61 protein-coding genes (2 of these 61 running past the window's edge) are annotated in these 57,062 nt (G+C 39.2%); 25 read left to right on the top strand and 36 right to left on the bottom strand.

All coding sequences use genetic code 11. The features are described from left to right. The 3 genes from CLV81_RS16125 to CLV81_RS16115 form a co-directional block, all read left to right on the top strand. Window positions 1-95: the final stretch of a TonB-dependent receptor gene (locus CLV81_RS16125; protein WP_106146336.1), read on the top strand. Its footprint begins 2,314 nt before the window's first position; only the last 95 of its 2,409 coding nucleotides appear in the window; the start codon falls outside the window, past its left edge; it ends in the stop codon at window positions 93-95. Between the two features lie 91 nt (window positions 96-186). Further along, window positions 187-576: a VOC family protein gene (locus CLV81_RS16120; RefSeq protein ID WP_106146333.1), complete on the top strand. Its 390-nt coding sequence runs from the start codon at window positions 187-189 to the stop codon at window positions 574-576. A gap of 47 nt (window positions 577-623) precedes the next feature. Continuing rightward, complete coding sequence (locus CLV81_RS16115; RefSeq protein ID WP_106146332.1) at window positions 624-1,166, top strand: DinB family protein; 543 nt, start codon at window positions 624-626, stop codon at window positions 1,164-1,166. A gap of 204 nt (window positions 1,167-1,370) precedes the next feature. Here CLV81_RS16115 and fabD read toward each other — a convergent pair whose 3' ends face one another. Next, window positions 1,371-2,249 (bottom strand): ACP S-malonyltransferase, encoded by an 879-nt coding sequence (fabD, locus tag CLV81_RS16110; RefSeq protein ID WP_106146330.1) that lies wholly within the window; start codon window positions 2,247-2,249, stop codon window positions 1,371-1,373. A 256-nt stretch (window positions 2,250-2,505) separates the two neighbouring features. Between fabD and CLV81_RS16105 the strand changes: the two genes are divergently transcribed. After that, window positions 2,506-3,048: a DinB family protein gene (locus CLV81_RS16105; protein ID WP_106146327.1), complete on the top strand. Its 543-nt coding sequence runs from the start codon at window positions 2,506-2,508 to the stop codon at window positions 3,046-3,048. A 23-nt stretch (window positions 3,049-3,071) separates the two neighbouring features. Here the strand turns inward: CLV81_RS16105 and CLV81_RS16100 are convergent, their stop codons facing one another. Genes CLV81_RS16100 through CLV81_RS20470 form a run of 4 tightly spaced genes read right to left on the bottom strand, consistent with a single transcriptional unit; the run spans window position 3,072 to window position 4,886 of the window. Continuing rightward, the gene (locus tag CLV81_RS16100; protein ID WP_146129919.1) at window positions 3,072-3,515 is read right to left on the bottom strand and encodes a hypothetical protein; all 444 of its coding nucleotides are present in this window, start codon (window positions 3,513-3,515) and stop codon (window positions 3,072-3,074) included. A 4-nt stretch (window positions 3,516-3,519) separates the two neighbouring features. Further along, on the bottom strand, window positions 3,520-4,116 hold the full coding sequence (locus CLV81_RS16095) for a hypothetical protein (RefSeq protein WP_146129918.1): 597 nt from the start codon (window positions 4,114-4,116) through the stop codon (window positions 3,520-3,522). 25 nt (window positions 4,117-4,141) lie between these two features. Next, window positions 4,142-4,666, bottom strand: coding sequence for a GNAT family N-acetyltransferase (locus CLV81_RS16090; RefSeq protein ID WP_106146322.1), 525 nt, complete (start codon window positions 4,664-4,666; stop codon window positions 4,142-4,144). After that, window positions 4,644-4,886, bottom strand: a complete 243-nt coding sequence (locus CLV81_RS20470) for a hypothetical protein (RefSeq protein WP_146129917.1) — start codon at window positions 4,884-4,886, stop codon at window positions 4,644-4,646. The genes CLV81_RS16090 and CLV81_RS20470 overlap by 23 nt, the downstream gene beginning before the upstream one ends. 92 nt (window positions 4,887-4,978) lie before the next feature. Here CLV81_RS20470 and CLV81_RS16085 point away from each other — a divergent pair, with 92 nt between their 5' ends. Further along, window positions 4,979-5,353 (top strand): winged helix-turn-helix transcriptional regulator, encoded by a 375-nt coding sequence (locus CLV81_RS16085; RefSeq protein WP_106147652.1) that lies wholly within the window; start codon window positions 4,979-4,981, stop codon window positions 5,351-5,353. 57 nt (window positions 5,354-5,410) lie between these two features. Here CLV81_RS16085 and CLV81_RS16080 read toward each other — a convergent pair whose 3' ends face one another. The 10 genes from CLV81_RS16080 to CLV81_RS16035 form a co-directional block, all read right to left on the bottom strand. Next, on the bottom strand, window positions 5,411-6,307 hold the full coding sequence (locus CLV81_RS16080) for a hypothetical protein (RefSeq protein ID WP_106146320.1): 897 nt from the start codon (window positions 6,305-6,307) through the stop codon (window positions 5,411-5,413). A 48-nt stretch (window positions 6,308-6,355) separates the two neighbouring features. Beyond that, complete coding sequence (locus CLV81_RS16075) at window positions 6,356-6,913, bottom strand: DUF427 domain-containing protein (protein WP_106146319.1); 558 nt, start codon at window positions 6,911-6,913, stop codon at window positions 6,356-6,358. A gap of 92 nt (window positions 6,914-7,005) precedes the next feature. Next, on the bottom strand, window positions 7,006-8,289 hold the full coding sequence (locus CLV81_RS16070) for an FAD-dependent oxidoreductase (RefSeq protein ID WP_106146317.1): 1,284 nt from the start codon (window positions 8,287-8,289) through the stop codon (window positions 7,006-7,008). A 243-nt stretch (window positions 8,290-8,532) separates the two neighbouring features. Beyond that, on the bottom strand, window positions 8,533-9,177 hold the full coding sequence (locus tag CLV81_RS16065) for a hypothetical protein (RefSeq protein WP_106146316.1): 645 nt from the start codon (window positions 9,175-9,177) through the stop codon (window positions 8,533-8,535). A gap of 273 nt (window positions 9,178-9,450) precedes the next feature. Then, entirely contained in the window at window positions 9,451-9,609 is a 159-nt protein-coding gene (locus CLV81_RS20605; protein WP_158259137.1) for a hypothetical protein, read from the bottom strand. A gap of 10 nt (window positions 9,610-9,619) precedes the next feature. Further along, entirely contained in the window at window positions 9,620-10,957 is a 1,338-nt protein-coding gene (locus tag CLV81_RS16055) for a TolC family protein (protein ID WP_106146313.1), read from the bottom strand. A 13-nt stretch (window positions 10,958-10,970) separates the two neighbouring features. Next, on the bottom strand, window positions 10,971-14,114 hold the full coding sequence (locus CLV81_RS16050; RefSeq protein WP_106146311.1) for an efflux RND transporter permease subunit: 3,144 nt from the start codon (window positions 14,112-14,114) through the stop codon (window positions 10,971-10,973). 1 nt (window position 14,115) lies between these two features. Further along, window positions 14,116-16,404 carry an adenylate/guanylate cyclase domain-containing protein gene (locus CLV81_RS16045; protein ID WP_106146309.1) on the bottom strand — a complete coding sequence of 763 codons (2,289 nt, stop codon included), beginning with the start codon at window positions 16,402-16,404 and terminating at the stop codon, window positions 14,116-14,118. Continuing rightward, on the bottom strand, window positions 16,405-17,070 hold the full coding sequence (locus CLV81_RS16040; RefSeq protein WP_106146307.1) for a DUF2461 domain-containing protein: 666 nt from the start codon (window positions 17,068-17,070) through the stop codon (window positions 16,405-16,407). Between the two features lie 37 nt (window positions 17,071-17,107). After that, window positions 17,108-17,710 (bottom strand): TetR/AcrR family transcriptional regulator, encoded by a 603-nt coding sequence (locus CLV81_RS16035; protein WP_106146305.1) that lies wholly within the window; start codon window positions 17,708-17,710, stop codon window positions 17,108-17,110. Between the two features lie 287 nt (window positions 17,711-17,997). Here CLV81_RS16035 and CLV81_RS16030 point away from each other — a divergent pair, with 287 nt between their 5' ends. The 10 genes from CLV81_RS16030 to CLV81_RS15985 all read left to right on the top strand — a co-directional run bounded on the left by CLV81_RS16030 (window position 17,998) and on the right by CLV81_RS15985 (window position 30,063). Then, window positions 17,998-19,224 carry an efflux RND transporter periplasmic adaptor subunit gene (locus tag CLV81_RS16030; protein WP_106146303.1) on the top strand — a complete coding sequence of 409 codons (1,227 nt, stop codon included), beginning with the start codon at window positions 17,998-18,000 and terminating at the stop codon, window positions 19,222-19,224. A 132-nt stretch (window positions 19,225-19,356) separates the two neighbouring features. After that, window positions 19,357-22,539: an efflux RND transporter permease subunit gene (locus CLV81_RS16025; RefSeq protein ID WP_106146301.1), complete on the top strand. Its 3,183-nt coding sequence runs from the start codon at window positions 19,357-19,359 to the stop codon at window positions 22,537-22,539. A gap of 88 nt (window positions 22,540-22,627) precedes the next feature. Beyond that, window positions 22,628-24,100 carry a TolC family protein gene (locus tag CLV81_RS16020; RefSeq protein WP_245912065.1) on the top strand — a complete coding sequence of 491 codons (1,473 nt, stop codon included), beginning with the start codon at window positions 22,628-22,630 and terminating at the stop codon, window positions 24,098-24,100. Between the two features lie 171 nt (window positions 24,101-24,271). Continuing rightward, window positions 24,272-25,177: a helix-turn-helix domain-containing protein gene (locus CLV81_RS16015; protein ID WP_106146297.1), complete on the top strand. Its 906-nt coding sequence runs from the start codon at window positions 24,272-24,274 to the stop codon at window positions 25,175-25,177. Window positions 25,178-25,273: 96 nt separating this feature from the next. Next, a complete protein-coding gene (locus CLV81_RS16010; protein WP_106147650.1) occupies window positions 25,274-25,480 on the top strand; it encodes a putative antibiotic biosynthesis monooxygenase in 207 nt (68 codons plus the stop codon). Window positions 25,481-25,560: 80 nt separating this feature from the next. After that, window positions 25,561-25,962, top strand: coding sequence for a cupin domain-containing protein (locus CLV81_RS16005; RefSeq protein WP_106146296.1), 402 nt, complete (start codon window positions 25,561-25,563; stop codon window positions 25,960-25,962). A gap of 196 nt (window positions 25,963-26,158) precedes the next feature. Further along, on the top strand, window positions 26,159-27,016 hold the full coding sequence (locus CLV81_RS16000) for an oxidoreductase (RefSeq protein ID WP_106146294.1): 858 nt from the start codon (window positions 26,159-26,161) through the stop codon (window positions 27,014-27,016). 146 nt (window positions 27,017-27,162) lie between these two features. Continuing rightward, window positions 27,163-28,062 carry a helix-turn-helix domain-containing protein gene (locus CLV81_RS15995; protein ID WP_106146292.1) on the top strand — a complete coding sequence of 300 codons (900 nt, stop codon included), beginning with the start codon at window positions 27,163-27,165 and terminating at the stop codon, window positions 28,060-28,062. 103 nt (window positions 28,063-28,165) lie between these two features. After that, window positions 28,166-29,191, top strand: coding sequence for an alpha/beta hydrolase (locus tag CLV81_RS15990; protein ID WP_106146290.1), 1,026 nt, complete (start codon window positions 28,166-28,168; stop codon window positions 29,189-29,191). Window positions 29,192-29,244: 53 nt separating this feature from the next. Continuing rightward, window positions 29,245-30,063: an aldo/keto reductase gene (locus CLV81_RS15985; RefSeq protein ID WP_106146288.1), complete on the top strand. Its 819-nt coding sequence runs from the start codon at window positions 29,245-29,247 to the stop codon at window positions 30,061-30,063. Between the two features lies 1 nt (window position 30,064). Here CLV81_RS15985 and CLV81_RS15980 read toward each other — a convergent pair whose 3' ends face one another. After that, the gene (locus CLV81_RS15980) at window positions 30,065-30,583 is read right to left on the bottom strand and encodes a GNAT family N-acetyltransferase (protein ID WP_106146286.1); all 519 of its coding nucleotides are present in this window, start codon (window positions 30,581-30,583) and stop codon (window positions 30,065-30,067) included. A 114-nt stretch (window positions 30,584-30,697) separates the two neighbouring features. Here CLV81_RS15980 and CLV81_RS15975 point away from each other — a divergent pair, with 114 nt between their 5' ends. The 5 genes from CLV81_RS15975 to CLV81_RS15955 all read left to right on the top strand — a co-directional run bounded on the left by CLV81_RS15975 (window position 30,698) and on the right by CLV81_RS15955 (window position 36,077). Next, window positions 30,698-32,029 carry an MFS transporter gene (locus tag CLV81_RS15975; protein ID WP_146129916.1) on the top strand — a complete coding sequence of 444 codons (1,332 nt, stop codon included), beginning with the start codon at window positions 30,698-30,700 and terminating at the stop codon, window positions 32,027-32,029. A 266-nt stretch (window positions 32,030-32,295) separates the two neighbouring features. Continuing rightward, window positions 32,296-33,186, top strand: coding sequence for a helix-turn-helix domain-containing protein (locus CLV81_RS15970; protein ID WP_106146282.1), 891 nt, complete (start codon window positions 32,296-32,298; stop codon window positions 33,184-33,186). An 85-nt stretch (window positions 33,187-33,271) separates the two neighbouring features. Further along, a complete protein-coding gene (locus tag CLV81_RS15965; RefSeq protein WP_106146280.1) occupies window positions 33,272-33,952 on the top strand; it encodes an SDR family NAD(P)-dependent oxidoreductase in 681 nt (226 codons plus the stop codon). 144 nt (window positions 33,953-34,096) lie between these two features. Beyond that, a complete protein-coding gene (locus tag CLV81_RS15960; protein ID WP_106146278.1) occupies window positions 34,097-35,215 on the top strand; it encodes a helix-turn-helix domain-containing protein in 1,119 nt (372 codons plus the stop codon). A gap of 454 nt (window positions 35,216-35,669) precedes the next feature. Next, complete coding sequence (locus CLV81_RS15955) at window positions 35,670-36,077, top strand: response regulator (protein WP_106146276.1); 408 nt, start codon at window positions 35,670-35,672, stop codon at window positions 36,075-36,077. 39 nt (window positions 36,078-36,116) lie between these two features. On the opposite strand, the gene argE is transcribed toward CLV81_RS15955, so the two are convergent. From argE to CLV81_RS15915, 8 genes are all read right to left on the bottom strand, one after another. Next, window positions 36,117-37,286, bottom strand: a complete 1,170-nt coding sequence (argE, locus tag CLV81_RS15950; RefSeq protein ID WP_106146274.1) for an acetylornithine deacetylase — start codon at window positions 37,284-37,286, stop codon at window positions 36,117-36,119. 1 nt (window position 37,287) lies between these two features. Then, window positions 37,288-38,691, bottom strand: coding sequence for a YfcC family protein (locus tag CLV81_RS15945; protein WP_106146272.1), 1,404 nt, complete (start codon window positions 38,689-38,691; stop codon window positions 37,288-37,290). An 87-nt stretch (window positions 38,692-38,778) separates the two neighbouring features. Further along, entirely contained in the window at window positions 38,779-39,891 is a 1,113-nt protein-coding gene (locus CLV81_RS15940; RefSeq protein ID WP_106147648.1) for an MBL fold metallo-hydrolase, read from the bottom strand. Between the two features lie 84 nt (window positions 39,892-39,975). Then, window positions 39,976-40,728 (bottom strand): LytR/AlgR family response regulator transcription factor, encoded by a 753-nt coding sequence (locus tag CLV81_RS15935; RefSeq protein ID WP_106146271.1) that lies wholly within the window; start codon window positions 40,726-40,728, stop codon window positions 39,976-39,978. Next, window positions 40,709-41,797: a sensor histidine kinase gene (locus tag CLV81_RS15930; RefSeq protein WP_106146269.1), complete on the bottom strand. Its 1,089-nt coding sequence runs from the start codon at window positions 41,795-41,797 to the stop codon at window positions 40,709-40,711. Before CLV81_RS15930 ends, CLV81_RS15935 begins: the two co-directional genes overlap by 20 nt. Before the next feature lie 9 nt (window positions 41,798-41,806). Further along, the gene (locus CLV81_RS15925) at window positions 41,807-42,607 is read right to left on the bottom strand and encodes a hypothetical protein (RefSeq protein WP_106146267.1); all 801 of its coding nucleotides are present in this window, start codon (window positions 42,605-42,607) and stop codon (window positions 41,807-41,809) included. After that, a complete protein-coding gene (locus CLV81_RS15920) occupies window positions 42,604-43,026 on the bottom strand; it encodes an ABA4-like family protein (protein WP_106146265.1) in 423 nt (140 codons plus the stop codon). The genes CLV81_RS15925 and CLV81_RS15920 overlap by 4 nt, the downstream gene beginning before the upstream one ends. Window positions 43,027-43,196: 170 nt before the next feature. After that, entirely contained in the window at window positions 43,197-44,297 is a 1,101-nt protein-coding gene (locus CLV81_RS15915) for a hypothetical protein (RefSeq protein WP_146129915.1), read from the bottom strand. Between the two features lie 126 nt (window positions 44,298-44,423). On the opposite strand from CLV81_RS15915, the gene CLV81_RS15905 reads away from it, so the two are divergent. Next, window positions 44,424-45,680 (top strand): hypothetical protein, encoded by a 1,257-nt coding sequence (locus CLV81_RS15905; protein WP_106146258.1) that lies wholly within the window; start codon window positions 44,424-44,426, stop codon window positions 45,678-45,680. Between the two features lie 47 nt (window positions 45,681-45,727). Here the strand turns inward: CLV81_RS15905 and CLV81_RS15900 are convergent, their stop codons facing one another. Next, window positions 45,728-46,183 carry a cold-shock protein gene (locus CLV81_RS15900; RefSeq protein ID WP_106146256.1) on the bottom strand — a complete coding sequence of 152 codons (456 nt, stop codon included), beginning with the start codon at window positions 46,181-46,183 and terminating at the stop codon, window positions 45,728-45,730. Between the two features lie 237 nt (window positions 46,184-46,420). On the opposite strand from CLV81_RS15900, the gene CLV81_RS15895 reads away from it, so the two are divergent. Both CLV81_RS15895 and CLV81_RS15890 read left to right on the top strand, forming a co-directional pair. After that, on the top strand, window positions 46,421-46,702 hold the full coding sequence (locus CLV81_RS15895) for a GNAT family N-acetyltransferase (RefSeq protein ID WP_106146255.1): 282 nt from the start codon (window positions 46,421-46,423) through the stop codon (window positions 46,700-46,702). A gap of 16 nt (window positions 46,703-46,718) precedes the next feature. Beyond that, a complete protein-coding gene (locus CLV81_RS15890; RefSeq protein WP_106146253.1) occupies window positions 46,719-46,925 on the top strand; it encodes a (4Fe-4S)-binding protein in 207 nt (68 codons plus the stop codon). 121 nt (window positions 46,926-47,046) lie between these two features. Here CLV81_RS15890 and CLV81_RS15885 read toward each other — a convergent pair whose 3' ends face one another. Together CLV81_RS15885 and CLV81_RS15880 are read right to left on the bottom strand one after the other, a co-directional pair. After that, window positions 47,047-47,607, bottom strand: a complete 561-nt coding sequence (locus CLV81_RS15885) for a DUF4251 domain-containing protein (RefSeq protein ID WP_106146252.1) — start codon at window positions 47,605-47,607, stop codon at window positions 47,047-47,049. Window positions 47,608-47,682: 75 nt separating this feature from the next. Next, window positions 47,683-48,837: an MFS transporter gene (locus CLV81_RS15880; protein ID WP_106147646.1), complete on the bottom strand. Its 1,155-nt coding sequence runs from the start codon at window positions 48,835-48,837 to the stop codon at window positions 47,683-47,685. Between the two features lie 124 nt (window positions 48,838-48,961). On the opposite strand from CLV81_RS15880, the gene CLV81_RS15875 reads away from it, so the two are divergent. Continuing rightward, complete coding sequence (locus tag CLV81_RS15875) at window positions 48,962-49,540, top strand: Crp/Fnr family transcriptional regulator (RefSeq protein ID WP_106146250.1); 579 nt, start codon at window positions 48,962-48,964, stop codon at window positions 49,538-49,540. Here the strand turns inward: CLV81_RS15875 and CLV81_RS15870 are convergent. The 6 genes from CLV81_RS15870 to CLV81_RS15845 form a co-directional block, all read right to left on the bottom strand. Next, a complete protein-coding gene (locus CLV81_RS15870) occupies window positions 49,533-50,294 on the bottom strand; it encodes a LytR/AlgR family response regulator transcription factor (protein ID WP_106146248.1) in 762 nt (253 codons plus the stop codon). The two genes, CLV81_RS15875 and CLV81_RS15870, sit on opposite strands and share 8 nt — an antisense overlap. Next, the gene (locus tag CLV81_RS15865) at window positions 50,291-51,310 is read right to left on the bottom strand and encodes a histidine kinase (protein WP_106146247.1); all 1,020 of its coding nucleotides are present in this window, start codon (window positions 51,308-51,310) and stop codon (window positions 50,291-50,293) included. Before CLV81_RS15865 ends, CLV81_RS15870 begins: the two co-directional genes overlap by 4 nt. Next, window positions 51,307-52,308 (bottom strand): sensor histidine kinase, encoded by a 1,002-nt coding sequence (locus CLV81_RS15860; protein WP_158259136.1) that lies wholly within the window; start codon window positions 52,306-52,308, stop codon window positions 51,307-51,309. Before CLV81_RS15860 ends, CLV81_RS15865 begins: the two co-directional genes overlap by 4 nt. Before the next feature lie 94 nt (window positions 52,309-52,402). Then, window positions 52,403-53,857: a hypothetical protein gene (locus CLV81_RS15855; RefSeq protein WP_146129914.1), complete on the bottom strand. Its 1,455-nt coding sequence runs from the start codon at window positions 53,855-53,857 to the stop codon at window positions 52,403-52,405. A gap of 167 nt (window positions 53,858-54,024) precedes the next feature. Next, the gene (locus tag CLV81_RS15850; protein WP_106146241.1) at window positions 54,025-54,942 is read right to left on the bottom strand and encodes an EamA family transporter; all 918 of its coding nucleotides are present in this window, start codon (window positions 54,940-54,942) and stop codon (window positions 54,025-54,027) included. Between the two features lie 100 nt (window positions 54,943-55,042). Next, window positions 55,043-55,372 (bottom strand): hypothetical protein, encoded by a 330-nt coding sequence (locus CLV81_RS15845; protein ID WP_106146239.1) that lies wholly within the window; start codon window positions 55,370-55,372, stop codon window positions 55,043-55,045. Window positions 55,373-55,707: 335 nt separating this feature from the next. Here CLV81_RS15845 and CLV81_RS15840 point away from each other — a divergent pair, with 335 nt between their 5' ends. Further along, entirely contained in the window at window positions 55,708-56,226 is a 519-nt protein-coding gene (locus CLV81_RS15840; protein WP_158259135.1) for a YceI family protein, read from the top strand. Here CLV81_RS15840 and CLV81_RS15835 read toward each other — a convergent pair whose 3' ends face one another. The 3 genes in view from CLV81_RS15835 to CLV81_RS15825 are tightly spaced (at most 17 nt apart) and all read right to left on the bottom strand, a layout consistent with a single transcriptional unit that may run on beyond the window. Further along, window positions 56,227-56,661, bottom strand: coding sequence for a hypothetical protein (locus CLV81_RS15835; RefSeq protein ID WP_106146235.1), 435 nt, complete (start codon window positions 56,659-56,661; stop codon window positions 56,227-56,229). Between the two features lie 17 nt (window positions 56,662-56,678). Further along, window positions 56,679-56,939 carry an acyl carrier protein gene (locus CLV81_RS15830; RefSeq protein WP_106146233.1) on the bottom strand — a complete coding sequence of 87 codons (261 nt, stop codon included), beginning with the start codon at window positions 56,937-56,939 and terminating at the stop codon, window positions 56,679-56,681. A gap of 3 nt (window positions 56,940-56,942) precedes the next feature. Then, window positions 56,943-57,062: the 3' portion of a beta-ketoacyl-[acyl-carrier-protein] synthase family protein gene (locus CLV81_RS15825; protein ID WP_106146232.1), read on the bottom strand. It continues 1,158 nt past the right edge of the window; the window shows 120 of its 1,278 coding nt (coding positions 1,159-1,278); its start codon lies beyond the right edge, outside the window; the stop codon is at window positions 56,943-56,945.

Below are 57,062 nucleotides of genomic sequence, written 5' to 3'. Positions count from 1 at the left end.
TCGGTTCGCTTTCCCTTCGCTACAATTTTGGAACAGGCTCAAAAAGAAAAGAACGAGGATATGGTTCTGAGGATGAACAAAAACGGGTGAATTAATTCCTATGTTTTTTAGGACTTACCATAAATTTGATGAATTGATATCGTATTGTAAAGAGTAGCGCAATAGCAAATAATTAGTAATCATAACATGAAAAAAATAGACAGACTTTTTGTAAACATTTGTTCCAACAATGTATCGGATAGTAAGAGTTTTTATACCAAACTGTTTGATTTTGATGTTCAATTCGATAGTGACTGGTTTGTTCATTTGGTTTCAAAGGGTGAGAAACTAGAACTTGGAATCATCGACAGAAACAGTGATTTGGTTCCCGAACAATATCGAGATAATCCACAAGGGTTTTACCTCACCTTTGTTGTAGTCGATGTTGATGCAATCTTTGAAGCCGCTAGCCAGGAGAACCTTGAGATATTGGCTAAGCCAGAAAATACCTTTTACGGGCAAAGACGGATGTTATTGAAGGACCCCAGTGGAGCTCTCGTCGATATATCTTCGCCAACCGTTCATTTGGATGAGTAATGGACTTGACAAGGAAGTGATTGTAGCAATCTCTTAATATGGAATAAATGGAAGAAAACAATTGGAAAACACAGTTGAGTACCGTTTCCAAAAAAGTGAACGAGCATTTCGGAAAATTAGAAGAACGTGACCTCAATTGGCGACCAGAATCTGGAGTCTGGAGCATTGCGCAAAACTTGCAACACCTTATCATTACAAATGAGTCGTATTTTCCAGTTTTTAAAGCAATCCAAAACGGAACCCATAAAACTCCTGCTCTGGGAAAGATTGGCTTTTTTGTTTCTTTTTGTGGAAAGATGATTTTAAAGGCTGTGGAGCCAGAACGAAAGAAACCGATGAATACCTTTCCCGTATGGCAGCCCAAAAAGGAGGTTTTTGACCAAGGAATTGTGGAAAGATTTGTGAATCACCAAACCGCGCTCATTGCTGAGGTCGGAAAAATGAATCCTTTCCTAAATGATAAATTAGTAATTGCCTCTCCTGCCAACAAGAACATTGTGTACACCTTGGAAATCGCTTTGGACATCATTGTCTCTCATGAAAAACGACATTTGAATCAAGCTTTGGATTTGCTAAATCACTTTGATTGAAATTCAAATAGTCTTGAGATTTTGCTGTTTCACAAATGAGGTCTCTTCTAATATGTTGCTTACTACCAAAGGAAATGAAGTAAAACACCCTTGGTCATGAAGAACGCTATTCATACTTACGCTACAGTTAGCATGAAGCCGGGAAGCCTCAAGCAAAATGTGTCAAATCGCTTTTTAAGAGTATTGGGTAATTTAATTAGTAGTCTACACTAGGGTGTTACAAGTTCTTATTTTTTTGTTGATTTGGTTTACCAGGCCGCTTAAAAACTTACCTGGACCTATTTCAACAAATTCCGTAGCACCGTCTTCTATCATATGAAGAATGGTGTGCCGCCACATTACTGGCGAGGTTAGTTGATTGATAAGATTCCTCTTTATATCTGAAACATCGTACACAGGGCGTCCTGCTATATTTTGGTATACCGGACGCAACGGTTTTTTGAAATGTGTTTTTTCAATAGCTTTAGTAAATTCATTTACCACGGGCTCCATAAAAGGTGAATGAAATGCTCCATTGACTGTTAACTTAACAACTCGTTCAGCGCCATACTTTAATTTTTTACCTGCCTCTTCCAATGCTTTCATTTCACCTGAAATCACCACTTGATTAAGCGTGTTATAGTTTGCTGGTACGACAATCCCATCTACTTGTTTGCAGATGTTTTTTACGATAACGTCATGTAGCCCTACTACTACCATCATGCCAGTATCCTTGATATTACATACGGATTGCATTGCAGATGCTCGAGTACTAATAAGTTTTAGAGCAGATTCAAAATCAATGGATGACACAGCCGCCAATGCCGATATTTCTCCTAATGAATGACCCGCCACCATATCTGGTTGAAAGTTATCCCCAAGAACTTTTGATTGGATGTATGAATGCAAAAAAATAGCGGGTTGTGCAAACTTTGTCTGTTTCAAATCTGCGGCAGATCCATCAAACATCACTTCAGTAATTGAAAAACCTAAAAGTTCATTGGCATGTTTAAAGTACGTTCGGGCCAGAGAAGAACTGTCAAACAACTCCTTCCCCATACCTGGAAATTGGGTTCCTTGTCCTGGAAATAAATAAGCTCGCATAGGTTCTAATAATCACCACAATATTGGCAAATCCATTCAATATCAATAATATACTCGACGAAGAACTGATAAAAATGTTGTAAAGAAAGCTCTACTGCGAAACAGAATTGCAATTCATTTCAATCTTCGAGTTAAAAAAAGATTTTTCAGTTTATCATGGAAATAAAGAATAAGGTACTAGTACCAAAATCAGACCCATTAATCTATTAAATCGATAAGAAATTCCGGTTATTTAGTACTGTAAACTTACTTCATCATGAAACATCCGTTGCACATTCTGATAGTTTTGGTTTTCTACTTACTTGGAGCATCTCTTACAGCTCAGGAGAGTGATGTTATCAAAGAGTATTTGGAAAGATTCGAAAACTCTAAGAAATATCTTCTCGAAGTTGCAAATGCCATGCCTGAGGAAAAATATGACTATAGACCCGCTCGCGAGTCACTGAGTTTTGCCGAAAATCTGATGCATATTGGGTATGCTATGGATTGGCATACTCAGTCCTTATTGGGAGGAAGAGAATCTAGAAATTGGAATACAGACACAAGGTACAAAGTGGCCGATAAATCCAAAGAAGAAATAATAAATGTGGTAAAAGAGACATTTCAAGAAACCATCGACTTCATAAAAGAATTTGACATTACGCAATTTGATGAAGAGCTGGATTATTTTGGTTTCAATCGTACAAAGCGACAGATATTTCTTTTACTTACGGACCATATAGCACACCATAGAGGGCAAATTACAGTCTATCTAAGACTGAATGGACAGGTCCCGCCCAGATACGTCCTTTTTCAATGACTCTGTGGAAAAATTGGGTTTTACTACTCTTCGTTAAAAAGATTCTTTTGCTGAATGACATCCACACGTGCAATCTTTCCGGTACTATTAAAGGTAAAAATCTCAACAACGGAACTACCTTCTTTTCGTTCGGGGGTAAGCCAAACAATATCATGCATTATCAGTCTGTTGTCAATTTCAGCTAAATGTTGAATTTCATTTCTAACATTAGGGTGATTTAAAAGGTGGGTTTTGCGGTTGTTGAACAACGCTTCTTTACCATCAACCCTTAAAACAAAGCTCCCATCTTCCTCGTACATGTAAACCTTCACGTTCTCGCTAAAATTCTCCACATATTGTGCAGCATCTTTCTTGTTCACGGCATCCACAATACTTTTTGCTCTATCTTTTTTAGATACCTTTTGAGAAATTGCCAGCATCGGCACCAAGATTCCAACAAGTATCAATACGACATTTAATCTTCTCATATAGTTAATGGATTATGATTTCAGTAACTCTTACCGAATCAGGTATTCTTGAATGGTCCAACTCATACTCTAAATTATAGTAATCCAAGCGATACATATGCTTTTTATGGAAGACGTGAACCCTAGATTCCATTTCTGAACCGTGCACCTTAGGTAAAGGAAACAAATCCTTGATTTCTCCAAAAGTAGTACCTACCCTGACCCCTTCATTTGTAGCCCCTCGCCTATCCCAAATATGAATAGTTTCAATCAAATCCTCACCTGATACATATCCAAGTGTGTCTTTTTTATAAAACATATAATGTACTTGAAATTCGCCTTCACCGGTTTTTAGTGTTCCCGAATGGAGTTCATAGTCTTTTATTGGTTTTCCAATTTCAATGCCATAGTAGCTCTGTTCCTCTATAGGTGGCATAAAATCCATATCATCTTCAACGATTTCTTCTTCTATTTCCTCAAAAATGACATTTTCCTCATTAAGTGTATGGTTTGGAACAGTATCGTTGGAAACGGTTGAATTACTTTTCTCCTTCGTGGTGTTCTTAGATTGACAAGAGATTGCTAGGGCTAGAAGTAATATAAAAAAACAGACTTTTCTCATTCTTTGACCTTTATAGGTGCAAGGTTTATCCATGGTTTAAACGTTTAGACATTATCATGAAATCAAAGGTTTGGGTTCCTATCGTAAATTGGTGATTCCCTACATTTTTAAAAGCATTTTTCTCATAAAAACGGATTGCGCGTTGATTGCCTTGCCATACAGAAAGCCATATATCTTTAGCCCCAGACCTTACCGCTGTTGCAAAAACTTGATCTTGCAAATGCCTTCCAATCTTTAAAGATAAGAAGTCTTTGAGCACATAAATTTTTTGAAGTTGCGAAATGTTGGTTGAGCGTATGAAATTTGAAGGTGATCTGAGTTTTAATTTCGCGTAGCCTACCGGAAGCCGGTCCACAAAAGCAATCCAATACACGTTGTTCTCTTTCTCAAGACTGTTTTCAATCTTTTCTATTGAGAATGTGGCACTCAAATACGTTTTCAATTCATCATGGCTATGAAATAAGTGGCCAAAGGCCTCGTTAAATGTTGTCCGTCCTAACATGGCAATAAGAGTAGCATCGCCTTTTTTAGCCTGCCGTATCTGTTCCATACCTTTTGATTTTCATTTGATGTAAGCGGTATGCATGCAATAGAACCGCTATGGAACACCCTGCTATAATAGGTGTCGCATGAATTAAGATTCCGTATAGTATATAAATGCCATTGGCTACAAGAGAAATAACCCGCAACCGCTGTTCGCATTTGGCAGACATGGAGTAGAGATTAAGTACCAAGGCAAAATAGCCAACAAAATCTGATATAAAATCCATAATATCTTAAACTATACTTTTTACAGTATGAATGTATTTTGAATATCTTTGCTACGCAATAGCTGTCATTGTTGACAGGTCAAAAAGATATAATGATTGTCGAGGGAAAACAAAAAGCTTATAAAGTAGGTGAGTTAATTTTTCATTGCGGTACAAATGCAACCTTACACTTCATTGGGGGTAAATGGAAAAGTGTTATTATCTGGTATCTGAGAAATGGGGAAATGCGGTTTTCTCAACTAAAAAAAATTATGCCAGATATCACGGAAAAAATGTTGAGCCTTCAATTGAAAGCATTGGAAACTGATGGTATTTTAAATCGTAAGGTATTTGGCACCAAGCCCCCTCTCAAGGTAGAATACTCATTAACCGCTTTTGGGGAAAGCTTTGTCCCTGTGATTCAAAAAATAACCGATTGGGGCATTGCCTACGCAGAATCCAAAGGAAAGCTTATTGATATTGATTAAATAGCAATAGGCCATTCCTCAACTCTTACAATAATCTTTTATCCTTGACTTTTCAACCTAATTCAATGATTGTTCCCTTAAATCAGCACTACATTGTAAGGAATTTTGCCCTGATCTTGCAAACTTATCCGTTATCAAAAGTTTGGCATCATCATTTTCAAGATACCAACGATTTTCAGGGATTTGGTCCAAGATTATGGGAACGTCCGTGATTGGAATATTGTTCACTGTCGTTTGATTCTCGAATCCGTCTTCAAAGATGATTTTGAATTCTCCTGACATCAATTGTATTCCCATTTCAATATCGTCAAAATAAACATCCCAACCTTCAGGATTATCTGGTGCAAACTCTGTACCCCTGAGTGCAAATGTGTATGCAGTTAATGAGGCTTCTGTGAATGGTGCATAATTTGGATATTCCAATGCATTGCCTTCAATGGATAGGGTTTTATCCACTTGGTCTCCTTCCAATCGAACAGAGACAAATTCCAATGCATCAAAGTCCGCTGTAATCGTCATTTTATACCACATGTTGGGTCGAAGGTCAACTCCAAAATCCTGAACAATCCAATTATCGGTACCCGTTGGAGTTCCTTCCAAATTCTCTGGATATCCTATTGGGAACCATAGCCTACCCGTTCTATCAAAACCAGCAAGGGCCATCCAATCAGCACCTTCAAATCGGACAGGATTCTGCAAACCTTCAAGAAGTTCAACATCCAAACCAAAAATGATATCCTCTGCTAGGTTTTCCTCAAAGTAAAAATAACCACTGATGTAGGCCAAAGAGGGAATTTGAAAGAAGTTTTGAGCTTCTACATCAGAGTACGAAAATGCCACGGGAGCGCTCACAATGGCATTAAGTAGTTCTTCCGTTGAGTTAGTGTCGCCATTATCTTTATCGTCACTACAAGAGAGAAATACAAGAAGAAGTAGTACAAGCAATCTTTTCATACACTAAGAACGATTTTTTTTGTGTACTCGTATACATCGCCAAAGGTATTACCAATGACCCGTACCAGGTTCTCCCTTAAAAGGGCCAACCAGGTCTGGGGTAATCCATCCAGCATAAAATCTTCCGGGTTGTGGTTCAACCTGCACCCCATCAATTCTACAGTCCAAAAAATGTGGATAAAAGGCCAAATGGTTTCGTAACTTTTCAAATTCTATAAATGGATTCTTGTAGGACCATGCAACGGGCTTATCTGTATCGCCATTTAACGCCCAATAGGTAGCACTGCCTTTCCATTCGCATAAAGAAGTCTTTTTCGGTATTATGACTACTTTCGACATGTCTACATCTTGTTCAGGAATATAGTATGTGGGGGGACTGGCCGTTTCAAGAACCGCAAGTGCCCTTTTGGAATCGGCTAATATGACACCTTGATGACCGATGGTAACATGTTTGGCTACATCTTCAATAATCGGTGGACGTGGGAAGTCCCATACGGACCGTTGCCCCTTTTTGGGTACTACTGCAAAAGGAGGCCTTTTATCTCCCTTGTAACCCCAATGTTCACGGGCCTTCTTTAACCATTCTTGCTCTTTGTTTTTATTCATCTTATAAATGCTTGTAACGGTTTTATCTCATTGCCTCAATGTTAAGAAGCTATAGTTAACTTAAAACGAAGTAGCTATGACAGCGATTCAATTCAGATATACTCAGAGGTAAATTGGGCCAAATCTTGGCTTTCTTCCAACAAGTTAATCACTCCCATAGCTGCCAACTCACCAGATTGCATCGCCCCATTTAGCGAACCATTTAGAAGGGTATCCCCAGCTAGAAACACTCTGGAAGTTAATCTGGTTTCCTCTGGACTAATCATGTTTTGGACATTTCTGATATCCGGTAATGCCATTTTTATGGAGTAATTCCTTAGAAATTTAACTTTGGTCAATTCCAAATACATGTTCAATTCCTGCGTTACCTTTTTAATAAGGTCATCAGTAGTTAGCTTATGCTTTTTGACAACAGTTACCGAAAGAATATGATTCGGGTTATTCCATTCAAACAAATCATTTAATGAGAATACACTATTGATAATTGCTTCTTCATTGGCGAACAGTTCAATAACCTTGAACCTGGAATCCTGCTTTTCAACTTCGAAATAGAGAGTGTCACAACCCTTCCATAATATTTCTTGACCTCTTAGGTTGGAAACAAGGGCATTGGCATCTGTTGCTATAATGGTCAAATCACTTTTCATGGTTTCACCGTTTTTAAGGGAAATATGTCCATCTGCAACCTGGGCAACCTCAGTATTGAAAATGAATTCCGTGTTCTTAAGCTTTGCCTTTAACTGGTTTGGAATTGCCCCAATACCATCCTTTGGAATCGCTGCGTATCCCTCACCAAACATTTTATAGATAAACTCAAACATCCTACTTGAGGTGGACAACTCGTTTTCCAAGAAAATACCGCTAAAAAAGGGCAGGAAAAATAGCTTTATCATTTCTTCGCTGAAACCACAGCTTTTCAAATATTCCATTGTGGTGGTTTCTTCACTATCAAAAATCTCCTCTATCGTCTTTTTTCTAAGCTTTTTTTGAAGTTTTACTATTTTGATTTTATCACCAAGTGAGCCTATTTTGCTCAATAAGGTGGGAATAACGAAAGTAAACTTCCGCAGTGGGTCACCGATGGTCATCTTTTTTTTATCCGTAACAATGGAAGCGCCAGGGTCAAAATAGAAAAGTTGTAACTCCTTTAAATCAAGATATTTCTTGACCATAGGATAACCTGTTAGCAATACTTGAAATCCATGATCCAATGGAATCTGATTCAAGACATCAGTCTTAACCCTACCCCCGACCCTATCGGTAGATTCAATTATAATGGGGTGATATCCTTTTTGCTCTAGAACGGTTGCAGCTATCAAACCACTTACACCCGCTCCCACAATGTGAATTTTATATTTTGATTTTAAAACGCCCATAAACTACTCTTTTCGAATTCGGTGGCACTTTTCATTTATAAATTCATTTCAATAAAATGCCGCCCATAGTGTAGCACAAAATGTACTTTTTCTATGTTTTACAAAATTACCGTATAAATAGGTTTGTTTAATTTGATTAAGTTAAAAATTAAACAAAACTTCAAATTGGATAGAAGTTCTTGGTACAGTTAGCTCTGAAAATTAATGGATTTCAACCGTTTTTACCCAAGGCAAAACTCTGACCTATTTGTCGATTCTATATTTATTATACTTGTTGATAAGCCTTTCTGCGGCTTGAATCATTATAGGTTCCGCTCTGCTGTGAAGACTAAGTGCTCCCTCCTTCTCAAATACAGAATTTTCTTGGGTATCCTTTCCAAAAGCTCTTGAAGACGAAATAATCATACCTGTTTTCAAATCATAAATTTGAATTGAAACACTAGAGCTATTACTCGTGGTATAGCTTGAATTCGGGTCATTGAATGAAAGACTGCCCGCTCCTTCCGAAATAACAGTACCCGTCAAGTTTATTAAATAATCACAATTGGAATCTTGGTGCAATTGCAAAAGTTCCGCTTGCGAAGGCTCCATTTTTATCTCAGGACCAACCAAAGATGTATTTCTTAGAGAGGTCATATCAATCAAGGAATCTCCTAAAATTTTTTTGAATTGTTCAAATGATTCATTGTAAAGCTTTTTATCATATCTAAAAGTAGAATTGGATTTTGTCTGATTCAATATCCATTTGCCCTTGCTAAAATCCAGCTTTTTACCAGTATCAAATTGATAGGTATACTTTCCCCCTACACAGGATAAGTTGAACGCAACCATTGAGAAAAAAACCAGTCTTAAAGCGTCTTTTATTCCTTTAGATACTATGTTTTTCATTGTATGAATTGTCTCAATTTAGAAATACCCAATTATTCTAATTTTGATTTCAAATGAAAGTACAGGTTAAATATGTCGTGATGCCCAACACATTTTTGAGAACAAGTAATCCTGTATTCGACCTGGTAAAATACTGAAGACGTACCCCAAAATTAATGAGTCAAATACAATTTTACTTCTATTATTCCTGAAATGGTTAAGTGCACAAAACACGTGCCACGGTTCTTCATCAAGTTAAGGTTATTTTTTGGGTGGGTGTCAGAACAGCAGTCCCTATTTTGCTTTCTTGATTACAGATAGCTCTTCAAAAGCTTTCTCTTTGTTTTTTGACGAAAGACTCATTAAAGTTTCTATTTCCATTGGAGATTCCCCACTTCCAATACCTCCGACACTAAAGAGCCCACCCATGTTCATATGCTTTTTCTTTTTCATAAAATTAAGTTTATATTTTTCCAATAAGGTTTCTTAAACTAATGTGTGCAATCATCAAATCTGCTTGAAGTTCCACAACACTGATTTGTGCATTCAACAAGGCCGTTTGAGCATCTCGAACATCTAGGTTTGTTGCTTTTCCATTTTTGAATCGTTCCTCCGTACGTTCGTAGGCTTCCTGAAACGTATCCAAATTGAGACGTTCTCGTTCCAGTTGGTCCTCGATGATAGTAATGCGGTTCACTTGGGTCACGGCATCGGTAACCAGTCTATCCTCGAGTTGTTCCTTCTCCAATTGAATACTTTCTTTTTCCAATTTGGCCACCTTGATAGCAGATTTATTTTGCCCCCCATTAAAGAGATTCATTGTGATACGTCCGCCAACAGTATACCCTACATTGGTGATTTCCGCCAACTGTTGCACGTCATTCTCTTGGTAGAAATAGCCATAGTTGGCAAATACGCCAATACGGGGTAAGGAGCCTGAACGTGCCAACCCGATTTGGTTTTCTGAAATGCTTACCCCCTCTTGGGCTAGCAACAAATTGGGGTTGTTCGCTCGAACTGCTTGTTTCACCTCTTCTAAAGAAGAAATTTGCATGGAGTTGTATACCGCAGAGACCCAGTATCTTCTTTCTGCTTCGTATCCAATCAAGAAATTTAAGTCCCGCTTTAAGGTGTTCTTTGCCAACAGTACATTGTCCAAAGATGTTCTGTCCCGATTCAGGTCGGTCTCGGCATTCAAAACGTCCAATCCTGTAGCTTTACCGAACGATTTTTTATCCTGTATTCGGGTAATCCGTTCTTGGGTGATTTCCAGTGTTTCCCTTAAAAGCTCCTCCCTGCGTTGCAGTTTGGCAATTTCAAGAAACAGTCGCGATACGGACAGGACGGTCTCATTTATAGTTGCACGTTGCTGCAAACTGGCCACTTGTTTTTCGTTTTGGAGAAGTCGGTAGCGATACCTCCCACTAAAACCAGCGAATACCGTATAATCCAGCTGAGCAACACCTTGAAGCGTGGTAGAAGCCACCCCATCTTCATCAAAACTAACGACAGGTGGATTGGGCTGAAAGGTACGTATCGTCAAATCGGTTGAATTGTTGGTATAATTTGCATCACCAATTAGACTAAGCGTTGGCAACAAGCCTGCATTTCCGATACTGTTGCGTTCGTCTGAGATTTCCACCCTTTTTTGTTCAATCTTGAGGGCTTGGTTGTTTTCTAGGGCCAAGGCAATGGCTTGCTCCAGCGTTAAGGTTTCTTGCGGTTTATCTTGAGCTGAAAGGGTTGACCCGTTTATGAGGGCAAACGTCACAAACAGCCGTATATAAAATTGAAGTTTCATTTCTGTTTTTAGATTATGATAATAGTCTACGTTCTTCTACCAATTCGATATCAATGCTTGTTGCTGTGGCATGTTTCCTCCGTCTTAAGATCCTATGATAAAAAACCTTGATACAGTTAATCGCCGTCAACATGGATGGTAGGAAAATCAAGGTGAGTACGGTACCAAATATTAACCCGTAGGCAATAGCGATAGCAGTAGGCTTCAAGAATTGCGCACTCACGGAATTATTCAAAAGCAAAGGCGCCAATCCAAAAACCGTCGTAATGGTCGTCAAAACAATAGGCCGAAAACGAGAGATTGCTGCTTCCTTCAGCGCTTCTTTTGCGTCTTTACCGGTTTTGATAAGGTCATTGTACGTTGATAATAGGACCAACCCATTATTGATTAAAATTCCCCAAAGGGCAATCATTCCCAAAATGGAGAAAATGCTAACAGGCACATTATGAATGAACGACCCCCAGGCGACGCCTACAAAGGCGAAAGGCAACATGGATAGAATGGCTAGTGTTTTACCAAAAGAACGGTAGTTGAAGAGCACTATCGCAATTATCAAAATAAAGACAATGGTTGAGGGCCCTTGACTGCTATCTTGGGTTTCCTTGCTCAATCGTGCTTCCCCTTCCAAGGTGTAGCGTAGGTTTGGAAACTTTTGCTTGATGTCTTTTAAGACCGTTGCCTCTGCTTCTCCAAGAACGGCGGGAACAGAAGTCATTAGGCTAGCCACATCTGCTTCAACGCGAACCTCACGAATACCACTCTGATGGTTGATTTCCCGAACACCCTCTTTTTCATGAAAAGTGGCGATTTCCCCAATGGGGTAAGAAGCGCCTGATGGCGTAATAAAGCGGGCATTTTGCAACTGCTCAATTCGTTTCCGGTCGGTTTCATCATAACGTAGCCATACTTTGACCTCTTCATCTCCCCGCTGCAAACTTTGGGCTTCCAATCCAAAAAATCCTTTCCGAATTTGATCGAATACCTGCCCTTCGGATAATCCTAAAAATCGGGCTTTGGCAGTGAGTTTCATTTCAAGCTCTGGCATTCCAAGCTTGTCGGTATCAGTTACGTCCTTAAGGTCATCTCGCTGTTCCAAATAGGTTCGCAACATCTTTTTAGCCTCGCGAACCTCTTCAAAATTGGTTCCCAATAGCGCAATGGAAACAGGTTTTCCGAAGACAGCAATACTTCCATAGGAAAGATTGGTAGCTTCTGGAATAGGTCCAACTTCTTGCCGTATGGCATTAGCAATTTCAAAGCTGAGGATACCCCTTCGGTCGCCTTCCATCATGTAGATATTGACCAGTCCTTCATCTGTATTGGGTCCTAGTATCCGTTCCGTGTAATTGATGATGTTTTCACCATCCTCTCTTTTGGCCTTATACACTTCGTTTACTTTCCAAATGGCCTCTTCAATTTGAATCAAGCGCTGATTGGTCAGGTTTTCATCCGTTCCAAGAGGTAATTCCAATTTCGCGGTAATGACATCTTGGTCAATCGTTGGGAAAAAGGTTCCTTTTATCAAACCTGAGCCCATGGCGCCAACCGTCAAAATCATAAACACGATGACCAAGGCAATCCCTACAACGGGTCTCTTCACAAAAAATCGTATCCCTTTGAAATAGATTTTATCCCGAAACCACAACAACGAATTGTTGGTGGCTTGCGTAATTTTCCAGGGTTTATCCTCTTTGGTCAATGCCTTGGAACGTGCAATGTGAATGGGTAAGATGAAAATGGTTTCCATGAGGGCGATAAACAAGGTTGCGCACACCACAAAGGAAATATCAGAGAAATAATCCCCTAACTGGCCATCCAAAAAGAAGAACAATGAAAAGGCCAAAGCGGTGGTCGCCAAAGATGCCATTATCGCTGGTACCACCTCAAGGGTACCCTTTACTGCTGCTTGCAAGGGGCTTAGGCCATCTGTATACTTCTGATAAATGTTCTCGGCAACTACTACCCCGTCATCCACGATGACACCGAGAACCACGATCATCCCGAATAAGGAAACTTGATTGATGGTCAGGTCATAGAAATTGGAAAGAATAAACATCCCTAAAAGCGCTACTGGAATTTTGAAGGCAACCCAAAACGCAACTCTTGGATTTAGGAATAGCCCTAGTATAATCAATACTAACAAAATACCTTGCCATGCATTGTTTTGTAGGGTACCAATGGCGTCATTCAAGGAGATGCTCTTGTCCTCAATAATCTCAGCTTGAATGCCTTCATGACTTGCGTTGAACCTCGCCAGGTATTCATTTACGTATTCTGCATTCTCCAAAATATCCTCTTGGGCTCTTGAAAAAACCTTGAGGGTTACAGCTTTTTTTCCGTTGATGTAAATGCGGTCGGGTTTATCGGCAAAACGGTCTTTTACTTCAGCAACATCCTGTAGTCTTATGATTTTACCATCGGCGGTTGTCTTAATCACGATATTACGCAAACCTTGAGCGGTGTAGGAACGATTGTCCAAACGCAACAGAATGTTTTCACTACCTGTTTTCAGTTTTCCTCCTGATGCTTTGATGTTTTCCCTTTGGATGGCCGCACTTACTTCATCAAAGGCAATGTTGTAGGTTCTCAAATCACTTTCTCGAAAGCTGACTTCGATTTCTTCTTCAGGATAGCCCGAAAGAATAATTTGAGATAGTTCCGGTGAGAACAACAATTCATCTTTTATGTTTTTGGCATAATCTTTTAGTTCTCGAACACTTTCATTCCCAGTAACGGCAATGGTCATGGTGTAGTTCAGAATTTCTTCTTTAAAAATAGTTGGACTTTCAACCGCCTTTGGAAAGGTGGTAATACGGTCCACCGCATTGGTTACGTCCTGCAACACTTCGTTAGGATTCGCATCATCTAAAATCTCCACTTTGACATTGGCGAAGCTTTCTTCCGAAGTGGATGTAACCCGACGCACACCTTTCAGGCCATCAATATTATCTTCAATTTTATTGACCACGTCGGTTTCTAGTTCTTCTGGAGATGCGCCACGGTATACCACATTTACATTGATAAAACTCTCGGGTTCAGGCGGTAAAAAATTGGAACGCATGTTTGCGACCGTTATCAATCCCAGAACGATAATCAATCCAACAAAAATGTCGGTTATCTTGGGTTTCTGAATGAGATAAGTAATGAGCTTTTTCATCTTACTCGAGAATTTTTAAACCTGATACAGGATTTTGGAATGAATTCAGTATGAGTTGTGTGTTGTCGTCCAATCCGCTCACTACCGCTTCAGTCACTTCAGAATTCATGATTTCAACAGCTTCCTTGCGAATTACGCCTTCTTTTAATAAGTGAACCGTATTATCCCGGTTTATGGCTGTTACCGGAATTTTAACCGCATTTTCAAAGGTGTTATGGCGAACCTTGCCTTCTAGATACATACCACTCCGCAAGTTTTTATGGGAAACTTGAAGGAATACAGGAATATTCTGGGTATTGGGGTCAACAATATTGTTGATACGTATGATTTTGGCCGCAAAGGATTCATTCAAGCTCTTGTTATAGAGTTCGATGTTCTGTCCTATTTTGAGTTGCTTTGCCAGTTCAAGGGTTACAGCGGCTTCCACTTCATAATCTTTATCACTAATAAAAGTGCCCAGAGTTTGACCAGGACTTACCAATCCACCATTGTCCACCATTGCGGAAGATAACGAACCGGAATACGGTGCCGTTAGCGTAAACTTTCTCAGTCGTTCTTCTTGAGCTTTAATGTTGAAATAAGTATTGTAGACTTGCTGGGATGTAAGGAAGTATTTCTCAGAGTTGGACTTCGTCTTTGGAAGCACAGGCAACGGAAGACCAGATTGATAGTTGTTGATATAAGTCAACCAATTTTGATAATTTTCCGGATAATCCGCTTTAAGGTCTGGCATCATTCCGGTAAGGATATTGAGGAAAGCACTCTTCTGTGATTCAAGGTTTAACGCAAATTCTTGACTGTCAATTCGAAGAAGCACTTCTCCTTTTCTATAGGCAGAACCAGACTTGAATGGTCTTTTGGATAGAAGTACGCGACCAGTTACTTCTGCTACCAGCTGGGTGGTGTACTTGGGAATAACCCGCCCAGTTATGGGAAGATAACTCGTTACTGTCCCATTTTTGATGGTCTGAAGTTCCAGGTCAGATTTTCGAATAACTTGCACTGCACTTTCCGAGGCTTCAGCCACCGTTGGACTGTTCACTTGACTGTCAACACTTTGTTCTTCCCTGCCTCCACAGGCAATTAGGAGCATACCCAACAAGGCACACATCACTACGTTTTTAATGGTTTTCATAGCTTTAAAATTGAATTTTGAAAAGTGACTGTTAGTCACTCTGGGTTCTAAAAAAAGATTTTTTTTTGATTTTGAAACATATTCTGTATTGTCCCTTTCGGTAACGATATAAGCGTTAACACTTTTTTCTTTTCCCTTAAGATTACTATAGTTCATAGGTTTTAAATTGAATGCTTTGGTAATAGTCTCTTTATTGACGACTGCGTTTTCCGATATGATAAAATCCGTATAGTACTTATGACACTGTGACAACAAACGAGCGGTAGTGTTCAGTACATCGCCATGATACACCAAATGTTTTACTTCATGTCCTATTTCGCTTTGAACCACGGGACCGGTATGCACTGCGCACTTGAATCTAGGTTGAAAACCATACGCCTCAATGAAATCTTGTTTCCTTTCATGTAGATAGGCTTTAAAATCAAAGAAGAGGTGCAAAGCCTTCATATCTGCATTTGGAGAGCCTTCGTTCCAAGTGATGACGGCTTCATCACCCACATATTGATAGATCTCAAAAGAAGTAAAGGCCACCAACTCGTTGAGTAATCGAAAACAATCTCGAAGGAGATTGGCATATTTCTCACTTCCTAGCCTTTCCGCGATGGTGGTAGCATCATTCAAATCGATGAACATAAAGCCTTTTCGAGTTAAATGAGGTTTCATGATTTTACCCATCGATTGGGACAACAAGCGTTGTATGCTACCTGAACGACGTTCCAGATTGGAGATAAAAAACATCAATACGCTTACCAAACTGAAGTAAAAAACCAACGAAACGAAGTAAGGGTCGTATAAGCTTTCATAAACCCGTTTAACAATATCAAAGGCTCCATGTATGTAAAAGTGAAGCGCGAAGAACCCGGAACAGGCCAAGACAAAAATGGATATCGATAGTAAAATCAACCAAAGAAAGCGGATTGCGTTCGAATATCCCCAAGATAGCATCCGGTCCCCAAGGTCCTTGTACGTAATACTAGCAACTGAAATCACAAGCAACGCACCATTGGTAAGCCCCATGAACTCATAAAACCCAAGACCTTTGGTTATGGCATGTGCTTCAGCATCAATACCCGTTAGCAGTACTAAAATGAAGTACATGTTCGTTGCGGCGAAGGCGATGAGAGAAAGAATGGTATGGCTAATTATATATTTCATCTAAGGCACCGATATGGCTTTTTCCAAATAATCGTTCAAAGGTTTTAAGGTGAGATATGCTTCTTCCACAAAGTCTACAAAATGGTTGCTGACTACCATTTCCTCAGTAAGTTCAACCTGTGCTGTTATATTGTTGTATTGCAACAAGTCAATATGTTCATGTTCTTTGGAATACCCTTTTGGGGCGCTTTTGAGTTTTTTGGAATCTTTGGCAAGACCTCCAAACATCTTTTGAAATTTCTTGTCATTGATGATGTCATTTAAAACCTCCCCATCATAATCAATGGCCTCCCGGACCTGATTTAAAACAGGTTTTTCCGGTGCCCATAGACCTCCCTCAAGGAAGGACCAACTTAACCCAGCTGTAATATGGATATGTGCTATGGGGTTGGTCTTTACGTTGGGTGAACATGCAAAATAATCCTTGTATACGGGCTTATCCGGATGAAACATCCTATTATTATTGATACGCATTATAGTTTGTTTCGGTTGAAACTGCGAAAAAAAGGAGTTGTGCTTGGAAAGTCGCTCCAAAATCAGTTCTATTTCTTTCAACCATAGATTTTTCGCCTTTTGATAACGACCCTTATTGGCGTCCATCCATTCCTTTGAATTGTTGTTCTTCAGGTCTCGGAGAAAGCTGTAGATGTATTTTTTGTCTTCCATATTTATAATGACTATCAGTCACTTTTAATTAAAAAAATTAGGTTCGCATACCGTCTATCAACACGTTTACATAGGATTCGAACAACTCTCGTTGTTCTATCTTCTCGCTATCTTTTAGAAAAGCTTTCTTTGCATCAAGGAATTGCATCACACCCATACAACTTCCCCAACAGAAATAATTTGATATTAGCGGATTCACAGTTGGCTTGATAAAACCTTCATCAATCTGTCTTTGAATATGTTCCGTAAAAAAGGTTTGTAATAGATGACTAATGCTCAAATAAGATTCCGCGGTAGTACTGAAATCAGGTCTTTCCATATGAACCAATAACTCGAAATATCGCGGATAATCCTGCTCATAATGGTAAACGGACATCAAAATATTCCTGGTCTGCTCAATTCCCTTGGGAGTATTTCTTTCACTAAGTTTGAAATAATTCAGAAGTTGATTGAGTGCCTTGGTACTTACTTCAGCCAATAAATCATCCTTGCTTTCAAAGTACTTGTAGACTGTCCCTTTTGCAATTCCTAGGTGTTCAACCACTTTATCCACGGTAAAATCAATCACGCCAACTTCAAGCAATACAGAATCGGCTGCATTGATAATTTGCTTTTGTTTGGATGTAAGTATTGTATTCATAATGACTATTAGTCACGCAAATATAGATAAAAAATTATTTGTTTAATCATTTGGATGATAAAATAAACAAAAAGTTGTGTCGAAGATTCAAATCATACCACTTTGACTTATAAAACCAGGGCCAACTGGAATCCCCTACTCCTTATAAATAAGAGGAAGTAAGTCATTAAATAACCCAATATTAAATTTTGGTCATTTACGCTTTGATTTTGGTTAACCTTATGGTCTACTTCACAAATACATTTGTACTGTAAAATTTATACAACACACAATTTAAATACAGTACTATGAAAACTATTCATCTAAAAACAGCAAAATTTCACGCAAAGGTGTACGTGATCTTTGCCATGATGCTTGGCGTAATGGCAATACTTATCTTTTCAGCATTTGAAAAGGAAGAAGAAAAAGAAATAGCCCAGAACCAACCTCAAGGATTACCGGTAGAAGTATCTAATCCCGTATTCGAAAAGATAACCGAATGGGATGAGTACACTGGTCGTTTTGAGGCCAGTAACCGTGTTGAGGTTCGTGCCAGGGTCAGTGGTTACATTCAGAATGTAAGTTTTAAGGATGGCCAGGCAGTAAACAAAGGAGATGTACTTTTTACTATTGACCAAAGACCTTTTAAAATTGCACTCAACCAAGCTAGAGCCAGTTATGGTCAGGCGCAGGCAAGATTGACCATTGCTCAGGATAATTACAATCGTGTGCAGTCATTGAGAGAATCCGGTGCCGTCTCTGCAGAGGAATACGATAGCCGCAAACAAGCTCTTGCCGGTGCAAAAGCTTCGCTACAATTGGCCCAAGCTTCCGTAGATAATGCAAAATTGAACCTTGAGTTCACTAAAGTGAAAGCTCCTATTTCTGGACGTGTGAGCCGTGATATGGTCAATGAAGGAAACTTGATTGACGGAGGTTCCTCCAACTCTACCCTACTAACAACCATAGTTTCTACTAGTCCTATTCATTTTTACTTTAGAGGCAGCGAATCCGATTACTTGAAGTACTCTCGTTTGGCACAAAATGGAGAAAGAGGTTCTTCCCGTTCTACTGCAAATCCCGTCTTTTTGAAACTTCAAGATGAAGATGAATATGTTCATGAGGCCGTAATGGACTTTGTTGATAATGAAATTGACAGAAGCACAGGTACCATTGAAGGTAGAGCTACCTTGGAAAACAAGGATGGTCTAATAGAACCAGGTATGTTCGGTAAAGCCAGATTGCTAGGTAGTGCTGAGCATGAAGCAATACTTATCCCTGATGAAATCATCGGAACGAATCAATCTGTTCGTTTTGTCTATGTAGTTGGCGAGGATAATACGGTTGCTGTGAAAAATATAGAACTTGGTCCTTTACATACCAATGGGATGCGAATCGTGAGAAACGGACTAACCCCCGAAGACGTCCTTATAACCAACAACATCCAGAAAATTAGACCTGGTGTTGCCGTAAGTCCTATCCAAAAATCCCTAACCGAAACTAAGGAAGCCCTTGCAGTAGCATCGGCAGAATAAGCATATATCCAAAACATATTGTATTCCGGTATTGCTCTCACCACCTGTAAAGAGTGGGTCAATGAGGGCAACAGGGATACTACTGCCCTAAGGAAAGCCCTCAGGACAGTCCAACACTAAAAAATAGAAATCATGAAATTCAGTCACATTTTTATCAAAAGACCCATTTTCGCAGCAGTGCTCAGCATCTTGATTGTAATTGTGGGAGGATTGGCATACGTTTCCTTGCCAGTATCACAATTTCCAGACGTAGCGCCACCAACCGTTCAGGTAGTGGCCACATATCCTGGTGCTAACGCAAAAACACTCTCTGAGACTGTTGCCACTCCTCTAGAACAGGAAATCAACGGTGTAGAGGGAATGATTTACATGACCTCCCAATCTTCAGCAGATGGAGTGGTTACCCTTCAAGTAGCCTTCGAGCTGGGAACCGATTTAGACCGTGCACAGGTTCAGGTGCAGAATAGAGTCGCCATAGCGGAACCTCGATTGCCAGAATCGGTGCGCAGGTTGGGTATTACTACGAACAAAGTATCTCCAGATATCTTATTGGTCGTTAATATGTACTCCCCCAATAAAACCTATGACCAGACTTACATTGGCAACTACGCTACTTTGCAAATGATAGACCAAATCGCCCGTATCAAAGGTGTTGGTGACATACAAATTTTCGGTGCAGCGGAATATGCCATGCGCATCTGGTTAGATCCTGATAGAATTGCCAATTTAGATATGACTGCAGGGGAAGTAGTAGCCGCACTTCGCGCGCAGAACGTGCAAATTGCAAGTGGAACCTTGAACACACTGCCTTCCGGAAGTCAATCCGCATTTGAAATTAATATTCAAACCCAAGGAAAACTGGTTACCCAAGAACAGTTTGAAAACATTATCATCAAGGCTGAGGAAAATGGTCGTATCGTCCAATTGAAGGATGTAGGTCGAGTGGAACTAGGCGCTCAAAATTATGCCACTAAAGGTTATTTGGGTAAAGACCCCGCTATTGCGATGCCGATTTACCAACAACCAGGCGGAAATGCTCTTGAAACTGCCGCCGCCATTCAAGCTAAAGTATCGGAGCTTGCTCAAAATTTTCCTGAGGACTTGGAATATAAAATCGCTTACAATCCTACAGAATTTGTACAAAAATCAGTAGATGAGGTGTATCGTACCATTTTCGAAGCTGTTTTACTTGTTGTATTTGTAATTCTGCTTTTCTTGCAATCATGGCGGGCCGCCATTATTCCCATCTTGGCTATTCCCGTTTCCTTAATAGGAACCTTTGCGGTAATGCAGGGAATAGGGTTTTCCTTAAACAACCTTACCCTTTTTGGACTTGTATTGGCCATCGGTATTGTTGTGGATGATGCCATTGTGGTTGTGGAAAATATGGAACGCTATTTAGCCAAAGGGCTTTCACCAAAAGAGGCCGCAAGAAAAACAATGACTGAGGTTACCGGAGCTTTGGTTGCCGCTAGTTTGGTGCTAGTTGCGGTATTCCTTCCAACTACTTTTATGGATGGAATATCCGGAGAATTCTATAAGCAATTTGGAGTTACCATTGCAGTTTCTACTGTAATTTCCTTGTTCGTTTCGTTGACCTTGAGTCCAGCTTTGGCCGCCTTATTGATGCGACATGAGTCTCATGATGAGAATAAAAAAACACCTTTTTTGTTACGCCCTTTTAAATTTTTAGGTGACAGCTTTAACCGATTCATGGACGGACTTTCCATTCGATATGGAAAAGCTGTTAGCAAATTGGTCAGAACTGGGTACATGGTAATGTTAGTCTATGGAGGACTCATTGCATTGACAGGATTTGAGTTCAACAAAGTACCCAGCGGATTTGTACCTGCTATGGACCAACAGTATTTTATTACTGCTATCCAATTACCGCCAGGGTCCTCTTTGAGCAGAACCGATGAGGTAGTAAAAGATGCCATAGACACTTTATTGGAAGTTGACGGCGTTGCCAATACCGTATCCTTCACCGGATTCGATGGGGCATCCTTTACCAATGCTTCAAATGCTGCTGCGATTTTCGTTACCCTTGAAGATTTTGATGTAAGAACCGAAAAAGGAATTGGTTACCAAGACCTATTGGGAACACTTAGAGCAAAAATGGCAGAAGTGGATGATGCCTTTGTTGTAGTTATTCCTCCTCCCTCTGTTCGTGGTATTGGTAACGCTGGTGGATTTAGGATGATGGTTCAAGACAGAGCCAACCTTGGAACTGATGCTTTATTGAACGCCACCTACCAACTGGCCACCGCCGCTAATCAAGACCCTAAGCTTAATAGCGTATTTACCTTCTTCAACAACCAAACGCCACAATTGTATTTGGACATTGACCGAGTAAAAGCAGAACAATTAGGTATCGATGTGGCTGAAGTCTTCCAATCCTTGGAAGTATATCTAGGCTCGGCTTTCGTAAATGAATTCAACTATTTGGGAAGAACCTATCAAGTCACTGCCCAAGCCGATGCTCCAAACAGATTAACACCTGATGATATTTCGAGAATAAAAGTGCGAAACCAAAATGGGGATATGGTGCCACTAGGAACCATCAGTACCCAAAAAGATATCGCTGGACCCAACAGGATTCCAAGATTCAACCTTTACCCATCCGCATCATTGGTCGGAGATATTGCTCCAGGATATAGCACCGGACAAGCTTTGGATAGAATGGAAGAATTGGCTGCCGAGATTTTACCTCAAGGTATTTCCTTTGAGTGGACCGAAATGGCCTACCAACAAAAACAAACAGGAAATACAGCCGGAATCGCTTTCCTACTCGCCGTAGTGTTTGTTTTCTTGCTTTTAGCAGCACAATTTGAAAGTTTGGTTCTTCCATTGGCCGTCATCTTCATCGTTCCGATGGTGCTACTATCAGCAATGGTAGGAATAGACCTTGCCGGATTGGATAACAACATTATGGTTCAGATTGGGTTGGTCGTCCTAGTCGGTCTCGCAAGTAAAAACGCCATCTTGATTGTGGAGTTTGCCAAGCAATTGGAAGACCAAGGAAAAGACCTAAGAACAGCTGTTATCGAGGCTTCCAAGCTACGCTTACGTCCTATTTTGATGACCGCCATGGCATTTATCTTAGGAGTCGTGCCTTTAGCTATAGCAACTGGTGCAGGTGCAGAACTTAGAAATGCCTTAGGTATCGCCGTTTTCAGTGGAATGCTTGGCGTGACCCTATTCGGAATCTTCTTGACTCCTGTCTTCTATTACCTCGGTAGAAAATGGACCACCAAAACTAAAAAGGTGGATGTAAAAGATGCAAATCATCATCAAATTCAATCAGCACTCTAACATATTAGATTTTGGTCAAAAGAGGGGTGTTTTTGGTTAACTGAAAGCACCCAATCTGACCGAAATTTGAACAAATAAAAACATAGAAATGATGAAAAATCTAACACTAATAACAGTATTGTCCCTCATATTGGTTTCCTGTGGGGTTGCCAAAAGGGACTTCGAAGTCAACTCAAAAATTGATGTTGACAAAAATTACCTAGAAAATGTAACTGACCATTCTTCTTTTGAAGAAGCTCAAAGTCAAGTAGTCACTGAATGGTGGTCAGAATTTAATGACCCAGTTTTGGATACTTTAATCGAAAAAGCCAGAAAGCATAACTTAGACATTAACGCGGCCATCGCCAATTTCTATGCTTCCCGTGCAGCATTAAAAAGTACAAAATTGGACAGAATACCTACGGTAACGGCTAATGGGGATGTTACAAGAACCCGTTTGGGAGAAAATATTTTTGTTCCAGGGGCCAATCCGACCTTCACCACTTATAATTCGAATTTTGACGCCTTTTGGGAAACAGATGTTTTTGGCAGGGTATCCAACCGAATTAAAGGTGCTTACGCCAACCAGCAATCCGCTCTTGCCGATATGCAGGGTGTTTATGTCAGCATCTTTGCAGAAGTCGCCCGAAACTATATGGAATTCCGCGGAGCACAGTATCAGTTGGATATCGCCCAACGAAACCTAAATGGTCAACAAGCAACCTATGATTTAACAGTTCGCTTAAAGGATGCTGGAACCAGCAACAGTTTGGATGTTTCACGTGCCTTAGCTCAGTTGGAAAACACACGTGCGACTATCCCCCCACTAAAAGCGAGAATTCAAGCGCTCAAAAACAGCTTGAGTGTTTTGATTGGGGAAGTACCTGGAAATCTAGATGAGACCGTTGTGAACAAAAAACCACTTCCAAGTTTACCCGTTTCAGTTGGTGTGGGAAATGTAACCGAATTATTGAGAAGGCGTCCCGATGTGAGACAAGCGGAAGCTCAATTACAACAACAGATTGCACGTTATAACCTGTCCGTAGCAGAGCTGTATCCTAACATTCAATTTGGAGGTTCCATTGGGTTTTCAGCCGTAGATTTCTCCAATTTTGGAAGCAATGAATCCTTTACTTGGAGCATTTTCCCCAATATTAGTTGGGCGGCCTTTAATTTGGGAAGAGTTAAACAACAAATCAATCAGAATGATGCCTTGACATTAGCGGCCCTACAACAATACGAAAAGACCGTTTTGGAAGCTTTGGAAGAAATTAGTACGGCAATGACCAATTATACCAACGAACTGGAACGCAGGGAAACCTTGCGTAAATCATCAGTTGCAAGCGCAGAAGCCGCTGGAATTGCTAAAAAGCGATTCAATGCAGGATTGGATAGTTTTATTGACTATCTAAGCGCCGATAACACCTTGTTACAAGCAGAAAACCAATTAGCCATTAGCGAAATTGCTTCTGCCACATCGTTAATCGCTATTTACAAAGCTTTGGGTGGTGGATGGGAAATTATTGCTGAAGAAGAAATTGACAATCAATTTAACACAATGAAACTACAAGAATCCAAATAACAACACATAGGTTGAGACCCAAGTCTAGCTTGGGGTCAATTCAACTAGCCAAACTGAATACAGTTAAAGCTTTTTCAGTTTAGCGTTTTATTGATTTTAGTGTTGGATAGAACGGCGATTTCTCTACATGAGGGTCGCTGTTTTTTGTTCTAAATGTAATACCTTTCTATAGTGAAAATAGATGGTATCCATACGTTGGCCACAATTCAGGAGTACTTTGACTTCATCAATTTTAAATGCCCTGTATTTGATGGTTTTGCTATAGGAAGATTGGAAGATTCCGCCAAGGTAATTCCTCAAAGGATGCCGCCCTATCGCAAACGGTTTTACAAAATCATGCTCATCCTCAGCGGTGGGATTGAGATGCGCAACAACCAAGATAATGCGCATCTGGAAACCAACACATTGTTTTTTTCTGGTGATGGCCATATTCAGTCCTGGGAAAGTATAGCGCCTATGAGTGGTTATGTCATCTATTTTACCTCGGACTTCTATTCAGTAGTCCATAAAAAGAACAAATTACATTCTGACTTTCCCTTTTTTACCCATAATGCTTCCATGAGTATAAAGATAACCCCGGAAGAAAGTCAACATCTGCAACAAACCTGCGAAAACATCATCTCTTTATCCAAGCAAACTTTGTCCAACAAGGAAGATATCTTTCGCTCTTACTTGAACATTGTACTGCTGGAATCCAAGAATTTATATGAAGAAAAGTTAGGTACAAGTTCGGTTGTTCAGGATTCGGATAAGCGTATTCTCAATAGCTACAATCAATTGATTGAGCAGCAATATGGTACTGACAAAGAGAATGTACTAAAGTCTGTCAGAGAGTTTGCTGAAAGTCTGGCCATCCATCCTACCCATCTGAATTATGTGGTCAAAAGTCTTACGGGGAATACAGCTTTGCAACTAGTTCATAATAGAAGACTACAAGAGGCAAAATCCCTGCTGCTACAAACCTCTAAAACCGTAAGCGAGATTGCCTATGACCTTCACTTTGACAATCCTACCCATTTTGTTCGCTTCGTAAAGAAGAAAACAGGCAAAACACCTCTTCAATTGCGCACCGCTTAAAATTGGTCATTCTTTATTACTTTTTGGTTTTATCCAACACTGTTTTCGAAACTACTTTTGAACTATAGATTAATAGTAATCAAAAATCGTAAAGTGATGAAAAAATTAAAAACCACATTGATTGTTTGGATAGCCATTTATCCAGCGATAACCGCTATACTATTGGTATTTGGAACGTACTTGAACCATCTGCCAATTTTACTAAGAACCTTGATTTTGACCCTTGTTCTAGTACCCTTGATGGTGTATTTCCTTATTCCATTTTGGACCAAGGTCTTTTCAAAAGTAAAGTTGCCAAAATAGTGCTTTGGTAAATGAGAACTAGCTATGGTCATAACGTTCAAAACCATTAACTTTTAGAGATAATCTTTAAAATCACTGCCATGCCTAAAAAATCAAGAATAGAACCGGTTCACATCCCAAAAGACCAATGGATAAAGAAACAAGACCCACCTAAAGGCGTTTTAGAAGGCCATCCTTATGGCACCAATGTTGTCGTTATCCGATATAGTGTGGACGAAATTGGTGAAGGCCCCAACTTGCATCTCCATCCTTATGACGAAATCTTTCATATTCTGGAGGGTACAGCTGAGTTCACCGTGGGCGAAAATAAGTTCATCGCCAAAGAAGGAGATTTGGTCATTGGACCGGCGAACATTCCCCATGCCTACAAAAATGTGGGACCTGGTCGATTGGATTCTTACGATGTTCATTTAAACAGCGAATGGATTCAATATGATTTGCCTAGGGAAGGGGAAACGTTAAGCTCCAAGGAATTGTCTTAGCTCAACAAACAATTTTCAAACACGATTAGCTCGTAACTCAAATCACAACCTTTAAAAAGGATTTCTGTTTTCAAGAACAGTCCCAACTTATTCGCAATGGCTTATGAGGAATGGTCATTCCAACCCATAAACTGGTCATGCCTCCCTTAGCGTCCCACTTTAATTTTGAACCATACAAATTAAAAACAATACAAAAATGGAAACAAAGAAGAATAAAAAAGTATGGTTTGTTACAGGGGCATCAACCGGTTTTGGAAAAGAGTTAGTCAACACAATAGCAAACAATGGCGACATCGCCATAGGTACCTTTAGAAAAAAGGAACAGGCAGAATCTTTTACTGATATTGAATCACGGAAATTCGGGGTTGTACTTGACGTAACCGATAATCAACAAGTAAAGGCTGGAATCGAGACGGCAATCCAACATTTCGGAAGAATAGACGTGCTGGTCAATAACGCTGGATATGGTTCCTTAGGAAGCATTGAAGAGGTATCCAATGAAGAGGTAAGAAGACAATTCGACATTAATGTTTTTGGTCCGATTTCATTGATTAAAAATGTATTGCCTTATATGCGTGAACAGAAAGAAGGCCATATCATCAACATTACAAGTGTTGGCGGGGTGATAGGTTTTGTATCCTCTGGAATCTATAATGGGTCCAAATTTGCTCTAGAGGGAATAGGACATTCCTTGGCCAAACAAGTGGCACATTTGGGGATAAAGGTAACAAACGTAGAACCTGGGCCCTTTCGGACCAATTGGGCGGGCAACTCTGCAACTTATAAGGAAACCGAAATACAAGATTATAATGAATCTGTAGGTAAGGATATGGAATGGGTCAAATCCATCGATGGGAAACAAGCCGGAGATCCTGCTAAAGGCGCAAAAGCGATTTATGAATTGGTGGGCTTGGACAACCCGCCACTGCTATTTCCGTTAGGCGAGTACGCCTATGAAGCCATTTCTGGACATTACCACCAATCTTTAAAAGACCTTGCTACCTATGAATCTATTGGTAGACCAACGGATTTCCCAGTTAATCAAATGGTATAGAAGTAAAGTTTCACAAAGAAAGGAAAGCCATCCGATTGGGATGGCTTTTCTGCTATATATTCGTTACAGGTGGGCCATTATAAAGTATAACACAAATTCTCATTTTCTTAGTTGCCCTTTCTACCCCTAAACCGTATCTTAGGAAAGTGAGTTCTTCGCACATACCCATACACAAAACCATCAAAGACCTGTATCTCCATTTGGGCCTCGATATAGGAAACGCCGTAGAGATTTTCCATATAAGCAAACATGAAGACCTACGGGAAAAACTGCCCGTAAACGTACCACCCTTCCGAAATGATTTTTACGAAGTGTCCCTAGTTTTGGGTGGTACCAGCTTATCCTATCAGATCAACGATGATACATTTGAAACACCCGAAAAATATCTGGTGTTCAATGCCCCTGGACAGGTACATAAATGGGAAGGGATTCAAGGTGACCTTTCTGGTTTTGTATTGTTCTTCCATCCTGCCTTTTTAGGGGAGCTCTTTCGAGAGCGTGCACTTAGCGATTTTCCATTCTTTAATATTTATGAGGCTAACTTATTCGAGTTGGATGTACAAAATGCCGAAAAGTTCGGTTTCTATTACCATCAGATTTTTGATAATTACACTAGCGGTCAGCGGACCGGGCAAGAGTTGATTAAGGCAAACTTGCAGGCCATATTGTGGCAATGCAACCAGGAATACGAAGAGCGGAATAAGAATATGCCCGAAAGGAAGGTCACGGATGGCATAACCGCCCGTTATCGAAAGTTGGTCAACGAGAATTTCTTAAAGACCAGCACCGTGAACGATTACGCCGATATGCTGAACATCACTCCCAATTATCTCAGTCAAACCATACTCCAGACTCTAGGTACCAATGCCAAAAGCATTATCGACAATAGATTGTTATTGGAAGCCGAATATCTCCTGAAGCATACCGACCTGAGCAATAAGGAAATTGGTTATCGCCTTAATTTTGACGAACCCACCCATTTCAATCGATTTTTCAAAAAGCACCGAGGAACCACCCCCGGCCAATTTAGAAAATCCAAGTCTTAGGAAGAACCAAGAAATTGGTCATACCATAACATTTATTGGTTCCCTGTTCCGAAAGTTCCAGAGGTAGATTTGTATTGAAAATAAACTCCTTAAAAACAATACAATGAAAACAATGAAACCTATAGCCGTATTCCTCTGGGCCCTTATGCTGCCTATGATAGGGATTACTCAAAAATCCATTAATACTTTAAAAATCAAAGAAATGAAAACAGTAGAGAAAACAACAGCTATATCCATGGAAGATATCAGCTTTCAACGTGATGGCCTGAACTTGGTGGGCCACTTGTTCAAGCCTGAGGGGTTTGACGAAAAACTTAACTATCCAGCGCTTATTGTACAAGGGTCGGTTTCTTCAGTGAAAGAAATGATGCCCGATAATTATGCAAACATGCTAGCAAGAGAAGGGTTCCTGGTAATTGATTTCGATTACGCCAGCTGGGGTGAAAGTGATGGCCTTCCACGTCAGAATGAAAATGTGGACGGAAAACTCAAAGACCTTATGGCTGCGGTAACATTTTTGGAAGAACTCCCCTATGTTGATAATATCGGGATGGTGGGTGTCTGTACTTCTGGAGGTAACGCAGCGTACTTGGCAGTTGAAGACGATCGCGTTGATGCCATAGCAGCCGTTGTGCCATGGATGTACGAACCAGCCCTTGCTGAACCTTTTTGGGGAAAAGAGACCTTGGAAAAAAACCATCAACGTGCGTTGGAAAACCAACAGCGCTTTGAAGTTACTGGTGAAAATCAAAAAACACAAATTTTTACCAATACCCCTGAGGTGGAAGGCTTCAATTTGACCCCTGGAGAATATTATTTCGACGAAAACCGAGGTGGTGCAATCGAAAACTGGAAAAACGAAGTGTCATGGAGTGCTTGGATTGATTGGGTAGAGAAATTTGACCCTATTTCTCAGGCAGATAAAATCAATATTCCAACACTTGTATTTTCAACTGATGATGCCCTAATTCCTGACCAGGCCAAGAAGTTTTACAGTCTATTGCAGGGTGAAAAGGAATTGGTTTGGGGTACGGGTTATCACTTCAACTACTATGATGTTTACCCTGAAATGCAACAAGCCGTGGATGCAGTTGTGCCTTTTATGAAAAAGCACTTGAAATCATTATAAATCAGAAAAAATAGCGGCCTCTACCTATTGGGGTCGCTTTAAACACACAAAAGATGGAAACAAACAATACATTCAAACTAGGCGATTTCGAAATCAACCGGATTGGTTTTGGAACCATGCGGGCCACTACGGGTCCAGGAATCTGGGGAGATACCGGAGATAAGAAAAATGCCATTTCGGTAATTCGTAAGGCTATAGAAAATGGGGTCAATTTTATTGATACGGCGGATGCCTACGGCCCGTACACTTCTGAGTTGTTGGTTCAAGAAGCCATTGAACCCTTCAAAAACGAAGTATTGGTAGCTACCAAAGGTGGTTTCATTAAATACCAACCTGGAGCGGTTATCCCCAATGGTCATCCCTATTACTTGCGCACAGCAATTGAGGGAAGCCTTAGAAGATTGAAAACAGAAACGATTGACTTATACTTTTTGCACAAGGTGGACCCAAATATTCCCATAGAAGAATCGGTAGGTGCTTTGGCCCAATTTCAAAAAGAGGGAAAAATAAAACATATTGGGATTTCAAATGTTACTGTTGATGAATTGAATAGAGCGCATCAAGTAGCGAAAATCGATGCGGTCCAAAATGCTTTCAATTTTATTGACCAAACGCATGAGGCCATTGTAAATCAAACAACAGCCGAAAACATCGCCTTTATTGCGCATACTCCTATAGCACGGAATACCTGGGGACCAGCTGCTATGGAAAAAGCAGAAAGCGAGGGAATGACCATTAACCAAATGTCTTTAAAATGGCTGTTGGACTATGCACCTAATGTGATTTCCATTCCTGGAACTTCATCGGAAAAACATTTATTGGAAAATCTACAAGCCCATGAGGTGAAATCAAGGATTCATCAAAAAGTTTAAGTCAACCATGATAGTTTGGATTAAACCAAGCCATATGAATTGGGGTTTCAAAAGTCGACTTGGAAACATAAATCTTGTCCTTTTGACGCCCCTCATTTATAAACCCGAGACTCTCATAGAATTTGATATTTCTCAGGTTATGCTCTCGAGTGTAGAGCTCAATTCGTCTGATATGTGTTAAATCATTGGTTACTATACTCAAAAACTTTTCAAAAAGCCGTCTTCCAATACCTTTTCCTTGATACATAGGGTCAACTACTATAGTCAAATCTGTCAATATATGTTGAAATGCATAAATATCCGGAGTGTACGCATGGATTTCTCCAACAATTTTCCCCTCAATTATTGCAGTTAAAATCAACCCTTTATCAATCGATTTGGTGAGAAAATCAGTGATATAGGCAGCATCAATTTCTTCCTCATTTCTTATAATTCCATCAGAAACACCAGCAACCTTTTTGTAGAGTTGATATAATTCTTCTTTGTCATTGGGTTTGGCCTTTTCTATCTCCTGTTCCATAGTTGTTGCGTAGTCTTAAGATTTAAAAATATTTTTAAATATACTTTAGACCAAAAAAAGATTCCCTTATTTCTTTTAAATCAATATCTTGAAGATGTTCTAAAAAACTAAGGGTTGCTGACTTTCTTTAAATCCAACATTTTCCCAATTCTACTGGTAAATTTTATCGGAATACTGGGTTATAGTGTGGTAATGCCCATATTGATTTTTATTGTAACTGATTTTGGTGGAAATGGTTTTATTTACGGTATCCTAGGCGCAACCTATCCTTTCTTTCAATTCATAGGCGCCCCAATTTTAGGAAGGCTATCGGACAAGATTGGAAGAAAAAAGGTGTTGATACTATCACAGTCGGGTACTTTTTTGGCGTGGTCTTTATTTCTTCTGGCATTCATATTGCCCGAAACGGAACTTTGGAAACAGAATACTGACCTTACAGGTTCCTACTACATGACATTACCTCTTTTAATCATCTTTTTGGCCCGTATTTTTGATGGATTTACTGGGGGAAACATATCCGTTGCAAATGCCTACATGTCTGATATTTCAACAGATGAAGACCGCAATCAAAATTTTGGAAAGATGGGAGCTTCAACGAGTCTGGGGTTTGTTATCGGTCCAGCATTTGCAGGTCTTCTGGCCAGCACTATGCTTGGAGAGGTTCTACCTTTACTGATTGCGGCAATCATATCGCTAATAGCCATTTTTGTCATTGGCTTCAGATTGGAAGAAAGTGTGCCCTGCATCGTTGATACTGGAAACATTTCATTAAAAAATGTTCGGCGGTTTTTTCAAGTGGAACATAAAGACTGTTTTACTGAAGGGAGTATGGCCCTTGAACCTGAAAACAGAAAAGGGCTAAAACAAGTTTGGAATATTGATGGTGTACCTATATTATATATAGTATACTTTTTAACTTTTTTTGCCTTCAGTCTTTTTTATGCGGGATTACCCATTTACGCCAGCAGCTTATTGGGATGGTCCGCAATAGACCTAGGCATATTCTTGGCCTATTCCAGTCTAATTATGTTTTTGGTCCAAGGTCCTTTGTTGAATAGGCTTTCGAAGAAGTTCTCCAGTCAATCACTAGTGCTCGTAGGATCGTTATTGTTGGCTACAAGTTTCTTTTTGATGTCCCAGCAACAACTAATCCTTCTTTACTCCGCAATTACCCTTCTTTCTTTGGGAAATGGTCTCATGTGGCCCAGTTTTCTTGCCTTGTTGTCCCGTGTTGGCAACAAGAATGTACAAGGTGCCATTCAAGGTTACGGTACTTCCATGGGAAGCATTGCAAGTATGTTGGGTTTGGTCACTGGAGGTATCCTTTTTGAAAAACTCACGACCCTAGTCTTTATTGGTGGTAGTATTATTTTTCTTCTTATTGCCATATTATTGGCTTCTAAACAGTTAAAAAAGGATAAGAGCAAGGTTTTACAACCCGTTTGATTATATCTTTTTGAAACTTAAACTTACTCAACTGGTCTATAGATTAGATTTTGGTCATTTCTCCATTGGTTTGGGTTAATGCCTCGCCCCTATTTAGCACGAACTTTACAGTATTAAATTAATTAGTCATGAAAAAGTTTGTACTTATCACCTTGCTTTATCTTACCGTTTCAGTAATTGTAATGATTGCTGGACTAGCTATGGTAAGTGAAGTTTTATAGAATAAAAGAGGGTTTCCCAATTGCTCAAATTTGTTACTTTTAGATATGGTTCAAAATGAGATTCCAGTATTCGAAACCAGCAATGATCTTCACGAAGCTACAGGATATGACCATAGAAGCCATATTCCTGGGTTTGATATTTTTACGTTGGAATCTTTAGAACCTACTGCTCGAAAATGTATGCCTCCCTACCGCCAAGGGTTCTTTCAAATTGGTATCTTGAGCAATACCGGAAAAAGTCAAATCAACATAAATACCAATGCGGTAAACCTCTCAGAACTTCCACTATGGTTTGTGGTTCCCGGTCAGGTGTTCTCATGGTTTCGTGATATTGAAACTAAAGGCTATCATGTGCAATTCAGAAAAGAGTTCATTGCTCAGTCCATTCCAAATCTTACGGGAGAATTTCCTTTTTTAAAACTCTCTGAAAATAGTGTGTTCCTAATGACACCTGAAGAACAAAAGTCTTTAGAGGTGGACATGGAACGAATGCATTCTGTGTTTCATAATCCTCACCCCTACCAGGAAAGGATGTTACAAGGAATGCTTACTTCGGTACTCTATAATTGTAAGTCGGTATATGAACGGTATAAAACAACAGAAAGTCATCTTTCACGGGGACAGGTGCTTACCCAGCAGTTCCAACAACTTGTGGACAAGCTTTACGTAGACTCAAGGAATGTTGGGGATTATGCTGAACAGCTTAATGTTACTCCAAATTATTTGACCACAACCGTTAAGCAAATCACGGGTAAAACCGCAAAAGATGTTATCCAAGAACGTATTTTTTTGGAAAGTAAAACCATGCTTTCATTTACTAGTTTGGATGTCGCTGAAATTGCCTATCAACTTAACTTTCAGGAACCGACCCACTTTACACGTTTCTTCAAGAAGCACAGTGGCACGACTCCAAATAAATTTCGAAAATCAATATAGATGACATTTTGGCTATTTTATATAGAAAAGTGGTTATTTCCTTTCAAAGGGCATTCCGAACTTTGCAGTAACTAAAAGAAAAATTATGAAAACGAAACAAATTGCATTGGTCACTGAAGCGGGCAACGGGCTTGGAAAAAAGTTTGCCTCCATTTTGAAAAATCAAGGCTTTGAAGTGATTCTAGGAGCAAAGGGAACAAGCCATGAAGAATTGGAAGAAATGAACCTTGAGGGAATAAAATTGCTTGAAGTTGATGCGACTGACTTGGAGAGCATAGAAAGACTAAAAGCTTACATTAACAAGGTCTACGGGAAACTGGATATCTTGGTCAATAACGCAGAGATTGCCAATGGATTCGGTCAAAAAATCCATGAAATAAACTTGGATGAGGCAAAGGAAGTATTTGAAGAAAATTTCTTTTCTGTATTAAATATGACACATATACTCTACCCCCTATTGAACAAAAGCGAACATGCTGTAGTCATAAACATATCAAGTGGGTTGGGAGATATTATGAAGATGCGCGATAAAGGTTTTTGCTATTCCAATTATCAAATGACTGCTTATTCAGCAGCTAAAGCCGCTTTGGAAATGCTAACCCTAAGTTTGGAGAAGGAATTCAAAAACAGTACAATCGATATTTTCGGATTTGACCCCATACGTTTAAACAACTGCACACATAATGATGTAACCATTTGTGAGGGGGTAGAAAAAGAATTTTTAGATTTAATTACTATTGATAATCAGAACAAAGTTGAAGTTTGAAGTTGCTGACTATCATACTTATGTTGCAATTTTTCTGTAGAAATAACACTTAAAACCTTAATTCGTATTCAATTACTTCCCATTGTACCCGATGACACTTCTCCAGTTATAAAAAAAATCTACTTTAGTTGTGTTTAGTGATATATGAAGAACTTTGATTTTGTAGACTTGATTTTGTTCTTAGGAGTAAGTCAAGGTTTTTTCCTTGCCGTTGCCTTGCGCCTAATTCATAACAGGAACAAATCTGCAAATAGGGTATTATCCCTTTTATTGATGATAGCGGTTCTAATGCTATTTGGACGCATTGCCGCTTTTAGGGTTCCAGAAATATGGATATGGCGTTTTGGCGTACTTATCGATACAACCATTTTTCTGTTTGGACCCCTAATCTACACCTACACGAGACGATTGGCATTTAAAGAGACTCCCTTATATAAGCTAGCCTTGTGGCACTATATTCCTGCCGCACTTCACTTGGGTTATTACTTTTGGGCCTTGAGTTTTTCCTTGGAGGACTTCAACAAAATGTATTTTTCTGGTGAGCTCAATCTTATGTTTTTTATAGTGGAGGCCGCTGGACTGATTTCATTTTCCTTTTATTGGATAAAAAGCGTGCTACTACTTAAAAAGTATTTCCAGAAAGAAAAAGAGGAACTGTCTTTTAATCAATCGGTCACCAAATATCTATCTTTCTTGTTGGGTACACTTGGACTTTTCATCATCCTATGGCAACACAGTTTTTTAAGTACCAATCTCTTCCAAAACCCGTACAAATATGTCAATTACGTTACCATGTGGATTTCAACTCCTTTATTTGTTTACGTAATTGGGTATTTCAGTCTTAGACAACCGGATATTTTTAGAATCCCATTTGAATCCACCCCGAAATCCACTACTGACCGGTTAAAACCTGACGAAATTCGAAAACTCCAGAAGCGTTTACATTATTTCATCGAAGAAGAAAGCATATATGAACAACCTGACCTTTCTCTAAAGGTACTTGCAGACAAACTGAATACCACTTCCAATAATCTCTCGTGGTTATTAAATCAGGTGTATCAAATGTCATTCTACGATTATATAAATGACCACAGGATTAAAGCATTTTTAAAAAAAATTGATGAGAGAAAACATGCAAACCATACACTTTTGGCCTTGGCAATGGATGTAGGCTTTAACTCAAAATCTACATTTAACAGGGTATTTAAATTAAAAATGGGAACAACTCCAAAAGAATATGTGAAAGGCAAAAAGGTTGCTTAAAATGATACCAAAGTGCAAGGTATCGTACTTTCTGTGAATGCCGATTTAGACCAAAAAGCTACCTACAGTTTTATAAAATCTGGAATATCCTGACAGCCTATGAAATGCTGCTAAATGGCCAATTCCAAAAGAACAGGACAATACCCTAATTTGTTTTATCCCTATTTACATTTATTCTTTAATTGGGCATATCCGAAAAATAGAAATGTCAGAACGAAAAATTGTGTGGTTATTTTGGTCTTTCGGTTCATTACTTAGGTTGCTAAAATGCAAAGTTAAGACTCTCAAAAGATCGTAAACACTTGATACTGTATGGCAATACCTTTTAAAAAACTAACCCAGAAATTATTGATTGTTGTCCACTCATGGACAATTCTTTTCATTTTATCCAGAATTCCTTGTATTTATTCCTTAATCCAGTAAGTTAGGCATCCCAAACAAACCTAGATTTAGAATGAAGCTTGACCTCGTAATTGTTGATGACTCCAACCTTTGGCTATCCCTCGCAAAAAAATTGGCTGAAAGCCACCCTTTGGTAGGTAGGATTGAAACCTTTAATGATTCTATAGACGCATGGGTATACTTGCAATTAACCCGACCCGATTTGGTAATGACCGATATTGAAATGCCGGGGATGAACGGACTTTCTTTTTTAGAAATGTTCGGAGACAAACTCCCTATCATTTCTAGCTCCACAAAACAAGGTTATGCAATGCATGCGAAAGAACTAGGGTGTATAGATTTTTTGCAAAAACCTTTTACCAGAAAGATTTTCAACAAGGCGATTTCAGAAGCTCATGCAAAGTGCTATAGCAGAAGTACAGCCAAAAAACGTAAAAAATTTAGCGCCAACCTTTGGTAAAACTTGAACTAGCTTTTGTTCTTCTATTCTTTGTATTCTTCATGAGAAGTTACTACTGGATGTTAATTCCTCTATTAGTTTTTCTAACATTTTTACACCCATTGCCAACTGGTCTTTGGCTATGAATTCATCAGCTCTGTGCGCCTGCTCAATGGAACCTGGACCACAAATGGCTGACTGAAAACCTTCATCGGCAAACTGACCCGCCTCTGCGGCATAAGAAACCGTATCTAGTTTTGAATTCCCCGATATTCTTTTTATCAAGTCAACTACATCATCGTCAGCCTTAGTGTCTAAGTGTGGGACAGGTGGATGATGCTCTACATTCTTGATGGTAAAATCAGGAAAAACTTTTCGAAGTTCTTTTTCCCTTCCTCGGCAATATTCATCAAATTCATCGACAATACTCTGAATGTCATCTTTGGGAATAGTTCTTAAATCCCAATAAAAATGAGCCTTGTCCGCTATCACATTAGGTGCTATACCTCCATTTACCAAACCGATGTGAATCGTGGAATGCGGGGGATGGAAACGTTCATCCAATTGCTCATCAGCAATCAATTGATTCATCTTATTCTCCAACCACAGAATCAATCGCATGGATTCATGAATAGCACTAACCTCTTGCTTTATACGGCTACTGTGTCCGGCAGAACCATTCACATAGGTTTCCAATATATATATCCCCTTCTGCCCTACTATAGGTTCCATCAATGAAGGCTCACCAATTATGGCGTATTTGGGAGTCTCCCTATAATGTTCATTGATAGCTCTTGCCAGTTCTGGAGCGGCCAAACAACCTATTTCCTCATCATAGGAAAATGCAAAATAAATAGGCTTTTTTAAATCTGCTTTCACCATCTGTGGCAATGCGGCCAAACAACAGGCCAAGAAACCCTTCATATCGCAAGACCCTCTGCCATACAACTTTCCGTCACCTTTATCTGTAAGTACAAAAGGGTCGGTTGTCCAGTCCTGTCCTTCGACCGGTACCACGTCCGAATGTCCCGATAAGATGACACCACCATCCTCTGCAGGTCCTATACGGCAGTGAAGGGAGGCCTTGTTTCCTTCTTCATTAGGAAGCAAATTTACTTCGATTCCAAAAGATTCTATATATTCTTTTATCCAGTTGATAATGCTTATATTGCTCTCACCTCCCAAAACAGGAAAGGAAACCAATTTTTCTAATATTTTTTCTACGGTCATACTAACTATAATTTGTGGCCACAGCTACTATCAATGCTAAAAAAGCAATGCAAAGTAAAATAATGAGCACGGGAAAAATAAAACGAATCCATCTATCTATGGGGACGCGGCACATACTAAGCATGGCAATCAGTCCACCCAAGGTCGGATTCACCAAATTGGACAGCCCATCCCCTATTTGAAAGGCCAAAATGGTAATTTGTCTTGTTAAACCTAAAGATTCTCCAAGTGGAAGCATAACTGGTAAAGTGGCCAAAGCCTGTCCACTACCTGAAGGAATGAAAAAGTTGATGGTGGTTTGGGAAATGGACATGCAAATGGCAGATGCATATAAGGGTAAGTCTTCCAATAAAACCGAAAGTTGATACGATATTGTATCCCCAATGTTGCCCATTTCCATGAGCACTTTAATGGAGGTTGCAAACCCTACCATAAATGCGCCCGGTGCCGCAACGCCAACAGCTTTCAAAACAGTCTCACTCATTTCTGTGGCACTCATCTTTGAAACCAGACCACTCAACAAGGCAATCATTAAGAAAACGGCAGAAAGTTCATTGATGTACCAGTGCAAATTGAATACGCCATATAGTATTGCTATGAGTCCTAATACAAAAATGGAAATCACCATCCAATTCTTCCGATTCAAACTGTATTCGTTCACAGGTTTTGATAGGGCCAATTCAGAAACATCCAAACCCTGTCCAAGACTCCTACTTGGGTCCAGCGAGATTTTTTTGAAATACCTGATATTGTAATAAGCCATGAGACTTAAGGCCGAAAAACACAAAACACTACGAAGTAAAGCACCAGAAAACATAGGTAGTTCTGCTATTTTGTGACCCGTTCCAACGGTGTAAGGGTTAATGGGAGACAAGCCAAACCCAATAGTCATCGCACCGACAGAAATGCCGGCGGCCAAAATTAAATCTCCTCCCAGTGCAAGGCTCAATACTGCAGCTATAGGTACCATAGCTATGTTGTTCTCGTATCCTACAGCAACACCAAGAATGCCATAAATAAAGGTCATAATTATGATAATGAGGTTTTTCTTCTTCAACCCCAACCTATTAACAAGTGTCCCCACAGCATTCTCAACGGCTTTTGATTTTTCCATAAAGCCGAACATAATCCCCCCAGCAAGTACAATGAAAATGATTTCAACTGCCGCTTTAAAACCCAAAGGAATTGCCTTGAACATGTCCAACAACCCCACAGGAGTGGATTCAATCGTTCTATAGGAATCTGGGACAACCGTACTACTGCCATCCACCAAAATGCGTTCATAAGTACCTGCTGGCAGTATATATGTTAGGATACTTACCAATACGATAATGCCAAATAACATAGTGATGGCATGTGGAATTCGACTAAGAAAAGATGGGGTGCCGGAATGGGATGTATTCATGAATTAGCGGAAGTGCAAACTGTATCTTTATTTACAACTGTAATATAAAGGGAATTTGACAAATGGCGGACGATATTTCAAAATAAGTTACTTTTCTTCGTAAGCTTCCCACCAAGGATTTAATGCCATATCTTGTTGGAAGAATATAGGCTCACCTATTTTTGGAGCGACCAGTTCTATCCCCAATTCATTGGATTTCTTCGCCACGCGTTTAATGGGGTCGGTCCATGTATGGAGTGCTAATTTAAAAGCGCCCCAATGAATGGGCATAATGCGTTCTGCACCTACATCCAGCCCTGCTTGGGCCGTTTCCTCTGGAAACATGTGAATATCGGGCCATAAACGATTGTACTGGCCACATTCTATCATCGCAAAATCAAAAGGGCCGTACTTATCTCCAATCTGTTTAAAATGTTCTGAATACCCACTGTCTCCACTAAAGAAAATGTTTTCGCCGTTGGATTGAATCACCCAAGAACTCCACAGGGTTTTGGCCCTATCCGAAAATCCACGACCCGAAAAATGCTGGGCGGGTGTGCAGACCAACTTCACATCTTCGTATGCGGTTTCTTGCCACCAATCCAACTCCACAATGCGCTCCTTCTCTACACCCCACTCATTCAAATGAACCCCAACACCCAAGGGTGCATAAAACATCTTGACTTTATTCTTTAATTTTTGAATGGAACCATAATCCAAGTGGTCATAATGATCATGGGACAGAATGACCATATCAATTTCTGGGATTTTTTCAACCTCCATAGGCAATTCTGTGCTAAAGCGTTTATTTCCCAGCAAAGGGTGTGGAGCAGGAACATCCCCGAACATGGGGTCAATCAAAATAATTTTATCCTGTACTTGTAAAAGGAATGAAGAATGCCCAAACCAATACAATGTGGATGGTTCTTTCGTGTTCACCAGCTGCAAAGAATCCATTTTTACCACATCCAAACTCTTCGTAGGAACCGAATTAGGTTGTTTACGAAGAAAACCGATAAGACTTTTTATCATATCCCCAAAACTCATGTCCAATTTTACCTCGTTCGTATTTACAAACTTCTCATCCTTATAATTTTTGGATTTGGCATATTCCTTTTTCTGTTCTTCGGTAGCCTTACCCCCAAACTGGGGACTTAGATTGACAAACAAAATGGTTCCAATAATTAGAATACCTACAATGATTCCTATTACTGTCAGCATACGTTTTATAAACTTTAAAATTTTAATTCTCATTCAATATCCGTAATGGAAACAAGTAAAAGTAAGTTATCTATGTTGTTTCAGCTATCTATTAAGCCATTCTTTAAATTCCGAAGTTTTAGGTCGGCTCACTATAAACTCTTGTCCTCTGTCATCGACTACGGACAATTTTAACCTATGGTTAAAGTATCTGTCAATTTTTAAAATCGCAGATTTGGCCACAATCTGGCTCCGGTTAATGCGAAAGAACTGCGCATGGTTTAAAGTGGGATGCAGTTGGTCCAGGGTTTCGTCTATAATGACGCGTTTATGTGCAGTCACCCCAAACGAAACACTGTCTTCGGAATAAATATATAATAAGTCCGAAATGCGAAGTTGTGCAAAGCCATCCCCTTCTTTTACCAATATACCTTCCCTCCTTTCGACACCTTGCAAATCCGCTAGAAAACTTTTAAGCATTATTGGATCTAGACCCGATGGCTTTTTTGAACTTAGGAACTTATCCAAGGCTTGTTGCAAGTCATTCTCCTGAATCGGTTTCAAAAGATAATCCACACTATTTACCTTAAAGGCCCGAATGGCATATTGGTCAAATGCCGTAGTGAAGATAATGGGACATTGCACTTCTACTTTTTGAAATATTTCAAAACTGAGGCCATCAGCAAGCTGGATGTCCATAAACACCAATTCAGGTGCAGGATTTGCCTTGAACCAACTTACACTGTCTTCAATGGTATCCAAAATCTCCAATACCTCATGTTCAAATTCTAGTAGTTTCAAGAGATTTTGTAACTGGTTTGCCGCTCTTGGCTCGTCTTCAATAATCAGGATTTGCATAGGCATGTTTTTGGTCTGTAGCCGTTAACAAAGGTAACTTTACGGTAAACGAACCGTTTTCTTTATGAATTTCCACCTCTTTGTTGGCAATAAGGCGATAGCGACTCTCAATATTTTTCAGACCAAGCTTGGTTGTAGGTAATTGGGTTGACTTGGGCCGTATTTTATTGCTGACTATTAGGTGTCCATTTTCGGCCTCTACCGTAATCACCAAGGGTTTTGATTTGGAAATGACGTTGTGCTTTACCGCGTTTTCCAGAAGTAGTTGCAAACTCATGGGAATGATCATTTTATTTTTCGCAGGTTCAGGAACTTGCCAATCCAACTGGAGATTATCCCCAAACCTTTCCTTTTGGATGTGGATATACGCTTCAGCGAATTTTAGTTCTTCCCGTAGTTCGATAAGATTGGCATTCCCGGCTTCCAAAATAAAGCGAAATACTTCCGACAATCGGTTAACAAATTCCTTGGCTTCTTCCCTGGTATTCTGATCTATAATATCGCGCAATGTATTCAACGTATTGAAAAGGAAATGCGGCTGGGCTTGGTTTCGCAAGGTATCCAATTGCGATTGGACTATAGCACGTTTGGCCTGTTCTTCTTCCCGAATGGAATTCTTCAAAAGCACATAATAATACACCGCCTCGTAAATGGCCATGGTCATAGTGCTGATTAAAATTATGGGAAGAACAATCCGGGAACGTAGAGGATGATTGTAACTCTGATTAAAAATATAACCCAAAAGCATATTTCCCATATAATCAACAATCATAACTGTAAGCACTATGGTTAAGAAAAATAGAGGAATTCGAATTTTGTTGTCTTTCAAACTGGGATACTTTTTACGCAATACAATTAAAATAGAGCGAATAATTAACCAATTGGTAGTTGCAAACATTAACGAGACGCTCCAATTGATTGTGGCTTCAAAAAAGGGAAGACGGGCAAATGAGTTTCTAGAAAACATAAAGTCTGTGACAAAACTCAATAGGATAATCCCTACCGCTACGAACCATGCGTCATTGAATCCCAGATATTTTATTCGTCTTGCTTTATTAAAAAATTTCATTCTCCCTAATTATACCCTTACCAAAGGTATTCCCTGCTTTGCTTGATAGAAAGTAAAAGCTATCCATGAAGCATATAACAGCCCAAAAAGAATCACCACAATACTTTTAGTAATATTGGAGGCTTTCCATTTATTGGTAAGGACTACTGCGAATAAAGGAATTATTTGAATGCCGTGCAATCCAAAAAAATGTGCGATTCGCAAGTCACCGGCAATGGTGCTCCAATTCAACAGGGGCAAACCTTCGCCTCCGTCGGCCACCCCGACGTTATGGCTCATCTGACCTATCATTTGACCCCCAGCCCAGCTTCCGAATAGCACTACCAACCATCCTAGTAGAATAGCCCATTGCACATGGCGCTCCGTCCTGAGACGTAATCTGATGGTCTCGACTACAAAGAAAATCATAGTACATACAATGATGCTTATCAAAACTCCCATGGCCATAAAAAGCCGAGCATCAAACCAGCTGTCTCCATTGTAATGGGACCTGACCCCTCTTGCCGCTTGAAATACAATGATTCCTATTTCTATGAGCATGGTCCATGAAATGATATTGTTCACAATGTTTTTCTTTCTTCTGGAAAAGGGATACAGGGTAATCAAATACCCTGAGGTCAGGACATAAAGTCCGCCTGAAATTGTAAACTTTAAAGGCTTTACCCATACATTCAGACCAGTTAGCATTCTATCGTCAATCATCCAGCCAAAAAGACAAATCGCTGCCAGTACAAAGTGAAACATACCAATCCAATAAAGAATGGGGCTTTCGGTTCTAACGGTTCGCAATACGTTCTCTATAGCCCTCATGATCTTGATGATTTTATGGTTTTAAGAACTGTAAACAACAGAAAACCCACAGGTCCCAACATGAAGGTTGCAATAAGACATGGTGCCATTAGTATCTGATGGATACCCAAGTTTCTATTTTGGTTTATCATCCACATACCTACCAGCAAATCAAAAGCCAAATAGTGTACCCAACCTGCCATTACCAAATCTTCCAAAGTAAAAAGGGACATTACGGAAGACAAACTCCCAAAATCCAAACCACCGCCAGCTTGTAAATGCAAAATGATATAATGTGCGTAAAACAGAGAGAGTAAAAGTGGGATGACCTTGTAGTCAATCAAAAAACGAGTGACCTTCCATTTAGGAAGGATAATGAGTAAAAGCCACATTGGCATCGCCATCGTATTGGCTATCGAGAAAATTTCTGCGTTTGTCATTGAAGTCTGGTATTATGGTTAAACATGCACCAAAAATCAATGTTTACAAAAGGAAATAGAAATGGATTTTGTTGAAACGTCGTTATAGGATATTGAATTGCTATCCAAAAAAGGACAGCTCCATCCGAATTATCGGATAGAACTGTCCAGCTGCTATTGATTCAATGTAATCACTGAATTCTTAAACCCGCTGAATTAGGGAATCTGCCTGTGACCAACCAGCCTCCAAAATTCTCGGAAACAGCCAAAAGCAAGGCATTGTTTCCCTTCTTTAGATTGAGATAAACCGCATCAAACAGGCCTATGGTTCCCAAATAGCGGTAGTCGCGGCTTCTAAATCCGTTATTTCCCGTATAAATAGGTTTGCCATTTAGTATGACCACTACCCTATCGCTATATCCAAACTCAAAAAGTCGAGTCACTTCGTTTCTGGAAGAGATATTGATTTTGGCAAAAACGGTATTGCCGGGAACTTGGCTCCGCAATTCAACTTTGCGGGAAATATTGGCTGCCACACCCTCCTCTAAAAGAATGGTTTCGTCCCATTTTCTATCATCAATTACCTTTTGTAATGATTTAGGGTCATCCAAGAGCTTCTCCTCGAATTTATCCGAAATCTGCCATTGCTGAATTGCCCCTTCAATAGGTTCCCGTTTACCCGGGTTGAAGTTTACTATCTCATGTTCTTCCGTCTTTACGGTAAAGTTCGACAAATGTACTCCCGTATTGAGCCCTCCGGTAAAACTTAGACCGCCAGATTTTGCATTATGAAATAATTTCCATGATAAATTGGGTTTTTCACTATTATCCAAATAGATCTGGGCATTGTCATCCTGCACCACTATTTTAATGTGCATCCATCGGTCTACCGGATATTTGTAGGGAAAAGAATATTTGGGTCCAAAATAAAATTGCCACGGGGTTATGCCATTGAATAGGGCTACCGCTTGGTTTGCATCGGGATTACCTGATTGATGGGGTCGAATATAAAATTGTTCAGCGTTGGTCCCATTCACTCTGAAATAGACTCCAGGAAAACCTCGGTCGCCTGTCATGTAGATGTCATACTCGATGGTTCCATTTAAAAACTCAGCATTTTTAAGTGACATGGAACCTCCCAATAAATAGATGGCATCTTTTCCTTTGAAGGGTTCAAACACATGGGCCCTTGCATTAATGTCCCAATGAAGGGTATCGAGAGGAATGGATTCTTGTGAAATGGCCATTGATGAAAGGAAAAAGGCAATAGCATATAGAAAAACTGTTCTCATGTTTTTTGATTTTGATGGTACGAAGTACGCCCTAACTCAAAAAAAGGGCGAAACAAGTTCGTTCAAGTTGATTCATTCACATTCATGCTATGGTTTTTTTATAATCTTTGTGTTAGGAGTTAAGTCATGAGTCAAGACCAACATTACATACAGTACTGTGTAGAACGCATTGAAGCGAAATTGGATTGGGGTGCTTCCCGTTTATGGCACAACGATATGTTCATTGAGCTAAGCGAGCAAATTCAGCAAGAGACCAAGGTGCTTTTAAGTCCTGTTACTTTAAAGCGAGTATGGGGAAGAATAGACTACAAAAGTGCACCTAGCATTACCACCCTTAACACCTTGGCCCAATTTGCAGGGTTTGAAAACTGGCGGGATTTTAAAGGAACCGTTCCACAAAAAAAGACGTCTGGGATACTTAAAAAGGTTCAATCCAATTTAGGGGTAATCATGTTAAGCGCCTCTCTGATGACCATAGTGTTTATTTCCTTTTTCTCCCTAAAGGGAGCACCTTCCAAAGAAGAACCAATAGATACCTCAAAAGTTGTTTTCAAGAGCAAACCCATTGCAAAGGGTTTACCCAACTCGGTTGTCTTTGATGTTGACTTAAGGAATATTGAATCTGATAGCATCCATATTCAGCAATATTGGGACCCAAAAAAGACCATCTCGCTTGCAAAAGGACAAAAACAAGCCACAGGACAATATTTTTTTCCTGGATATTTCAGGGCCAAACTCTTAGTGGAAGGAGAAGTTATAAAGCAGCATGATTTATTTATTAAAACCGAGGGTTGGCTGGGGACCTTAGACCACGCTCCGATACCAAAATACTTTGAATCCCAAACTATTCATGAGGGAAAACTCTCATTCCCGGAACAAACCATTGATGAAATAACCAAAAATGAAAAACCGCTAACATCTACTTTTCATATGGTAACTGAGTTCGATTCCATTTCAGGGGATAATTTTAAGCTCAACTCCGTACTCAAAAATACATATGACGGTCTTTGGGCGGTCTGCCAGAAAACCTCTATCATAGTCTTGGGAACCAAAGGAGCCATGGTTGTTTCTCTTGGCCTTCCAGGCTGCGCTTCTGAACTTTGGGTAATGATGAATGATTCATTTGTAGATGGAAAAAAACATGATCTGTCCGGTATGGGTTTGGATTTAACCGATAAACGAGAAATACAACTAAGAGTAGAACGAAAGCAACTCCATGTAATCTCAGGAAAAGACACACTTTTTACTGGGAATTATTCGGAAAGTATGGGCAGAATTGCTGGTGTCCGTTACCGTTTTCTTGGTGCTGGGGAAGTATATCAAAGCACCCTTATGGATTTGGACGGAAACCAAGGTGTTGACTTTATGGAAATAAAACCATAATTAGCAATAGATATTCTTAAAACTCTGTTTTTTAATTACAACGAAAGCTATTCTTGAAGTTTTACTTGAACTGCATTCATGCCCTTTAGTCCCTTCTCAAGAAGAAAAGTGACCTTATCATTTTCATTGATTTGGTCAATTAACCCTGATACATGTACAAAGTGTTTTTCGTCTGTATCGGAGTCCATGATAAAGCCAAAGCCCTTTGAAGTATCAAAAAAAGCGACCCTCCCCTTCCTAGTCGGGTCTTGATCTTCTTCGCTTTCTTCTTTTTTGGGTATTCCCAATTCTATAGTAGAGGCATCTATCTCTTCCTTCTCTGTGGGTTCCGGTGGTGTGTCTGTTAAATTACCATATTGGTCAACATAGGCAAAGGGAATGCCCCCCCCACTTTCTTTACTTTGGGCTTTTCTAGCTTCGCGCTTTTTTTGCTTTTCTTCGCGCTTTTTTTGTTTCTGCTTTTCTTTTTCGTTCTTACTGTATGTTTGCTGTGATTTGGCCATAGATTTCTTTGATACCCTTAAATTATAATTATTTATTAGAATTGCCGCCTCTTATCAAAAAAATACCATTAAAAATTATTCACATTTCACATCTTCAAGATTCACTTATAAATCCTGTTGATTTTAGTAAATTGTAAAGGAAACCAATTGAGACCTTTAAAAGGGCTTTCTAAATCTTAAAACAAGACACTTCAAAGCAAAATTCCAATTTGATGTGAAATCAAAACTTAAACTACTATGGAAATTGAAATAAAGGAAAGAGAAAGCAAAGGATTTGCCATTGCACGAGAAAATGGCCAAAAGGCAGGTCTAATGTCTTATTCCATCCCAGCGAGTAATTTTATCATTGTGGACCATACGGAAGTCGAAGAGGCTTTTCAAGGCAAAGGTGTTGGGAAGCAAATCCTTTATAAGGTTGTGGAAATGGCTCGTGAAAAAGACTTGAAGATACTTCCACTATGTCCTTTTGCAAATGCTATGTTCAAAAAGTTGGAAGATATTCAAGATGTATTAAAATAATAAAAAGCAAAGAAAAATGGCAGAAGCAAAAGAATACACAAAAGGAGATTTCACTATTGTTTGGAAAGCAGAAAAATGCATTCATGCAGGTGAATGCGTTAAAAGACTTCCGGAAGTCTATAAACCTAGGGAACGCCCATGGATAACACCCGAAAATGCTTCGGTGGAAGCTTTAAAAAGCCAAATAGATGCTTGTCCATCAGGAGCGTTGTCTTACAAATAACCCTAAATAGTTTATTTGTTCTGCGTTTTAAATCGTAGAAAACGCGGTTATGGGTTATTCCATAGGGAATATTCGAAGTTTAAAAGGTTCTGTATGGTAGGCCATACTATTAATATAGTTTTTAGTGGAGCTGTTCTTCGGTTTTTTCAAAGTTCCCTATATAGCTAATTGGAAAACGGTGGGTGCTGTTGATGTTAATGTTACTCTTTTTGTTTGGAAACAATTGTGCGTTGACCTGAAAGGTTTCTGTTTTATGTTTGATATCAAAGGCGACCATGTATCCCTTCTCATTTTTATTTATTTTCATGTTCCCTGGAACCCCTTCAAATTCAATAGCATTATTACTTCCTAGATATGCAGTACCTCCGAGTTGTCTTTCTCCAAAGTAGGGAAAATAGGCTACTACGCTGTCTCCATTCATTCTTAAGTAATTATTGTTCCCAACTAAATCAATATTGTTTATGGTACTTCCCTGTGGAAGCAACCCTGCATTGGCAACACTGTTCAAGCTTGAGGTTACAAGTGGCCTTGCCCATCTTGCCTTAAATTCAAATGATTTGCTGTTAACAATCGCATCCAGTTCTTTTATCTGTTCAGAGGTGATTTCTGGTGCAGACGTAGATGCACATCCGACAGCCAAAACCATTATAAAAAATACTATTACTTTAAAGACAAATTTCATATCCAATTCTGTTTCTTCATAAAATAAGAAAGAAGGTCCAAAAACGAAACCTTTTTAACTTTTACCTAAGAGCCTTTAAGAATCTTTCTTTTGAAAATAGGTCCAATATATTAGATAAGTCAAAGCTAAAATAGATACTAAGGAACAGCAATACATTACCCATGGAATTCGGAATGTAATACCCTGATAATATCCACCTGAAATAAAAGCTCCCAAACCTATACCAACTTCAAGAGCAATATACATAGTAGCGATGGCTCTTCCCTTTCTCGATGGCTTGCTCAAATCTATGGTCCATGCATTAATGGCGGGCGAAACAATACCCATAGCCAAACCATACAGGCCAGCCGCAAATAAAAACCCTAGCTTCGAGGTTAAGTACCCTATTAGAAATGTTGATATGGCCAATAGTATGACTCCAGTGAACATTACAGGCACTCTACCGTATCTATCTGAGAATGTTCCCGCCACCATTCTTACCAAAAGTGAAGACATGGTAAACACAATAAAAAAGGACCCTTTGTTATTCAAACCTAAATATCCGCTCCAATCTGGAATCAATGTTAAAACAACTCCAAAGGACACGTAGGCCAGCAAGGTGATAATACCGGCCGGAATTGCTTCCTTCGCGAGTATTTCGTTCTTTGTGATTTTTAGACTTCTAAAACCAAAATCACTTTTCTCAGTAAGGGTCTCCTTCAAACCAATCATTAGTAAAATGGCAATAAAGGCCAAAAGCGAAGAGCTAAAAAACAAAACCTGATAGGAAAAATACAGTTTAATTAAACTGCCCAGCGCGGGGCCCAGAGCCAAACCAGTACTAAAGGCAATACCCTGTATGCCCATTGCCTCCCCTAGCCTCGCATCAGGTACAATGTCAGACACATAGGTAGAAGTTGCCGTTGGGGTAAATCCCGTAGAAAAACCATGGAACAATCTGAGAAGTAAAAAAGAAAAAACACTTACCGTGAAACTGTACAACGCACCGCATACTACACAGACCATCGCACCAAAAATCATTACAGGTCTTCTTCCAATGGTATCGGTAAGTTTACCACTGAAAGGACGGGATATACCGGCGGTCAGAGTAAATAATGAAATAATCAATCCAATATACTGAGCCCCTCCAAGCTCTGTTAGAAATGCCGGTAACTCTGGTATCAACATATTAAAGCTTGCAGAAAAAAACATTGAAGCCAAACAAACCCGTATGAAACGGGATGTATACATTTTGGTTCTGTCTGGTTTTTTTACCAATTCACTGGGCATTGACATTCAGATTCTGTTATTTTGAACAGTAAAGGAATCGGTTCCACAGAATAATTAAAAGGACATTTGTCCCAAGGCCAAAAAAATGATTCGAACCAATCATGACTTCATCATTTACATTGACAAGCTCCGAAAAAAGGGTAGCTATGAAATCGATGAGCAGGTTTTTGCACCCAAGACAATGATTTTGAAGCAGGATAGAAGATACAGTTCCGTCTATCTTATAAGAGAAGGGATTGCCAAGTGTTACATCACAGATGAAAATGGTAAGGAATTCATTCAGGAGTTTTTGGGTCAGGGTATGGAATTTGGCGAATTGGAAATCTTTAGCAATAAACTGACAATTTGCTCGGTAACTTCAGTAAGTGAGTTAAAAGTTTATTCTTTCCCACATAGTACATACAGAGCTTTGTTAAAAGAAGACCCAACTTTTAATGGCCTTGTTATGAAAGCGCTTGCCGATAAAATACGATATAAAGCTCCAAGACATTCATATCAACATTCCTACCCCATTGAAGACAATATACTTCGTTTGCAGAAACTGTTTCCAGAGCTTACCGAAGTACTTCCAAAAAAAGACATTGCCAACTACATTGGAGTTACAACAAGAAGTCTAAACCGTGCATTAAAAGAGTTGAAGCAAAAACAGGACAATCCTAAGTAAGTCCTTCGAACCATTTTTTAAAATTGCTCACCTTCTCACGACTTACGATAATCTCAGGATCTAATTTTGATTTAAGCATGAGCTTTAATCGCCTGTTGGAATAAACCAAAACATCTTCAATGGCATTTATGTTTATCAAGAAACTACGGTTTACCCTAAAGAACAATTTTGGGTTTACCATTTCTTCCAAAGTTTCTAGGGTATAATCCAGCATGTATCTTTTTCCCTGATGATTAATAAGGTAAGCATCTCTCCCTTCCGCATAAAAAATGTAAATGGTTTCGGTCGAAATGGAATTCAAGTGATTTCCCATTTTCACCAAAAACCTATCCTTGAATGCTTTCTTTCCAACAAACTCTTGAACTGATTGCACTCTTGAAGCATTCGAGTATTGGGATTTAACTGTATCCAATTTTTGCAATGCCTTGGTCAAATCCATAAACTTTATGGGCTTTAGGAGATAATCAATGCTATTTACCTTAAAGGCATCAATGGCAAATTCGTCAAAGGCAGTGGTAAATATTACCGGTTTGTTTAATGGAATTGTATTGAAGATTTCAAAACTAAGCCCATCGGACAGCTGCACATCCATAAAAAATAAATCTACCTCGTCCATATTCCTTTCAATCCATGGTATTGCAATTTCCAGTGAAGGTATCGTATTCAATACTTCAATAGTGCCCCTATATTTCTGAAGATAACGTTCGAGTTTCTCCGCTGCGAGTGGTTCGTCTTCCAGTATGGCTACTTTCATCCGAGTTGGATTTTAGGTAATTTAATGGTTTTTACAGCATCATCCTGATACATTTCTAGAGAATCGGAGGTAAAATGAGAATAACTGCGAACTATCATTTTTAAATCACTGATATTAAATGTTTTATTTAGTTTTTCTTCATGTGAATATTTAAGTACAATATTATTACCCTCCTCTTTCAATTCTACGGAAATGCTTTCCAAATCCGAAGATATGCTGGACCTTACAATTCCTTCACAGATATATAGTAAGCTCCCCGGAACCACCCATGTGTCTTCTAAATCATGAATACTCAATTTGATTTCCCTAAAAGGCAATCTATTTAGTACTTCGATAAAAGTCTTCAGCACAACTAACTCTTCTTTGATATTGACTATTTCTTTCTTTTTGCTGGATAAAATGTATCTATAAACTGATGCAAAATCCTCCGTCAAAGATTCGGCTTCATCTGCATCTTTTTTCATCAAAACCAAAATGGCCTCAAGACTTTCCATTAACAAGGCGGGGTTGATGTCTCTTTTAAAGGCAATGAAATCCTCTTCCATTCTAACTCTAGCCAACTCTTCTTTTTCAAGTTTTTCTGTATTTACCCTATGAAGAAATTGATTGCTGATGTATAAAAGCACATAAAAAACGGCAATGGCACAAAATATACTATTGAAAATTAAGAGCTCCAGATAATTTGGGGTATAGGAAAGTACTTGTGTAAAGTAGAGGTACATTGTCAGGGTTACCAGGCCAACAGTTATAAGCAAGGTCGTACCCAGATGCAATATGGATTTTACCCAAAAAGAATTCGGTTGTCTCAACCTATTGAAAAGCACAATGATTATCCTTGCAGCCTCCTGTATTATATAAGCAAGTCCAATACAGACATAAAGTTCTTGAGTGAAGAAATTGGTGTTTAAATCTTCTATGGTATTGTTTATAAGCAGAATGAGCAGATATACCAATGCTCCACTGAACAAGGGACTCAATAAACGAAAAAGCGGATGGTGCACAAATAGCTTCTTCATGACAGTATAGGTACTTTTACTTTAAATTCTTCGGCGGTATCATTCACTGCAATGGGCTTATTGACTAATAGTTGGTATCTAGATTGTATATTCTTTAGACCGATTTGGGTTGATTTAAATCCCTTTCTCTTTTTGGTGATGTTGTTGGTTACCTCTAAAAAGCCCTGATTACTTGTAATCTGGATTTGCAATTCGTTTTCAGTATCCGCTACATTATGTTTGACTGCATTTTCAACAAGCATTTGAAGGGTCAATGGTGGTATTTTCGTATGCAATATTGGTTTTGGAAGGTTAACTTCAAGAACTATTTTTTCCTGAAACCGGGTCTGTATCAAAAAAAAGTAGGATTCAACAAATTCCAATTCCTCAGAAACCCCCACCAAAGTGTTTTGATATGTTCTAAGGGTGTAGTCATAGGATTTCGCCAAGGAGCGGATGAATTTTTCAGCCGATTTAATGTCTTTGGTCACCAAAGTGGATAGCGCATTCAGGCAGTTGAACAAAAAATGCGGACTTAATTGGGATTTAAGTGCTTTTAACTGCAACTCGGTCTGCCTACGCTTCATTTTTGACTCCAAAAGCTGACCTTTTACATATTGCTGGTAGGAATAGAAGGCAAAATAAATGATGTTGTAAACCAGAATTACACAGAATAACAACACTACCATTTTAACAAAAACCATTTCCTCTTCGATGGAAAAGAAACTATACGCAGGATACATCTGCTCATAACCCTTAAGACCTAGATAAACTAGTCCCACTCCCAAAATCGAGTGAATCACTATTCCTAAAAGTAACCTGAGTCCTGTCTGTCTTTTCCAATCAATGACTTTGTTCAGGAACTGATTGGCACCATGAAATGCATAGCTAACCCCAATCCCTAGGCATCCATTGAGAAAAATCTCCAAAATGCCAGGACGTTCCCTAAAGGTGTGAAAGGCATAAAAGAGAACGCCAATAGCAAAGCCTAAGATTACTATGAGCAAATGTTTTCGCATGCTTGGTCGGTCAAAAAAAGAATAGAGTTGCCTCATACAACCAAAATACTCATAATTGGGTTATGCCAAGGTGAGCATTTTGGAAATAGAAGTGTTATTGTATGGCGTCTATGGCCCTTCGATAATGAGAGTTCGAATTTATAGAACGGCATGTGGAAGTATAGGCTTCTAAAACACTTGTTCCTCCTTGCTTTGCTTTGTCCGCAAACCGAATCAAAGAATTCGTTTTGTGGTGGTCAGAGTTAATTCTTTCAATCGCCTCGAAAAGCTCTATCAACTGTTGGCCTTCAAGGTCCAATTTGGATGCATATTTCAGTACGTCCGCACTGTGGCTATCGGAATTAATTCTCCCTAAAGCTGCAACCAAGTCTTCAATATTTTCGCTGGATAATTTTTGTCTTTGTACCAACTTTTTCAATACGTTGGCTTGGTGACTATCCGAATCCATATATCCAACACACCTGAAAACGTGTGAAATGGTCGAAGGCTCCAATGTGCCTTTATCCACTACCTCGGACAACACATCGTCAATATGATAATCGGAGCTCATTCCTTCCAAAGCATTTAAAAAGGTATGTTGTTCGCTAGAGGCTAAATCTGTATTGTCTATTGCTGTTTTCAATACACCGGCCCTATGATGGTCTGAATCTATGGTTTTTGAGGTAGATGCCAAAAGTTTGATATTGTCCGAATTCAGCGAATTGCTTCTTAGAGCGGTAAGCAATACACTTGATTTGTGGTGATCTGAATCTATATCCTTTGCTATGACCAACATGGATTTCATTTGATTTGCGGTCAAATCCCGTTCCTTGATTGATTTCTTGAGCACCTCGGCCTTGTGATGGTCTGAGTCTATTTCGGATGTTGCATTTATATAGGCAGAAATACTTGCTTCCGAAGACAAAAGCTGTTCTGAATTGTTTTTAAGGATATCCGCGCTATGATAATCTGAATCCACTTCGTTCTCAATGGCTTTGAGCACTGCTACGATATCAGGGTTTTTGAGGTTTTTCTTTAATAATAGCTTTATGTAGCGAGACTTGACATAGTCGCTATCTATATAATCTACCTCCTTAAGAACTCCGTAAGCCCCTCTTTTTTTATAGATTCTATCTACTCTTTCCTTAGACCCAAGAGTCGTTGTTCGCACTACGTCCAAGAGAATTTCTGCCAACCACTTCTCCCCTTCACCTTCAAAACTATTTTGAGAGCTCCCTACATAGTATTTCTTAATGAGTTTTCCAGAGTTATCTGGTTCTATGAAGATGCGTCTTCTGCTTCCAAAAGCCGACCGTTTGATTTCCATATATCCTCCAGGAGAAATATACTCGATATCCTTGTCGTCTTCGGAGAGCTTGATTTCACCCTTATATTCAACAGTGAAGTTCTTTCCAAAGGGATTGCTGACGGAAATGGAAGTTTTTCCATTATCATTTACTCTTACCGATGTGCTCTTTCGTTGGGCTTGCAACGAATTGGAGCCAAGCAGAAGAAGGAGTAAAATCAGTTTAGCAAATAATACGGCAAGAAATTTTGTTAGTTGATTCATGATTGTTCGTTTTTTGATTGATGATTGGGAATATGATGATGTTTTTGATTGATGGGACAAAAGTGCTCTAAACCAAAGTCAATCAAAAATGAAATGTAGTGAACTGGCTTTTTTTTGTGTTGAATTGTACATGGCCTTAACACAAACACTTATGCCGTCCGTAAAACTCATTTTTTAAACCGCTCGAAAATTGCTAGGGTTTTCTTTGTGTTAATGAAATATACCCCAGTAAGCAAGACAATTGCCGCAACTATGGATTGGGTCGTAACTTCTTCCTTTAAAAAATACCAACCCAAGAGCATGGCAACTACTGGGTTTACATAGGTAGATGTTGCTACTTTTTCTGGTGAGACCACTTTTAAGAGGTAATTGAACGAAGTAAAGGCAAGTATACTCCCAAAAATGACCAATAGTACCATGACCAGCTTAACATTGAAACTCCAACTTAACGGACTAGTCCATTCTTCCCGAAAACCGAAGCTCATAAGAGCGAGGATTATTCCTCCTGTAAACATTTGGTATCCAGTATTGACAAAATAGTTTTTGGGCAAATCCGCTTTGGCCACAAAAATGCTCCCATAAGCCCAACTCAACATGCAAGCGAAAATCATGACCATGCCTAAAATAGAATTCTCCTTTGTGATTATTTGCTTCTGACTGACCAATAGATAAATACCGATTATGCCGAAAATTACTCCAATCATGGACATAGGCTTGATTTTTTTACCTTCCAATATCCACATCATAAGTAATATGATAAGAGGTTGGGCTGAAATCTCTAGTGCGGCAAAACCCGTATCCACATAACGAAGGGCCCATACCACCACACCATTTCCAAAGCTTAAAAAAAGAAATCCTGCCAAAATGGTATTCTGGAGCTGCTTACGACTAATCCTTAAATCAATGCCCATTAGTTTGGCCAAAAGGAAAATAAGAATACCAGCGGTTGTAAAACGTAATGAAGCAAGCATAAAAGGAGGTAACTCAAGAACAGCGACTTTGTTGAGCAAGTATGTAGACCCCCATATAACATAGATAGCAAAAAAGGCAAGAATAATGAGAGTCGTGTTCCTGGACCTACCCATATGACAGCATTATTTTGAAGTACAATAATACTGTGGATTTCAGAATAATTTGGAAAATAAATCAGTCAATAAGACCAATACTAAGAACTACACCCCCAAATCAATAGTATTTGTTAGTGTCCAATAGATAGGCTGCCATATCACTTTCCAATTTTTTAAAACTCATCAAATGCCTCTGCACCTCTGAATCTAGGCTTTTCCCTGTTGGTTTTTCCCCTCTTAAAAGTCCCATTATTTGGCTTTGCCTTCTTGCAAAACTCTTGAAGTCCTGACGCAACTCATATAATTTTTCGAAACAAGATTTATTATTGGGCTCGCAGGTGTAAGAACTCAGTTTTCGGGATAATCTAAGCATTGCCATGTTATTTCTTTCCAAACGAACAAGCAATTCTTGGCTAGGGATTACATTACTACTTGTTGAACTATTCATGGTTTTGTTTACTTATTGGTACTTTGCAATCACCACATTAAGATACAAATAATCCTACATTTTTACTCAAAATTAACTTCATTTTCTGATTTTTAACACTACACCAAAATTTAGGCGTTTATAATTCATTTATATGAATTTCAATGGTTTATATTTTAATTTTTGACAAAAAGAAGTGATGATTAACACTAGCGTTGCGAAAAAATAATCAAGCCTTAACCTCTTGAAAAAGACATTTTTGGTCGTTAAAAATGTTAAACAAAAGCAAACGTGAGCTAAACAATATCACTTTTTGCTTTCATGACGAATATGTACTTTTAGCGAAAAATTACACTATGAAAATGCTGATTACTTTATTGCTTGTCGCATTTGTGTCTTTAAAAGCACCATTACATGAGCAAAGCGCTGGTAAGATTTCTTCTGCGAAAATCACATTTGAATTCGTTTCAAAAGAAGTTAAGGGCACTATTGAAGGCTTTGAGTCCCAATCCAAAATCGATTGGCAGAATCTAGAGAATTCCTATTTCAAAGGAGCCGTAGAATCCAAAACCCTGGACACCAATAACGGTTTGCGTAATTGGTCCTTGCGAAGCGGGAAGTACTTTAACGTAGATGATTATCCCAAAATCACCTTTGAGAGTACGGAAATACAAAAGAAAAATGATACGCTTCTAGTCACCGGAACCCTGAATATCAAAGGCATTGAAAAGGAAGTAACTATAACTTTTAAAAAAAATGGTCAGCAGCTGGTGGGCACTACATCCCTGTATTCCATAGATTACGGAATTAAAATAAAGAAAAAGCGAGAGGATAATCTCGTGAAGGTGAAAATGGTTTTCGAAACGGATTCCTAATCAAGGATGCGCTTTTCCGAAAATTGCAGCGTAAATTCTTCCCACACCCCAATTCCCTAGCGGAAAATATAGAGCAAAAAACAAGGCCATACCCAAGCTAAAATTTCGGACATTGAAGAATTGGTCCAAAATATTGTTAGGGTAAGCATAGGAGGTCTGAAAGGCATAGCCGCCAAACTCCAACAAACCCATGGCAATCAAACCATAGGCGTATTGCGTATGGAAGGGCAAACCTCTCAGAACCAAGGAAATTGGCACCATATATAAAATATAGCAAGTGATTACCTGCCACCAATAGGTGAATTTTGCTATTTCCATTTGAGCTCCAAACCAATTCATACCAAGACCCCATAAAAAATACACCAAGCAGTATATCAACAATAACCGCTTATCCACATTAACTTTATGTAATACATACTCTATAAACTCTTTCATCCTACCGCCTCTTGTACTTAAGTTCTTGATTCAATTTTGGAGTCTACAATTCGCAGTGCATCCTGTACGGTTTCCATTTGGTCCATATCCTCGTTTTCCAACATAATGTCAAAAGCATCTTCTACGTCCAACACTATGTCAACCAAATTTGCTGAATTTATGTTCAACTCATTGATAAAATGGCTTTGTAGTGAAATACTCTCCGCTGATACATCATCTGGTAAATAGTTTGCTACAATGCTTTTAAGCTCTTGATATCTTTTTTCTTTCTCTGACATTTTTTAATTTTTCGAATACTGCCTAAAAATAACACAGGCATTCACATCACCAAAACCAAAACTAGCTTTGGCAATTATTTTTGATTTATGCTGAAAAGTCTTCCGAGGTATTCTGGATTCATC

Source organism: Flagellimonas meridianipacifica, from assembly GCF_003001695.1.
GTDB classification, from domain to species: domain Bacteria; phylum Bacteroidota; class Bacteroidia; order Flavobacteriales; family Flavobacteriaceae; genus Flagellimonas; species Flagellimonas meridianipacifica.
This window is presented reverse-complemented; position numbering and strand designations above follow the sequence as displayed.

What these genes read in the sequence shown, in the direction of transcription:
- CLV81_RS16120 (WP_106146333.1), top strand. Translation starts at nt 187, where the DNA reads ATGAAAAAAATAGACAGACTTTTTGTAAACATTTGTTCCAACAATGTA.
- CLV81_RS16115 (WP_106146332.1), top strand. Translation starts at nt 624, where the DNA reads ATGGAAGAAAACAATTGGAAAACACAGTTGAGTACCGTTTCCAAAAAA.
- fabD (WP_106146330.1), bottom strand. Translation starts at nt 2,249, where the DNA reads ATGCGAGCTTATTTATTTCCAGGACAAGGAACCCAATTTCCAGGTATG.
- CLV81_RS16105 (WP_106146327.1), top strand. Translation starts at nt 2,506, where the DNA reads ATGAAACATCCGTTGCACATTCTGATAGTTTTGGTTTTCTACTTACTT.
- CLV81_RS16100 (WP_146129919.1), bottom strand. Translation starts at nt 3,515, where the DNA reads ATGAGAAGATTAAATGTCGTATTGATACTTGTTGGAATCTTGGTGCCG.
- CLV81_RS16095 (WP_146129918.1), bottom strand. Translation starts at nt 4,116, where the DNA reads ATGAGAAAAGTCTGTTTTTTTATATTACTTCTAGCCCTAGCAATCTCT.
- CLV81_RS16090 (WP_106146322.1), bottom strand. Translation starts at nt 4,666, where the DNA reads ATGGAACAGATACGGCAGGCTAAAAAAGGCGATGCTACTCTTATTGCC.
- CLV81_RS20470 (WP_146129917.1), bottom strand. Translation starts at nt 4,886, where the DNA reads ATGGATTTTATATCAGATTTTGTTGGCTATTTTGCCTTGGTACTTAAT.
- CLV81_RS16085 (WP_106147652.1), top strand. Translation starts at nt 4,979, where the DNA reads ATGATTGTCGAGGGAAAACAAAAAGCTTATAAAGTAGGTGAGTTAATT.
- CLV81_RS16080 (WP_106146320.1), bottom strand. Translation starts at nt 6,307, where the DNA reads ATGAAAAGATTGCTTGTACTACTTCTTCTTGTATTTCTCTCTTGTAGT.
- CLV81_RS16075 (WP_106146319.1), bottom strand. Translation starts at nt 6,913, where the DNA reads ATGAATAAAAACAAAGAGCAAGAATGGTTAAAGAAGGCCCGTGAACAT.
- CLV81_RS16070 (WP_106146317.1), bottom strand. Translation starts at nt 8,289, where the DNA reads ATGGGCGTTTTAAAATCAAAATATAAAATTCACATTGTGGGAGCGGGT.
- CLV81_RS16065 (WP_106146316.1), bottom strand. Translation starts at nt 9,177, where the DNA reads ATGAAAAACATAGTATCTAAAGGAATAAAAGACGCTTTAAGACTGGTT.
- CLV81_RS20605 (WP_158259137.1), bottom strand. Translation starts at nt 9,609, where the DNA reads ATGAAAAAGAAAAAGCATATGAACATGGGTGGGCTCTTTAGTGTCGGA.
- CLV81_RS16055 (WP_106146313.1), bottom strand. Translation starts at nt 10,957, where the DNA reads ATGAAACTTCAATTTTATATACGGCTGTTTGTGACGTTTGCCCTCATA.
- CLV81_RS16050 (WP_106146311.1), bottom strand. Translation starts at nt 14,114, where the DNA reads ATGAAAAAGCTCATTACTTATCTCATTCAGAAACCCAAGATAACCGAC.
- CLV81_RS16045 (WP_106146309.1), bottom strand. Translation starts at nt 16,404, where the DNA reads ATGAAATATATAATTAGCCATACCATTCTTTCTCTCATCGCCTTCGCC.
- CLV81_RS16040 (WP_106146307.1), bottom strand. Translation starts at nt 17,070, where the DNA reads ATGGAAGACAAAAAATACATCTACAGCTTTCTCCGAGACCTGAAGAAC.
- CLV81_RS16035 (WP_106146305.1), bottom strand. Translation starts at nt 17,710, where the DNA reads ATGAATACAATACTTACATCCAAACAAAAGCAAATTATCAATGCAGCC.
- CLV81_RS16030 (WP_106146303.1), top strand. Translation starts at nt 17,998, where the DNA reads ATGAAAACTATTCATCTAAAAACAGCAAAATTTCACGCAAAGGTGTAC.
- CLV81_RS16025 (WP_106146301.1), top strand. Translation starts at nt 19,357, where the DNA reads ATGAAATTCAGTCACATTTTTATCAAAAGACCCATTTTCGCAGCAGTG.
- CLV81_RS16020 (WP_245912065.1), top strand. Translation starts at nt 22,628, where the DNA reads ATGATGAAAAATCTAACACTAATAACAGTATTGTCCCTCATATTGGTT.
- CLV81_RS16010 (WP_106147650.1), top strand. Translation starts at nt 25,274, where the DNA reads ATGAAAAAATTAAAAACCACATTGATTGTTTGGATAGCCATTTATCCA.
- CLV81_RS16005 (WP_106146296.1), top strand. Translation starts at nt 25,561, where the DNA reads ATGCCTAAAAAATCAAGAATAGAACCGGTTCACATCCCAAAAGACCAA.
- CLV81_RS16000 (WP_106146294.1), top strand. Translation starts at nt 26,159, where the DNA reads ATGGAAACAAAGAAGAATAAAAAAGTATGGTTTGTTACAGGGGCATCA.
- CLV81_RS15990 (WP_106146290.1), top strand. Translation starts at nt 28,166, where the DNA reads ATGAAAACAATGAAACCTATAGCCGTATTCCTCTGGGCCCTTATGCTG.
- CLV81_RS15985 (WP_106146288.1), top strand. Translation starts at nt 29,245, where the DNA reads ATGGAAACAAACAATACATTCAAACTAGGCGATTTCGAAATCAACCGG.
- CLV81_RS15980 (WP_106146286.1), bottom strand. Translation starts at nt 30,583, where the DNA reads ATGGAACAGGAGATAGAAAAGGCCAAACCCAATGACAAAGAAGAATTA.
- CLV81_RS15970 (WP_106146282.1), top strand. Translation starts at nt 32,296, where the DNA reads ATGGTTCAAAATGAGATTCCAGTATTCGAAACCAGCAATGATCTTCAC.
- CLV81_RS15965 (WP_106146280.1), top strand. Translation starts at nt 33,272, where the DNA reads ATGAAAACGAAACAAATTGCATTGGTCACTGAAGCGGGCAACGGGCTT.
- CLV81_RS15960 (WP_106146278.1), top strand. Translation starts at nt 34,097, where the DNA reads ATGAAGAACTTTGATTTTGTAGACTTGATTTTGTTCTTAGGAGTAAGT.
- CLV81_RS15955 (WP_106146276.1), top strand. Translation starts at nt 35,670, where the DNA reads ATGAAGCTTGACCTCGTAATTGTTGATGACTCCAACCTTTGGCTATCC.
- argE (WP_106146274.1), bottom strand. Translation starts at nt 37,286, where the DNA reads ATGACCGTAGAAAAAATATTAGAAAAATTGGTTTCCTTTCCTGTTTTG.
- CLV81_RS15945 (WP_106146272.1), bottom strand. Translation starts at nt 38,691, where the DNA reads ATGAATACATCCCATTCCGGCACCCCATCTTTTCTTAGTCGAATTCCA.
- CLV81_RS15940 (WP_106147648.1), bottom strand. Translation starts at nt 39,891, where the DNA reads ATGCTGACAGTAATAGGAATCATTGTAGGTATTCTAATTATTGGAACC.
- CLV81_RS15935 (WP_106146271.1), bottom strand. Translation starts at nt 40,728, where the DNA reads ATGCAAATCCTGATTATTGAAGACGAGCCAAGAGCGGCAAACCAGTTA.
- CLV81_RS15930 (WP_106146269.1), bottom strand. Translation starts at nt 41,797, where the DNA reads ATGAAATTTTTTAATAAAGCAAGACGAATAAAATATCTGGGATTCAAT.
- CLV81_RS15925 (WP_106146267.1), bottom strand. Translation starts at nt 42,607, where the DNA reads ATGAGGGCTATAGAGAACGTATTGCGAACCGTTAGAACCGAAAGCCCC.
- CLV81_RS15920 (WP_106146265.1), bottom strand. Translation starts at nt 43,026, where the DNA reads ATGACAAACGCAGAAATTTTCTCGATAGCCAATACGATGGCGATGCCA.
- CLV81_RS15915 (WP_146129915.1), bottom strand. Translation starts at nt 44,297, where the DNA reads ATGAGAACAGTTTTTCTATATGCTATTGCCTTTTTCCTTTCATCAATG.
- CLV81_RS15905 (WP_106146258.1), top strand. Translation starts at nt 44,424, where the DNA reads ATGAGTCAAGACCAACATTACATACAGTACTGTGTAGAACGCATTGAA.
- CLV81_RS15900 (WP_106146256.1), bottom strand. Translation starts at nt 46,183, where the DNA reads ATGGCCAAATCACAGCAAACATACAGTAAGAACGAAAAAGAAAAGCAG.
- CLV81_RS15895 (WP_106146255.1), top strand. Translation starts at nt 46,421, where the DNA reads ATGGAAATTGAAATAAAGGAAAGAGAAAGCAAAGGATTTGCCATTGCA.
- CLV81_RS15890 (WP_106146253.1), top strand. Translation starts at nt 46,719, where the DNA reads ATGGCAGAAGCAAAAGAATACACAAAAGGAGATTTCACTATTGTTTGG.
- CLV81_RS15885 (WP_106146252.1), bottom strand. Translation starts at nt 47,607, where the DNA reads ATGAAATTTGTCTTTAAAGTAATAGTATTTTTTATAATGGTTTTGGCT.
- CLV81_RS15880 (WP_106147646.1), bottom strand. Translation starts at nt 48,837, where the DNA reads ATGTATACATCCCGTTTCATACGGGTTTGTTTGGCTTCAATGTTTTTT.
- CLV81_RS15875 (WP_106146250.1), top strand. Translation starts at nt 48,962, where the DNA reads ATGATTCGAACCAATCATGACTTCATCATTTACATTGACAAGCTCCGA.
- CLV81_RS15870 (WP_106146248.1), bottom strand. Translation starts at nt 50,294, where the DNA reads ATGAAAGTAGCCATACTGGAAGACGAACCACTCGCAGCGGAGAAACTC.
- CLV81_RS15865 (WP_106146247.1), bottom strand. Translation starts at nt 51,310, where the DNA reads ATGAAGAAGCTATTTGTGCACCATCCGCTTTTTCGTTTATTGAGTCCC.
- CLV81_RS15860 (WP_158259136.1), bottom strand. Translation starts at nt 52,308, where the DNA reads ATGCGAAAACATTTGCTCATAGTAATCTTAGGCTTTGCTATTGGCGTT.
- CLV81_RS15855 (WP_146129914.1), bottom strand. Translation starts at nt 53,857, where the DNA reads ATGAATCAACTAACAAAATTTCTTGCCGTATTATTTGCTAAACTGATT.
- CLV81_RS15850 (WP_106146241.1), bottom strand. Translation starts at nt 54,942, where the DNA reads ATGGGTAGGTCCAGGAACACGACTCTCATTATTCTTGCCTTTTTTGCT.
- CLV81_RS15845 (WP_106146239.1), bottom strand. Translation starts at nt 55,372, where the DNA reads ATGAATAGTTCAACAAGTAGTAATGTAATCCCTAGCCAAGAATTGCTT.
- CLV81_RS15840 (WP_158259135.1), top strand. Translation starts at nt 55,708, where the DNA reads ATGAAAATGCTGATTACTTTATTGCTTGTCGCATTTGTGTCTTTAAAA.
- CLV81_RS15835 (WP_106146235.1), bottom strand. Translation starts at nt 56,661, where the DNA reads ATGAAAGAGTTTATAGAGTATGTATTACATAAAGTTAATGTGGATAAG.
- CLV81_RS15830 (WP_106146233.1), bottom strand. Translation starts at nt 56,939, where the DNA reads ATGTCAGAGAAAGAAAAAAGATATCAAGAGCTTAAAAGCATTGTAGCA.